The organism is Providencia alcalifaciens (genome assembly GCF_915403165.1).
GTDB lineage: Bacteria > Pseudomonadota > Gammaproteobacteria > Enterobacterales > Enterobacteriaceae > Providencia > Providencia alcalifaciens_C.
On sequence record NZ_OU659204.1, the window covers coordinates 3,571,999 to 3,629,669 of the forward strand.

Genomic DNA, 57,671 nt, shown 5'->3' on the forward strand with positions numbered 1-57,671 from the left:
ATTAGTCTCGGGCTCATTCTCCCATAGGGTCGAAGGTGAAACCATACCTAATGAAATAATTTCTTTTGCTTGAGGGGTTGATTTTGAATTTTTATGAATATAAATTGAATATTAATTCAATTATAAAAGGCTGTAATTTATGAATCCCCTACATGGAAAGCATTTTTTAAGATTATTGGATTTTACCTCTAACGATATTCATGCATTATTAAAACTCTCCGCTTGGCTAAAATCAGTCAAAAAATCTGGCACTGAGCCACCTTTATTATCGGGTAAGAATTTTGCACTGATCTTCGAGAAAGATTCCACACGGACGCGCTGCGCATTTGAAGTGGGCGCTTTCGATCAAGGTGCGAGAGTCACTTATCTCGGGCCATCTGGCAGCCAGATTGGGCACAAAGAGACCATGAAAGATACCGCCAGAGTGCTGGGGCGGATGTACGATGGTGTGCAATATCGGGGTTACGCACAAAGCACCGTCGAAACATTAGCGCTGCATGCGGGAGTGCCTGTCTGGAATGGTTTAACTAACGAATTCCATCCCACACAGTTATTAGCCGATTTGCTCACCATTCAAGAACATAAACCCAATACGCCGCTTTCTGACATCAAATTCGCCTACCTCGGGGATGCGCGTAACAATATGGGGAATTCTCTGTTAGAAGCCGCCGCATTAACAGGTATGGAACTGCGTTTAGTGGCACCAAAAAGCTGTTGGCCAGAGGCTGAATTAATTGAAGAGTGCCAGAAAATCGCCAAAACCACCGGCGGAAAAATTATTCTGACTGAAAACGTAGCGGAAGGCGTTAAAGACGCTGATTTTCTGTATACCGATGTCTGGGTTTCGATGGGGGAACCTAAAGAAGTGTGGGCTCAGCGCATCGCCTTAATGAAGCCGTACCAAGTGAATATGGACGTGATCAAACTGACAGGTAACCCAGACGTGAAATTCTTGCACTGCCTGCCAGCATTTCATAATGAAGACACCACATTAGGCGCTCAGCTCGCCAAAGAGTTTAATCTTTATGGCGGTCTGGAAGTAACGGAAGAGGTGTTTGAATCCCCTTACAGTATCGTCTTCGACCAAGCGGAAAACCGCCTGCATACTATTAAAGCGGTGATGGTGGCGACCCTCACCCCAGAACTTCCTGTCAATTTGTATTAAGCAATAAACCAAGTAGGAGACTGACATCCCTACTTGGTCATTTCATTCAAGCGCTGTTTTTCGCTCAATGCTCAATTCACTTTATTAGAATATAATTTTTCATCCATTTTATATTGACCCGTCTATAGGTAGAGGGTTTAACGTAACTGAATGATGAACAAATGATTAAAAACATGCTTACAGTCTCTCAATTAGCTCACCGCTTTGATTTATCACGAAGCACCCTTCTTTATTACGAAAAAATGGGTTTACTCACACCCACATTTTTTTCAGAAAATGGCTATCGATGGTACGGCGAGCATGAAATAGAGCAACTTTCTAAGATTATATCCTATCGTTCCTATGGGCTATCAATCGCCAATATTCAGTTGCTTTTACAATCAGTGGATACCTCTCAAGCTCAAGTTTTAGAGAACCATTTTTGTTCATTACAGCAAGAAATCCGTAAATTACGTGAACAACAAAAAGCCATTATTGAGTTGTTTAAAAAATCCATTCTATCTAAGGAGAAGTTTGTGAATAAAGCGAAATGGGTCGAGATCATGATCGCAGCGGGTCTGTCTAAAGAAGATATGATCAAATGGCATCAAAAATTTGAAGAAATAGAGCCTCAAGAACACCAAAAATTTTTAGAGTCACTCGAGATCTCCGCTGAAGAGATAGCCGCTATACGCGCGTTGTAGTTTTCAAATAACCAGGGGCGCTCAGTTTGTCCGTGTTATTTTCGACCAAGTGGAGCCCCCACTTGGTCAATGGCGATTTACGGTCTTTTACCTTTTGCTAATCTCGTGTTGATTTCATCAATCACACGAGGAAGATCCGCTAACGTATCAATCACATAATGCGCACCCGCCGCATACAGTTTGTCCGCAGCCTGCTGACGTAACGGGGAAATTTCCCCTTGGCTCATGCTTTGATATTCAGCCCATGTTTTACCAAATTCATTACCCGAAATAGCCAGACCAATACTCCACATTCCCGCATTGCGCCCCTCTTCAATACCCGGCACCGCATCATCCACCTTCACACAATGGGAGACGGAATTGACCGCCAATTCAATCACATTTTGCAACGCCATCCACGGCCCCGGGCGTCCGCCAGCCACTAGGTCATCACTGGCAATCCAGTAATCGGGCTGATAACCCAACTTCGCGGCTGCCGGAACCAACTTTTCCATCACCGCCCTTGGGTAACCTGAACAGGAGCCTATTTTGATCCCCTGCTCACGTAACCTTGCGATAGTCTCTACAACCCCATCAATGGGCGCAGCAAAATCGACAACTTTGGCAATCTGTAATGGCATAAACGTTTGGTAGATAGCATCGATATCTTCGCTGGTCATTGAGCGCCCAAACATTGCCTGCCACATGGCATCAATCTCTGGTAATTTTCCTAACGCTTCAATATGTTGCCATTTTCCTAATCCCATCGGGATACGGGCTTGTGCCAGTGTAATATCAATCTCAAATGCAGTTTTGAACGCTTCGATAAAAATCTGGGTCGGCGCAAAAGAGCCAAAATCCACCGTCGTTCCCGCCCAATCCAAAATAACAGCTTCAATACGGTTCATGGTTAATCCTTATTTTTCCAATACATAGCATTCTTAATTGCCACCAATAGCGCATCAATATTGTGTGGATACACTTCCCCAATATTGCCAATGCGGAAACAATCGCTTTTTGAAACCTTACCCGGATAGATCACAAACCCTTGGGCTTTAAGCTGCTGATAAAATTGGCTGAATTGATAATCTTCGGAGTCTGGTGAGTAAAATGCGGAGATAATCGGCGATTGTTGGTCATCATCTAATAACGTGCGAAATCCTAACTGGCGCATACCTTCCACCAGCTTGCGCTGATTTTGCTGATAACGCTGGAAACGGGCATTCACGCCACCTTCTTGGGCTAGCTCTTTCAAGGCTTGAGCGAAAGCCAGCACCGTGTGTGTTGGGGAAGTAAAGCGCCATTTTCCATGAAATTCCTCCATGCAGCGCCATTGCGCATACAGGTCAAGGGACAAGGAACGGGAGCGCCCTGCACATTTTTCCAATTCGCAGGTACGGGCTATCACAAACCCAAACCCCGGAACCCCTTGGATACATTTGTTGGCCGAGCTGATCAGAAAATCAATATTCAGCGCCCCCACATCCAGAGGGATCCCTCCGAAACTGCTCATCGCATCCACGATATAGCGTTTTTGATAGCGCTTGGCTAATACCGCCACTTGCTCTATCGGGTTCAAAATCCCAGTGGTGGTTTCACAATGCACCATCGCAATATGGCTGATTTGGCTATCTTGCTGTAGAAGGTGCTCAATCGCCGCCACATCGGGTTTTGCCACTTCACCGCAATCATAAACATGGTGAGAAATACCCATCAATTGCGCCATTTCTGCCATGCGTGCGCCATAAGCGCCATTGCTGACAATCAGGATTTTATCTTGCGGCGCAAGTACAGAACCCAGCACCGCTTCCACGGCGTAGCTCCCACTCCCTTGGAGTAACACACTGGTATACCCCGCTTGTGTTGTTGCTAATTCGACTAACTGCTGACGAATACGTTGCACCACACCCAAGTTGTAATCATCGTCCCATGTGCAGCTATCAAACAGCATTGCCTCTTTCACAGTTTGTGACGTCGTCAAAGGCCCCGGCGTTAACAGCAGATATTGATTTGTTGTCATTTAAACTCACCATTGGTCTATACCAGATTGGCATTATAATGACGGCAGATGAACAAGAAGGTCAAAGGAAAAGACGCCCTGCAACAAAAAATTCATATTGGCGTGTATAATGGATAAAAAATTTTGCGACGAAAAACGGATACATTATCGATGGATGAACAGCCACAGTACCTTCTTATCAAAGCTCAATTACAAGCAAGAATTCAGAGCGGCGCGCTGAAAAGTGGCGATAAACTGCCCTCTGAGCGCGAACTGTGTGCCATCTTCAATACCACGCGCGTCACTATTAGAGAAAGCTTGGCACAGCTAGAATCTAGCGGTGCCATTTACCGTTCTGAACGCCGTGGCTGGTTTGTGACTCCCGAGCGTTTATGGCTTGATCCAACACAAAATACCAACTTCCATAAACTGTGTTTAGAACAAAGCCGCCAACCCAAAACCAAGTTGTTAGAGGGAAAAGTCGTCACTGTGCCTGTCGAAGCCATGACGCCACTGCAATTGCAGCCTTTCGAACAAATTTACCTGCTCACTCGCCTGCGTTATGCGGATGACCGCGCCGTTTGCTACAGTGAAAACCATTGTCTTCCCGCTCGAGTACCTGAGCTATTAAGCCATGATTTGAATGGCAGCCTCACCGAAGTGTATGAACAGCACTACGGGTTGATTTATACCAGTATGCACTTATCATTTTATCCCACAGCCATGCCACCGCAGGCGGCCAGCGCATTAAGGGTTGCAGTCGGTCGTCCAGCCCTGCTATTGCAACGTTTAAACTACGATCAGCACGGGCGAATTCTGGATTATGATGTGGAATATTGGCGTCATGATAGCCTACGAATCGAGGTAGATACCCTCTAATCTCCACGCTCAAAAATAAATTTTTGCTTTCTCGGTAGATTTCATTTTTTTGTCACATAAACCCGTTAGCGTAAAAACACTGGTATATACCAGATAACTTTAACGACTAACTGGAGATCTGGAGATGAAACGTAAAATGAAACCTACCCCTCTTGCTGTGTTACTCCTTGCCGCCCTGAGCTCTACCTCAGTTTGGGCTGCGCCTGTCGTCACGGTTTACTCCGCAGATGGTCTTCATGATGGCAATAACAGCTGGTATCAGGCTCAGTTTAATGCCTTTACTCAGCAAACAGGGATTAAAGTGCAGTACGTCGAAGGTGGCTCAGGTGCCATCGTTGAGCGTTTAGCCAAAGAGCGCACTAACCCGCAAGCGGATGTGCTCGTCACCGTTCCCCCATTTATCCAACGTGCCGCCAAAACTGAATTGCTGGCAAAATTCACGCCAGATGCCGCGGTAAGTATTCCTAACTCAACGGAGTACTACACCCCCATCGTGAATAACTACCTAACCTTTATCTATAACGACAAACTGCTAAAAGCTCCACCAGCAACGTGGAATGAACTCCTCGACGCCCGTTTTAAAAATAAGCTGCAATACTCCACACCGGGACAAGCGGGAGATGGTACCGCCGTCATGCTGCAAGTGTTTCATAGCTTTGGTGGCAAAGAGGCCGGTTTTGATTACCTCGGTAAGCTACAAGCCAACAACGTCGGCCCATCCGCCTCAACAGGGAAATTAACCGCGTTAGTCAACAAAGGCGAGCTGTACATCGCAAATGGTGATTTGCAGATGAATCTTTCCCAAATGGAACGCAATCCGAACGTGAAAATCTTTTGGCCCGCCGATGGAAAAGGCGAACGCAGCGCGCTGGTTCTGCCTTATGTGGTTGGCTTAGTAAACAACGGTCCTGAAACTGAAAATGGCAAAAAGCTGATTAACTTTCTGTTAGACAAACAAGCCCAAAGCCACGTTAGCGAACTGTCATGGGGAATGCCTGTACGCTCAGATTTGACGCCAAACGATCCACAATTCCACAAAGCCACTGAAATCCTCAAAGGCGTCAAAACATGGCAACCGAATTGGGACGATGTTGCAGCGTCCCTTTCGAACGATATTACCCGTTGGCACAAAGTCACCGAAAGCGAGTAAGTGAATTATGTTGATGAAAAGAAAGACAGAAACACCAAGCCCGCGCACTGACCATTCAGGCATTGTGCTGGAGTCTTTACGGGTTTCTTACCATAACAATGTGGTGCTTAAGCCGTTATCTCTGACCATCGAACCTGGTGAAATACTGGTGTTGATTGGCCCTTCAGGCTCCGGTAAAACCACCGTGTTACGGTCAATCGCGGGTTTTGCACAACCGGACAGCGGGCGCATTTTAATGGGTGACACGGATATCACCCACCTTCCCCCGTATCAACGGGGGCTCGGCATGGTAGTACAGAACTACGCCCTCTTCCCGCATATGAAAGTGGAAGATAATGTTGCCTTTGGTTTACGCGCCCAAAAACAGCCTAAAGCGCTGGTCAAAGAGCGCGTGGCGGAGGCATTAAACATTGTCGGTATGAGCGACTATGCCGCTCGTTATCCGCACCAGTTATCCGGTGGACAGCAGCAGCGCGTTGCCATCGCTCGCGCCATAGCCGTTCGCCCTCGAGTGCTTTTGCTCGATGAGCCGTTATCTGCCCTCGATGCCCAAATTCGCCATAATATGGTGGAAGAGATTGCAAGGCTGCACCGCGAATTACCTGAGCTAACCATTTTGTACGTCACCCATGATCAAACCGAAGCCCTCGCTTTAGGGAATAAAATTGGCATCATGAAAGATGGCTATTTGGTGGCACACGGGGAGAAAAATGCCCTGTATCATCGCCCGCCTAACCGCTTTGCCGCCGAGTTTTTAGGGCGCGCCAATATTTTGTCTGCAACCACCTTGGGCTTTTCTTCAGTACCTGCCCAAGTCAGTGTGAGCTGTGGCGGTACGCTCATTGAAGCGCAAACCCAAGGAATGCAGCACAACAGCCACAAATTAATCTGTATTCGCCCACAGCATATTAGCCTCACCCCACGAGAAGATACCTCAAACCAGTTACACGCCACCTTACAGTCCATCCGCTGGCAGGGGGATATTACCCATTTATTGTGTGATGTTGCGGGGGAAAAAGTGACGGTCGCTGTTACCCATTTATCCCCGTTACCGCAAGCAGGCGATAAACTCACACTGTGGTTTTCTCCCTCTGATACTGTGTTGATTGAGGAATAATATGTCGGCTATCAACCTGTCTAAGCCATCATCCATAAACCTAAAACCGTTTTATTGGATAGCGCCACCGCTGCTCGTTTTAGCGACGTTATTTTTTTACCCACTGATGCTGATTGGTGAGCAAGCCATTCAAAGCCCCACTGGCGGCTTAAGCTTAGAAACGTTCTGGCAAGTGATTGAATCTCGCCGATTTATTAGCGGGCTATTCAATACACTACAAATTGCCTTTTTTGCCACCCTAGGTTGCTTGGTGCTTGGCTCGGTTCTATCCCTGATTCTGGTGTTTATTCCTTTTCCCGGAAGCCGTTTTATTACCCAAGTCATTGATACTTTTATCGCACTGCCGACGTTTCTGATCACTCTCGCGTTTACCTTTATTTATGGTTCGGCGGGGTTACTTAATGGCACATTAATGGCGCTGTTTGATTTTGAACTGCCTCCCGTGGACTTTTTATACTCAATTAATGGCGTGATTTTGGCGGAGATCACTGTCTTTACGCCGCTGGTGATGCGCCCACTCATGGCGGCACTGCGCCAAATCGATAAGAACCAGTTAGAAGCCGCCAGCATTTTAGGGGCACACCCTGCCCGCGTTATCAGCCAAGTGATTTTCCCTGCGGCGCTTCCTGCATTACTCGCAGGTGGCAGCTTATGTTTGCTGCTGACCACCAACGAATTTGGCATCGTGCTGTTTATCGGGGCAAAAGGAGTGAATACCTTGCCGATGATGGTCTACAGCAAAGCGATTCTAGAATCTGATTACAGCGTCGCATGCATGATAGCGCTGATTAATATTTTACTGTCTGTCGGGCTATTTAGCCTGTATCGCATGGCAACAACCCGTTTCGGAGTGAAAAAATAACCATGTTAATTTGGACTAAAACTGGGCGAGCCATTTCAACCGCCATCGCCATCACGCTGTTTTCTTGCTTGTTTTTGCTGCCATTGGTGATGATTTTAATGTCCAGCTTTAGCCAACAATGGAACAGTATTTTGCCAACTGGCTTTACCTTCGAACATTTTGTGAATGCGTTTCAAGGGCCCGCATGGGAAGCAATTTTATCCAGCCTAATGATTGGCTTTTGCGCCAGTCTATTTGCGCTGTTTTGCGGTTTGTGGGCAGCCCTTGCCTTACGCCGCCATAGCGCCCGAATACAAAAATATCTGGGGATCGCGTTCTATTTACCGAGTGCCATTCCATCGGTGTCGATTGGATTAGGGATTTTAGTGGCATTTAGCCAAGGCTATTTGCAGATGAACGGCACCTTTTGGATTGTGTTTTCCGCTCATTTTGTTCTGATTTCAGCATTCACCTTCAGCAATGTCTCGACTGGGTTAACCCGCATTTCCGCAGATATTGAGAATGTGGCATTCAGTTTAGGTGCTTCCCCGTGGTATCGCCTGTGCCATGTCACCCTACCGCTATTGATGCCGTGGATGATTTCCGCTGTCGCCTTGAGCCTGTCATTATCCCTCGGAGAATTAGGTGCCACGATGATGCTGTATCCCCCAGGCTGGGCAACTTTGCCAGTGTCAATTTTCAGCCTTACCGACCGAGGAAATATCGCCGACGGTTCCGCACTGACCATCGTCCTCGTGGCGATCACGCTGTTGTTGATGATGAAGCTGGAGAGAGTGGCAAAGAGATTGGGGCAGAGGTAAGTAGCGAAAAGATAAAAGCAAAGCCCTAAATGGGCTTTATTAATGTAATGGTTATATCCAATAAATTAAACACTAATTTAATAACTATGGCTGCAACCAATCTTCTAGTTTCAATCCCAATACTCGTGAAAACTCTCGGGTATTGTTAGTCACCAATATAGAGTTAGTTGCTAATGCATGACCGGCTATTGCAGTATCATTATTGCCAATAGGCGTTCCGGCTTCCGATAATGCTTTCTTAATTGCCGTTGTTGCATCAATTGCATCTTTATCCCAAGTAAGAACGCCATCAAGACGCTCACAAAATGCATCGACTAAAAAATTATGCTTAAGTGAGGCTTTTTTACCTATCGCCCCAAAGCGCATTTCTGAATAAGTAATCGCAGAAATAACAATAGAATGTCGATGCATAACACAATCTTGCAGTCTCTGTAGTAGATACATGGGTTGCTCTCTCATAATGAAAGAGCAAATATTGGTATCAAGCATGTAGAGTTTTGTCACAAAACTATCCTTCCATCTTCAATCACGTCTTCACGTTCAAGTAAGAAATCTTTGTCTGCTTTATCTTCATCTCTTAGTGATAGCCAATTAGGTTTGACTGGACGAAGAATAATACGATTCCCTTCACGACTAATCTCTAATTCATTTACACCTTCAAAATCAATATCTTTAGGTAAACGAACTGCGCGATTATTACCATTTTTAAATACAGCAACAATTTTAGTTACCATAATTCCTCCTCAAATGCCGAAAGAATAAACATATGTTAAGTATATGCCCACTTAGACATATGTCAACATATGCCAAAACCAAAAAAATTCATTTTTCTGTTAGCAAACGCTTGCGTCATTATGCCACACGCGTATAATGCGCCACAATTTGCCGGGAGAAACCATGAACGCTGCTGCTCTATTTTTGAAAGAGAACACCGACACCGCACTGCCATCACGCGGTCTAGGCAGCCTGTTTTTCCCCGCCGTATTTTCTAAGAAGCCCCTCAATGAGGGGCTTTTTTTTGGCCTACTAGATAGCAAGTCTTGCTGATACAGGAGAATCACGATGCCGAATCCGTTATATCACCGCGACATAATCTCAATTAACGATTTAGATAAAACCGACCTTGAATTAGTCCTTAAAGTGGCTGCTTCATTAAAGCAGCAACCTCAACCTGAGTTTCTGAAGCATAAGGTTATCGCTAGCTGTTTCTTCGAAGCATCGACACGTACCCGCCTGTCATTCGAAACCGCCATTCATCGTTTAGGGGCATCTGTCGTCGGCTTCTCCGATAGCGCCAACACCTCATTAGGTAAGAAAGGCGAGACGCTTGCAGACACCATTTCCGTTATCAGCCAGTACGTGGATGCGATTGTGATGCGCCACCCGCAGGAAGGTGCCGCGCGTTTAGCCAGCCAGTTTTCTGGTTCGGTTCCGATTATCAACGCAGGCGATGGCTCTAACCAGCACCCTACCCAAACCCTGTTAGACCTGTTTACTATCCAAGAAACTCAAGGTCGCTTAGATAACCTGAAAATCGCGATGGTCGGTGACCTGAAATATGGCAGAACAGTGCATTCACTGACTCAAGCGCTATCGAAGTTTGAAGGAAACCACTTCTACTTTATTTCCCCTGAAGTGTTATCGATGCCGGCTCATATCCTGAATATTCTGGATGAAAAAGGCGCGACTTACAGCCTGCATAACAATGTCGATGAAGTGATCCCTGAAGTGGATATTCTGTATATGACTCGCGTTCAAAAAGAGCGCTTAGACCCATCAGAATATGCCAACGTCAAAGCGCAATTTATTCTGCGCGCCCAAGACCTGCACAGTGCCAAAGATAATTTAAAAGTACTGCACCCGCTTCCGCGTATCGATGAAATTACCGTGGATGTCGATAGCACCCCTTACGCTTATTACTTCCAGCAAGCAGGGAATGGGATTTACGCGCGCCAAGCGCTGCTGTCTCTGGTATTAAATAAAGAACTGGCAATCTGAGGAGAAGACCATGACACACGACCATAAATTACAAGTTGAAGCCATCCGTTGCGGCACTGTCATCGACCATATCCCTGCTCAAATTGGGTTCAAATTACTGAAGCTGTTTAAGCTCACCAAAACCGATGAACGCATCACTATCGGGCTCAATTTACCCTCCAGCAATATGGGTAAAAAAGACATTATCAAAATCGAAAATACCTTTTTAACCCCGGAACAAGCTAACCAATTAGCGATGTATGCGCCGGAAGCTACCGTTAATCGCATTGAAGATTATCAAGTAGTCGAAAAATTAGACCTGAAATTACCAGAGCAAATCGACAGCGTATTAGTGTGCCCAAACAGCAACTGTATTAGCCATAATGAGCCCGTTTCCAGCAGTTTCCGCATTAAAAAACGCGCGAAACATGTGGCATTAACCTGCAAATTCTGTGAAAAAGAGTTCGATAGAGACGCCGTGATCAATAATCAGTAAGGTATTTAGGCGTAGACTGCGTCTTTGTGTGGATGCCGTTCCATGTCTATAATAGCGTCCAAACCCTTTTTTACGTGATAAACGGAGAAATTATGTCATACGAAATCAGCACCGAAAATGCACCAGCCGCTATTGGTCCTTACGTTCAAGGCGTCGATTTAGGCAGTATGGTTATGACTTCAGGTCAAATTCCTGTTGATCCAAAAACCGGTAATGTCCCTGAGGATATCGCAGCACAAACTCGTCAGTCACTGGCAAACGTAAAAGCGATTTTAGAAAAAGCAGGTCTGGGCGTTGCTAACATCGTAAAAACCACCGTTTTTGTGAAAGATTTAAATGATTTCGGTACCGTTAACGCCACTTACGAAGAGTTTTTTAAACAACATAATGCGCCATTCCCTGCGCGTTCTTGCGTTGAAGTTGCGCGTCTGCCAAAAGATGTGAAAATCGAAATCGAAGCTATCGCAGTACGTAAATAGTTTTATTCAGTTTCAGATTGTCAGTCTGATAGCCTGCTAACCCATTGTCAGCAGGCTTTTTTCTTTATATGAAAGCTGTCCACCTAGATATGAAAACAGCCCACCTAAAAATATCAATCCACTTTTAGGCTATTCTCTGTATCCCAAAGTGCCCTTCTCTTTTTCTCGCTGTTTTGTCACGATACCCCTCGGGATATATCCGCAACATCACTTTATGACTTATTCAATTCAGGACTATGTTTAGCCCCTGCGGATACCTATATGCAAAATAAAATACGTTTATTACTACTCAGCCTGTCACTGGCTGTATTTGGCGTGATCACCACCGAAGTCGCGGTGATTGGTTTATTGCCACAATTAACTCAGCAGCTTCATATCACAGCGCCACAAGTTGGTTTTCTCGTCAGTATCTACGCGGTGGTGGTTGCCATTTCAGGGCCCTTTATCACATTATTGCTCGGGCGTTTTAATCGCAAAACCGTTCTATTGGTCATCATGATGCTATTTATTATTTCCAATAGCATTTATGCCCTCACCGAAAATTATCACATGATTTTAGTGTTTCGAGTCTTACCCGCACTAACCCATGCGGTCTTTTTTGCCATCGCCCTAAACCTTGCTGCCAATGCCATGCCACCCGAAAAATCCGCCAAGGGCGTGGCTATTGTGTTTTCCGGTGTCGCGGTGGGGATGGTTTTGGGGCTGCCGCTCAGTGCCTTTATTGCGGAAGCATTCTCCCTGACTGCCGCCTTTTGGTTCGGCGCTTTAACCAGTTTGCTGGCATTTATGGGAATCGCTATTCATGTACCGTCGACTCCCGTAACTACACCGCTGAAAGTCCGTGAACAAGTGGCGATTTTAAAACGTTTGCCTGTTTGGTTATGCATATTGACGGTGACATTGATTTTCAGTGCGATGTTCGCCAGCTTCAGCTATATCGCCGATTATTTGATTAAAATTACTGGGTTTTCGAACAATGCGACCAGCACGCTATTGGTGGTGTTCGGCGTCAGTGGGTATATCGGTAACTTTATTTTTAGCCACTTTCTACAACGCAGCCAAATTGCGACCACCTTGCGTTACCCCGTGTTATTCGGGATGATTTATTTCGCGGTTTGGCTCTTTGGTCATCAGCCGATAGTGATGGTGGTGTTGGTGATTTTATGGGGTGCTTTCCATACATCTGGTTTAATTATCAGCCAAAGTTGGTTAATGAAAGAAGCCAATTCAGCCCCTGAGTTTGCCAATAGCCTGTATATTTCATTCTCAAATTTAGGGATTACCATTGGCACTATGATCGGTGGCTGGGCAATTTTATATGCGGGGATTGCTGCCATTATTTGGGTGGGAATTGCCTTCACCGTGCTGGCATTGTTCAGCATCTGGGTAAAAGTGAAACTAACCCATTCGGTACCAGCACTCGCTTGCCATTCCCTTAATTAAATTGCCCTTTTTTTGCCGCCTGAAGCAACATATCAATCACATAGCGTGTTTTTGGCGGCATACTACGCCCTTTCGGCCACAATAGATTAATCGGCGTTTCATAGCCTTCTGACTCTGGCAAAATACGCTGTAATTGCTGTTTTCTAAGATAACTATCGACCAACCATAATGGCAACTGAGCAATCCCTTTTCCTTGCAGCACCGCTTGGAGCATCGCATCGCCATCAGCGAGTTCATAAAAAGGGGGTGGTGCATACTGGATAACAGCTCCTTCTTCACATAAGCGCCAATAGAAAGGTGCACCTTGGCGGATCCCCACAATGCAGCGATGATTTTCCAGCTCTTGAAGATGCTGTGGCACCCCGTATTTTTCAAGATACTTTGGCGACGCACACAGAACTTGGTTTTGTATGGTTAACTGCCGAGCCACAAGATGGGCACTATCCGGTAAAGGGCCAATACGCACCATTAAATCCAGACCTTCCTCGAGGGCATCCACAAATTGCTCATTAAACGAAACGCTCAACATCAATTGGGGCTGCTCATCCATCAATTGCATCAAAATAGGCATAATGCATTTGCGCCCAAATGCGGCAGGGAGATCTAGGCGCAGCTTACCCATCAAGGTATTGGTATTCTCTTGGAGCTGTTGACCGGCTTTATCTAATAAATCCAGCGCGGCTGAGCATTCATGGAAGTAGCGCTCCCCTTCCGTCGTGAGCGAAATTCCCCGCGTGGTTCGGATTAATAGGCTAATACCCAAATGTTCTTCGAGCTTAGTGACACGCTTGCCAACGGCGGATTTGGTGATCCCTAAGCGCTCTGCCGCTTCCGTGAAACTCCCTGATTGAACCGTCGCCACAAATGCAGTAATACCGGTGAGTGAATGGATGGGGATCATAATGCGCTTTTTAACCTCATCAACTGCTAGCCTGCTGCTTTTTTTTTCGATTGATTCATTCTAGAGCAAATCCCCAAACCCTTAAATCAATCTCTAAATTTAATTAATTCCTGCCCGTTTGATATTCATATAAATTATTTTTTTCTTTGTTTTAAATCAAATTACCGTCATCTAAAAAAAGGCAATATCCTACATATTGTGCTTTAATTAATTCACTAGACACTATATATAGTAAAAATTCACATTTCTTTCACAGGGATGCCCCATACTGATAAAAGATAATGGACGCTATCGCCAGTCCTGTGAGGGATTTAATAAGGAGTATGACGGTGAAAACGGTGGTTATAAAACGAGATGGTTGTCAGGTCAATTTTGATCTCCCACGTATTCAAGAAGCGGTACGACGTGCGGCCGCTGCTGTGGACGTCAAAGATGATGATTATTGCCTACAAGTTGCCACGGTTGTCTCTGAGCAGTTGTGCAATCGCGAAAAAGTGGATATCGCTGAGATCCAAGATGCTGTCGAAGACCAGCTTATGTCGGGGCCTTACAAGGATCTGGCTCGAGCCTATATTGAATACCGCCATGACAGAGACAGCGAACGCGAAAAACGCAGCCAACTTACTCACGAGATCCGCGGCCTAATTGAGCAAAGCAACTTATCCTTACTCAATGAAAATGCGAACAAAGACAGTAAGGTGATCCCAACCCAGCGTGATTTATTAGCCGGGATCGTCGCTAAGCATTATGCCAAACAGCATATTTTGCCGCGCGATGTTGTACTTGCTCATGAAAAGGGTGAAATTCACTATCATGATCTCGATTATGCCCCTTTCTTCCCGATGTTTAACTGTATGCTTATCGACCTTGATGGCATGTTAACCAACGGTTTTAAGATGGGAAATGCAGAAATCGAGCCACCAAAATCTATTTCTACTGCCACTGCCGTTACTGCACAAATTATTGCCCAAGTGGCTAGCCATATTTATGGCGGAACCACCATTAACCGCATTGATGAAATTTTGGCTCCTTACGTCGCTATCAGCCATGAAAAACACTTAAAAGTCGCCAACGAATGGAAAATTGCTGACGCCGAAGCTTACGCCCAAAGTCGCACAGAAAAAGAGTGTTACGATGCGTTCCAATCCTTAGAGTATGAAGTGAATACACTGCATACCGCGAATGGGCAAACTCCCTTCGTCACCTTTGGCTTTGGGTTAGGTACAACCCAAGAAGCACGACTTATCCAGCAATCGATTCTCAAAAACCGCATTGCGGGATTGGGCAAAAACCGCAAAACCGCTGTTTTCCCAAAACTCGTGTTTGCCATCAAAGATGGTCTGAATCATAAATACGGCGATCCTAACTATGATATCAAACAGTTAGCCTTAGAATGCGCAAGCAAACGCATGTATCCAGACATCCTCAATTACGATCGCGTGGTTGATGTCACGGGTTCCTTTAAAACACCGATGGGCTGCCGCAGTTTCTTGGGTGTCTATGAAGAAGATGGCAAACAAATTCACGATGGACGCAATAACATTGGTGTAATCAGCTTAAACTTACCGCGCATCGCGCTGGAAGCTCAAGGTAGTGAAGAAGCATTTTGGGCGCTTCTCGATGAGCGTTTAGCCATCGCTAAAAAAGCATTAATGACCCGCATAGCACGCTTAGAAAATGTCAAAGCCCGTGTTGCCCCTATCTTATACATGGAAGGTGCCTGCGGCGTTCGCTTAAAAGCCAATGACAGCGTAGCTGAAATTTTCAAACATGGACGCGCTTCAATTTCATTGGGTTATATTGGGTTGCACGAAACTATCAATGCCCTATTTGGCACACAAACTCATGTGTATGACAGCGAGCAATTGCGCGAAAAAGCGGTCGCTATCGTCAATCGTCTGCGCCAAGCCACTGACGAATGGAAAGCCCAAACGGGCTACGGTTTCAGCTTATACAGCACGCCGAGCGAAAATCTGTGCGACCGTTTCTGCCGCTTAGATACCGCTGAATTTGGCGTTATTGATGGCGTAACCGACAAAGGCTACTACACCAATAGCTTCCACTTAGATGTGGAAAAACAGGTTAATCCTTACGATAAAATCGATTTTGAGCAGCCGTATCCGGCGCTCGCCAATGGCGGTTTTATCTGTTACGGCGAATACCCGAACTTACAGCACAACCTCAAAGCCCTCGAAGATGTTTGGGATTACAGCTATCAGCATGTTCCTTACTACGGCACCAACACGCCAATCGACGAATGCTATGACTGCGGTTTTTCCGGTGAGTTTTCCTGTACCAGCAAAGGCTTTACCTGCCCAGCTTGCGGCAACCATGATACTAACCGCGTTTCCGTGATCCGCCGTGTCTGTGGCTATTTAGGCAGCCCAGATGCACGACCGTTTAATGCGGGTAAGCAAGAGGAAGTGAAGCGCCGTATCAAGCACTTGGGTAATGGACAGCTCGGTTAACAGCGGATAAATACCATGAATTATCACCAATATTATCCTGTGGATGTGGTAAATGGCCCCGGTACCCGCTGCACATTGTTTGTCTCGGGCTGCGTTCATCAGTGCCGAGGCTGCTATAACCAAAGCACATGGCGAGTGGATTCCGGTATTCCTTTTACCCAAGAGATGGAAGACCAAATTATCCAAGATTTGCAGGATACGCGTATTCGTCGCCAAGGGCTTTCCCTCTCAGGGGGCGATCCTTTGCACCCCGCTAACTTGCCCGCTATTTTAGCGTTAGTGAAGCGAGTGAAAGCCGTCTGCCCAGATAAGGATATCTGGATGTGGACGGGGTATAAACTGGATGAGTTGACACTAGAACAGCAAAAAGTGGTGAGTTTGGTCAATACGTTGATTGATGGAAAATTCGAACAGACACTGTACGACCCTGCGCTGCTGTGGCGCGGCAGCAGTAACCAAGTCATTCATCGGCTACGTTAAGCCTCACGCAGCCTAAGCTTCACGCAACCAATGTAATTTGGTACCAAACCCCAGCGTGTTATCCACCATTTTCACCGTCTGTAATTGGAGCTGCCAAATCGGCAGCTTCGCCTCTAGGGCAACAGGAAATCGCTGGCAATAAAATGCTTTCTGCACATCCGCCTCTTCACCGTCAAATTGGCGAATTTCTCCCACAAATTGAATACCTTGAATTTTACCCACTTGCTTAGTTTGTGCAGAGATAGTCCCTGCCACTTGAGGGTTTTCCTGCATTAATTGACCGTGCTGCGAATCGGGGGATGTCATGAAAATTAAACGCATATTTTGGCGGTCAAAGGCGTAATAGCAACTGGCAGCCCAAATATCATCTTGATGAGAGGTAAACAGGGAAAAAACGTGTTGGCGAGCAATATAGCGCTGGATATGTTGTAAGGTGTTTTCGGGTGTCATTGCGAATGTCCATGTTAGACCGTTCAGAACACGCCCATAAAAATGGCTGGGCGTGCTTAAGCTGTTCTGAACGTTATCTGTACTTAGTTCGCACTACTATACGCTAAATCTTTCTAGCATTTCCTTGAATAATTAGATTTTTAATCTCATAAACTCAAGGTTTTTACTCTAATCATTGTGACCTTTTACTTTAAATAATTCGAGTTGCAGCTAGGCGGCAAGTGAACGAGTCGCTAGGAGCATACACTAGTATGTGACTAGTGGGAGTGAACGCAGCCAACAACGCTGCGGCTCGAAGTATGACGAGTAAATCTGACGAGTAAAATTATTTATAGATTGCTGCTGTACCATTCATCTCATTCTCACCGCTTGCAGAAATCACACGGAAAGATTTTGCGCCAGCTTCATCAGCTTTTTTGGCTAATTGTGCAGTCAGGTCATTTACACTTGCAGCACCACTTACAGACACATAACCGACTGCTGGCTCGCTAGCTTGTCTAACTTCTTCAGCCGCCATTGAACCAAATGATACAGCACCTAAAGCTAAAGCAGCAGCAAATAATGTTGATTTTTTCATGGTAAACTTCCTCATTGTATGTTTGATATTTACAGGGGTTTTTTCGTGTTTCCCTGTGATATGGATCATACTATGCGCTTTATTCTGAGATGAAAATTAGCTAATTTTGCTATAGTTATTCAAAATAATTGAACAACAACCTATATTGAGGTTACAAATTTGTGACAGCTTTATATCATTTTTTATTTATAATTTAGTATGTTATAAACTTTATGATCCGCGAGAAAATTCGCTGGAAGCCAACTAAATTCTCCTTATAAATCAGCACAGAATGCTAAATTCAATAATAAGAAAAACAAAATGACACAGCAAAATTGGTCTCTTTACTTAATTCGGCAAAAAAATAACGCGTTATATTGTGGGATCACCATCGATGTTCAGCGGCGTTTTAAACAACATGAAGCGGGAACAGGTGCAAAGGCGCTAAAAGGCAAAGCGCCTTTAACTCTCGTTTTTCATTGTGCTGCGGGGGATCGTTCTGAAGCGTCTCAATTAGAGCATCGAGTTAAGCAATTGAGTAAGCAGGAAAAAGAAAGGCTGGTCACTGACCAGCCTGAGGATTTACAGCATTATTTAGCGGTTTATACATTGTCAAAATGCGATGAGTAAGTGACTTCGCCTTTATGCTGGTCAATTGCGCCATTTTCGAGTCCATAGACAAGAAAATGTTTTTGTAGACTTGGCCATTGGCAACGTAATTCGTGGTTGGAAGCGGGTTCAAAACCAAAACGTCCGTAGTAACCCTCATCACCGAGAACGACGACAGCTCCATAACCAAATTCATTTAAGCTATCTAACCCTTCATAAACCAATTTTTCCGCGATACCTTGGCCTTGATAAGCTTTTTTAACGGCTAATGGGGCGAGTCCTACCCATTGAACATCTTCACCATTCACATCAACAGGGGTAAACCCGACATAGCCAATAACTTCGCCGTCATCGTTGGTTGCCACCACACCGAGGGTCAATAACCCATCTTCACGCAGGTGCTGAACAAGATCTGCCTCACCCTCAGTTGGGAAGGTTTCACGTAATAGCGTGTCGATACCCATGGCATCAACCGGGATTTCTACACGTATCAGCATGAGGTTAACACAGGCGTTTTATGCTCTGCGTCCTCATTGTCTTGCACCATTTTAATCACATCAGCGAGCTGTAATAGACCAAAGCGCAACGGCGCAGGCATATTTTCAATTTCGAAGGCATCCATCAGGTTTTTAACATACAAACCTAATTCAGTATCCCCCTCAATCACCAAACGGCGTTGGAAAAAGAGCGTATCGGGATCTTCTTTGCGGGCAGCAATCAAGACCAGATCATTGGCATTGCCGCTGACACTGACATCCGGTTCAGCCTGCTTCTGTACCACCAGCTGACCCTCTTGTAAGCTGATAAACCAAACAAGCTCTAAATCTCGGATCTCAACTTTCAGCCATTTCCCTTCCAGAAAATCGAGTTCGCCTTCTTTAACAGATTCACGAAACTGCCAACTTAATAGTTGTTCGAGTATTTGACGCTGTACGACAAATGGGGTCACTTTCAATGGAAACTTCAAAAATGAAGGGCCTTGAGTGATCAGTTGAGAACGAATTTTACCAAACACAGTACTAACTCCCGTATCAATTATCTGTCCATCTCGCATGACTACTGGTTAAAGCAGCTGCTTGGACAATTTAATACCTATAATGACAATGATTATAGATAACATTGATGTGTAGATGTAAAGATAGTCAGAGATATATCGTTATTTATTCGATATAAGGACATATTTTGCCAAAAAATAACGTGATGATACCGATCCTATATCAATCTTTATCCATCTCGCCAATATTTATTTCCAATAATCTCTACACTTTTATAATAGTCACGAAATAACTATCTCGCCTACAACATTCCAAGCTTCTCTGCGCTAAATCAAAACCTCTACCAAACCCCTTGTCTAGAATGACCAATTGCTAAATTTTTATACAGAGAAAAAGCTAATGGAATTACTCTGCCCTGCGGGGAATTTACCTGCCTTAAAAGCCGCTGTTGATAATGGTGCCGATGCAGTGTACATCGGACTCAAAAATGACACTAACGCGCGCCACTTTGCAGGTTTGAATTTTACGGAAAAAAATCTGCATGAAGCAGAGCGTTATATCCACCAGCGTAAACGTAAATTGCATATTGCGATAAACACCTTCGCTCACCCTGATGGTTATCAACGCTGGCAAAACTCTGTTGATTTAGCGGCTGACTTAGGGGCCGATGCCCTGATCCTCGCCGACATTGCTATGTTAGAGTACGCAGCCAATAAATACCCGCATATTGAACGCCACGTTTCTGTGCAAGCTTCCGCGACAAACACAGAAGCTATTCGCTTCTATGAGCGTAACTTTCAGGTGCATCGCGTGGTACTCCCTCGCGTGTTATCAATTCACCAAGTTAAACAACTCGCCAAAACCAGTCCTGTACCGCTGGAAGTATTTGCTTTTGGTAGTCTGTGCATTATGGCTGAAGGTCGCTGTTATCTTTCTTCCTACTTAACGGGTGAATCACCGAATACCGTCGGCGCTTGCTCTCCCGCACGTTTTGTTCGTTGGCAACACACTGAAAATGGTATGGAATCCCGCCTCAATGATGTGCTGATCGATAGCTACAAAAAAAATGAAAACGCCGGTTATCCTACGCTGTGTAAAGGGCGCTATGTGGTGGATGATCAGAAATATCATGTGCTTGAAGAGCCCACCAGCCTCAATACCATTGAGTTACTCCCAGAGCTAATGAGTGCCAATATCGCTTCGGTAAAAATTGAAGGCCGTCAGCGTAGCCCTGCCTATGTCACCCAAGTGACCAAGATTTGGCGTCAGGCAATCAATCGCTATAAATCCAATCCAGACGGTTTTGTGACGGATCCGAGGTGGCTCAAAGCCCTTGGCGACCTTTCTGAAGGCAGCCAAACCACCCTTGGTGCGTATCACCGTAAATGGCAATAACTGGCGCAAATCATTCATCAGCATGGATTAATGGGTAACATAATGAAATATGCATTAGGCTCAGTACTGTACTACTGGCCAACATCAACCTTACAGGATTTTTATCAGCAGGCAGCAAACAGTGACGCGGATATTATTTATCTCGGGGAAACGGTGTGTAGTAAACGCCGTGATATGAAACCCAATGACTGGATTGACCTCGCTAAGCAGCTGGCGGGAAACGGTAAACAAATTATTCTTAGTACCCTTGCACTGTTACAAGCGCCCTCTGAGTTGAAAGAAATTATTAAGTTAGTCGATAATGGCGAGTTTTTGATTGAAGCGCACGATTTTGGTGTCGTCAACATGCTGGCAGAACGCAAATTGCCTTTTGTCGCAGGTCACGGGCTTAACTGCTATAACGCCCCCTCTCTGAATATTTTGCTACGCCAAGGCATGATGCGCTGGTGTATGCCCGTTGAGCTTTCCCGTGACTGGCTGGTGAATTTGCTCAATCAATGTGAAGAGTTAGGTATTCGCGATAAGTTTGAAGTGGAGGTTTTCAGCTACGGCCATTTACCGTTAGCCTATTCAGCCCGCTGTTTTACGGCGCGCTCGGAAAACCGCCAGAAAGATGAGTGTGAAACCTGCTGCATCAATTACCCGCAAGGGCGTAAAGTACTTTCCCAAGAGCAGCAGCAAGTGTTCACGCTTAATGGTATTCAAACCTTGAGCGGCTATTGCTATAACTTAGGCAACGATATTTCATCCATGCAGGATTTGGTGGATATTGTGCGGGTTTCCCCTGAAAGCCTTGAGTCCCTCGATGTGATTAAGCAGTTTAAAGCCAACCAACATGGACAGTCCCCACTTCTCATTCCCGACCAAAGCTGTAATGGCTATTGGCGTAATATTGCTGGATTGACTCTAGAGGCGTGATGGGATTTTGCTATTTATGAGAGGCTCTTTATTGAGCCTTTTCATTCCATGGTCAATCACTAACAAAAACCTGCGCAATTCTTCATCAATAACCTGCCTATACCCAGAATATCCCCCAAACAGATACGGAGTTATCTCCTTTGAATTCAGTTGACGTGCTGTAGATTAGATAAGCAACCAAACTCACAGACTCATAAGGAAATACCCGTGATAAAACGTACCCTGCTCGTCATGACACTTTTTTTAGCGGGATGCTCAACATCCCTTGAGTACACCAACGCTGATCTCGAAAAAAACCAAGAGGTGAGTTACTCCGATTCTGGGTACTATCGCGTGGTATTTAAAGGAAAAAAAATTCTTTCAGTACCTGAAAATGCCCATATTGTGGCAGGTACTGAAGATAATGCGGTTGGAAAATTGAACCAAGATGGCAAAACAGGTGAGTTTGTGATTGCAGGGCTTGCCGCCAAAAGCAATGGCAACATTAGTTCCCAAGTGGGTGGTCACGATTATAATTTGAATTTCCTATTAACCGATGAAAATGATTTACCACTTTCATCGGTTAATTACATCATTATCAATGATTGTAATGGGGAAGCTTATTCGGGCAAAACCAATGCTAACGGACGCACATTTTCGGTTTCAACCCCTGAAGAATGTAACTTAAGCCTCAGCGTTGTGGAATAAAAGATTGTGCCATAACGTATTTAGAGCCATTTTTCAAAATAAGAGGTTGGAAACCAACCTCTCTGACTATTATTTACTATTTTATTATCATTTATGAAAATGCTTGCGCCAGCGATGTACCGCATGGCTAATCTGGCGTAACTCGCCATCTCGCAACATGCCAATAAACACACCGATAAACGAGTAAATCACCCCAAGCACCAGCATCATCACAATATCCATTAAGATATCTCGAAATGGCAGCCCCATTTGGTTGATCCCCGCCATCGCGTTAGTCGCCCATGTGGATGGCAATGCAGAGGCTATCATTCTTACCCAGTCTGGCATCGCTTGCAGTGGCCAAATCGTCCCTGACATATAGAACACCGGCGTGGTGATAAACGCCAATGTCAGGTAGATCATTTCCACACTACGCAAACATTCCGTGACCAGCTTCCCTAACCCAATAACAGCAAGTAAGAATGGGAAAGTCAGCATCCAGATCTGGTACAAAGGCGCTTCTTGCCGATATCCCAAAATCCATGGCCATAAGGCGAAAAATACGGTCGAAAGAAATAACCAGATAGGCACCAACGCCGACAACGCCCCAAGGTAAACCGCTAATGGGGGCTTGCCTTTTGGTGTGGAGCGAATGGCAATGCTGACCCGCACGCACGCAATTAATAAGGAGTGCTGCAATAACATAACCAACAAGCCAGGGAAAATAATCGCCGCAAAGCTAATTCCGGGGTTGTAGAGCGGCTCAGTCTCACTGCGAACAGGGGCAATAATCACTTTCGCTTGCTCAGGACTGAAACCCGCCTTTTCCAGTAATTGGGTGTTATAGGCGCTCAGTAGCGTTTGATACGCTTTCGATAACTCTTGCTGGATCTGCCCGCTGGCCAAGCGGTTTGTCGCATCCCCATAAACGGGTACCGTGATATTTTTGCCACTAAGCAGATGCTTTTCAAAATCAGTTGGGATGATCACGATAGCAAACAGCTGCCTCGCAATCATATCCTGCCGCGCTTGAGCTAAATTATCGTAACTGTGCAGCTGAACTTTTGGGGTGGCATCTAAATCTCGGATCAGTTCACGACTTGCGCCTGAGTGATCCATATCGATAACGGCCACAGGCAGATCCCACAATACAGGGCGCGCATAGACCAAACTCATAATACAGAGAGAAACGAGCAGCAGCAGCCACATTGGTTTCTCCAGCATGCCCAGCAGTACCTTTTTAAACGTCGCAAAATAGACCGTCATCACACGATACTTCCTTGGGTTTCTAACCGTTTCACTAAGCGTTTACGGATCAAAAATGCCGTTAGTAACGGGTAAATCAGCAAGAATAGACACACTTGCACAATACGCTCAAACGAGATTTCCCGTAAGAAAATATCAAACATGGCGTTTAAGGTGTGAGTGAGCGGCTCCGCGTTCGAAATAATCCGGGCGGGCAAAATCATCGAGAGTTCCGGTACTGCCATGCCAGAAAATGCCAAGGCAATACTCACCAGCATCCCGATTAAGCTGTAAGCCATTATCGCGCTGGACGTGAAGCTAAAGAGCAGTAACCCGATACTCTGCGCTGCTATTACATAGAAGAAGCCCACCAGCATCATATACAGAGGGTTCCCCACTACTTTTGCGTCGAAAATAGTGACTAACGCCGCCAGTTCCACAATCAGTAATGTCGTGAAAAATAACGTATAAGGTGCCATTTTACCTAGCAGTGCCATTGAAAATGGCTTCACGCTTTGGAGAATGGTGCCGCGAGACATGGTGTAAATAGTGGCCGTGACCACAAACAGTTGCAGCATGTGGATGGTCGCCGCAAATTGTTGGTAATAAATATAGCTGCCACTAGGGTTAAAGAGGCTATCGTAAGAGAGCGTGACTTGCGCCAATGCCGGTAAAGATTGCCCCATCGATTTCGCCATTTCTTGGCGGTATTTGGCGTTAAGTTCTGCAACTAAGCCGCTAAAATCTTGAATGGCATAACTGCCGGATGCGTAAAATAGCGCATTGTAATACATGCGTAATTCAGGCTGGCGTCCTCGCAATATATCCTCCTCAAAATTTTGGGGGATATAAAGCAAGGCATAATCTTTGGCGCTACCCAGCTGCTTGATGGATGTCACTAAGTTGCCATCAATCGCTTTTACTTCCGCATGAGGACCCGCATCAAGATCGCGGATAATTTGCCTTGAAATCGGGCTGTTGTTGTTATCTACCACCGAAACGGGCACATCCATCAGCGTTCCCTCTGAGAAGTTAGCGCTGATTAACGTAAACAGCATCAAAGGGAATAGCCAACTCAGCCAATGAAAGACTGGGCTGCGGATCGCCATTTGGGTTTCGCGGCTAAAGGCATGTTCAAAACCATGCCAAGCGAATTTGAGTTTCATGGCGTCACCTGTTATTTATCCCAGTGCCACAAGACGCTCATCCCCGGTCGTAATCCTTCAATCGGTTGTTGTGGATACAAGCGAACTTCAAAAGTTTTCAGGTCGAAATCCCCTGTCGCACGGGTGGCTCGTTTAGTTGCGTAATCCCCTTTCGGCGCAATATAACGAACTTCAGCTTCCACGGTTTTGTCCCCTAAGGCAGGCACCGTCAGCTCAATTTTGTCCCCTTTTTTCACACCCACTAAAATGTCTTCACGTAGGTTATAAACAAAATAGGCTTGAGGAAGGCTGATCAATGAGATTAATGGGCTACCAGCATTGAACAGTTCACCAATTTCCGCAGGGATTGGACCGACTTCACCATCCACAGGGGCTTTCACTTGCAAATCATCCAGTTGAACTTGGAGTTCAGCCAGTTTTTGCTTCGCTTGGTTCACTGCCGCTTCATATTGTTGACGCTGCTCGATACGATCGCCGTTTTTACCTTCTTCCAAACGCGCCTTAGCACTTTGGACTTGTTGGAACGCAACATCTTTCGCTTTACGGGCAGTATCTAGCTCATTCGCGGAGACATACCCTTTACCTGAAAGATTATTTAAGCGGGTAAATTCACGAGAGGCATTTTGGTATTGAGAATTTGCTTGAGCTACCGCAGCTTGTAGGTCACGCAGCGTCTCTTCACGAGTCCCATTTAAGGATTGGTCGAGTTGAGCTTGAGCTTGGTCCTTAGCCGCTTTCAATGCCGCGTATTGGGCTTGTAACTCAGGGCTTTCTAAGGTGATCAGTAACTGCCCTTTTTTCACATCATCCCCGCGTTCTACATGGCGTTCAATGACTCTGCCTTTGGCTTTTGAAGTCACGATGACTTCTGGTGCGTCCACTTCCCCTTGCAATAATAAAAATTGATTATGGGAATGAAAAAGCGCCGCAGCAGCAATTAAGATCAGCATAAGCAAGATCAGTATGATGGTTCTTTTTTTCATTATGTATGTGGGCCTTGAATAATCACGGAGGAAACTACTTTTTTATTATGACAATAAATTAACACTAACGTTAAGAAATTTGTGCGCAAAATCACGCTTTAGCGGTCTTTTTAGTCTGAGGGGCTTTGGCGCTTATGTCAAATAATGATGTTTTGCTAATTATTAAATGACGATTACTTAACCAGCCCAATAAGATACAATATCCCCCGAAAGTATATGGCTAAACCCACTAAGCGCAGCCCCCATAATGTAAAATATAGTGAGCCATGCTCTAAATAGTTCACATTATGGGTAGGCGACAAGAGAAGATATCTTGGGGAGCATACAAAAGTATGTGACCCAAGTAGCTGAACGTAGTCAACCCCCCCATAATGTGAAACATAGTGAGCCATGCTCTAAATAGTTCACATTGTGGGTAGGCGACAAGAGAAGATACTCTAGGAGCATACAAAAGTATGTGACTAGAGGAGCTGAACGTAGTCAACACCCCCATAATGTGAAATATGACGAGCATGTACGAATTTGATCTGATTTTACTATTACTCCAACAAATGTGCGTCTACCTCGTTATCGCTTGGGCACTCAGTCGCACTCCGCTAGTTACCCCACTTCTTAAGGTGACCATTCGCTTACCTCATAAAGTGATGTGCTACCTGATTTTCTCAGTATTTTGCATTATTGGTACTTATTTTGGTTTACATATCAATGATTCTATAGCGAACACTCGTGCTATTGGTGCTGTACTTGGCGGATTGTTAGGCGGCCCTGCGGTGGGTTTTGCTGTTGGGTTTACAGGTGGGCTTCACCGGTACTCTTTGGGTGGAATGAGCGCTTTTGCTTGTATGATCTCGACCATTGTCGAAGGCTTAATTGGTGGGCTGGTACATCGTTACTATATGAAGCGTGGGGAAATTAATAAAATTTTTAACCCTGTTACCGCTAGCTGCGTCACCTTTTTTGCTGAAATCATCCAGATGCTGATTATTTTACTCATCGCCCGCCCATTCGATGAAGCTTATGAATTAGTGAAAAATATTGCCGCGCCGATGATCATTGCCAATACCATCGGGGCAGCCATGTTTATCCGTATCTTGCTGGATAGACGCGCCATCGTTGAGAAATACACCACCGCATTCTCCGCTCAAGCCTTGAAGATCGCCCTATGCACTGAAGGTATTTTGCGTAAAGGCTTCAATGCGGATAACAGCATGAAAGTGGCGAAAATTATTTACCAAGAATTAGATATTGGTGCGGTGGCCATTACGGATAGAGAAAAAATTCTCGCCTTTATCGGGCTAGGCTCCGATCACCACATTCCCGGTACGCCTATCTCATCGATTCAATCCAGGCAGGCTATTGATAATAATGAAGTCGTCTATGCCGATGGTAACGAAACCCCGTATAAATGCTCGTTAAGCCCCTCATGCAAGCTAGGCTCCACCCTCGTCATCCCGCTTAGAGGTGAAAACCAACGAGTCATTGGAACCATCAAATTATACCAAGCAAAAAATAGCCTTTTTAGCTCCATCAACCGTACGCTAGGGGAAGGAATTGCCAGCTTGTTCTCTGCCCAAATTTTGGCGGGGCAATATGAGCGCAATAAGCAATCTTTACTTCAATCGGAAGTCAAACTGCTTCACGCACAAGTGAACCCGCATTTTCTCTTTAATGTGCTCAATACATTACAGGCAGTGATCCGCAAAGATAGCCAGCAAGCAGGACAGCTCGTGCAGTATATCTCTACCTTCTTTCGCAATAACTTAAAACGTCCAGAACAGAATGCAACATTAGGGGAAGAAATTGAGCATATCAATTCATACCTGCAAATTGAAAAGGCTCGATTCCAAGAGAATTTGCAAATCCACTTGGACATCCCCGATGAGGTGAAACAGGTAGAATTACCCGCGTTCACACTGCAACCGATTGTCGAAAATGCAATAAAACACGGCACTTCACAGTTATTACATACCGGATACATTACAATACGTAGTTATATTCGCTGTGAACATGTCTATATTGAAATCGAAGATAATGCCGGTTTATACCAACCAAGTGGACAATCTGACGGCTTAGGGATGGGCTTAGTCGATAAACGCTTGCGCCTGAAATATGGTGAAAAATATGGGATCGGCGTGGAGTATGAACCTGAAAAATTCACCCGCGTGAAAATTCGCTTGCCCTACATGTCCACTTAATTACATTGCACATAATAAATGATAATAACGCTATGAATGTATTGATCGTTGATGACGAACCCCTAGCCCGTGAAAACGTACGCTGCTTACTTGAGGAGCATGACGATATCGAAATTATTGGCGAGTGTGCCAATGCCATTGAAGCCATCGGTTTGATCCACAAAAAAAAGCCTGATGTGGTGTTTTTAGATATTCAAATGCCTCGAGTAACGGGATTAGAAATGGTGCGTATGCTCGATCCTGAAGAGCGCCCGCATATTGTTTTTCTGACGGCATTTAATGAGTTTGCGATCCAAGCTTTCGAAGAGCATGCTTTCGACTATCTACTTAAACCCCTTGAATCTGAACGGTTGGCAAAGACTTTAGCCCGTTTACGCCAAAATAAACAGAAACAGAATCTCGAACTTCTCGATAATAATGAGCCACTCAAGTTTATTCCTTGTACCGGACACAGCCGTATTTATCTGATGAAATTAGACGATGTGCAATATGTTACTTCTCGCATGAGCGGCGTGTATGTAATGAGCACCCAAGGACAAGAAGGCTTTACCGAATTAACCTTACGTACATTAGAAATGCGTACCTCGTTAGTGCGTTGTCATCGTCAATATTTAGTGAATATGACCCAGCTCAGTGAGATTTTATTTGGGGATAATGGACAAGCCGAATTGGTGCTATGCTCAGGTGAGCACATTCCCGTTAGCCGCCGCTATTTAAAACCATTGAAAGAGGCGCTAGGGCTAATTTAACGAGTGATTCAGGAGAAAGGGTTATGGCTGATTTTTACCTGCAAATTCGAACGAATTCGATGACATTGAAAAACCTTGAAACCCACGAGGAATATAGTGCAACGGGTGAATTTTCAACCCAGAGAATGGTTGTCGGGGATTTTTTTAAAGCCGAGTTTGTACTGTATCAGTTGGTCTGCGATATGGGTCTGAAAGTCCGTCGCCCTTTTGCGTCGAAACATCGTGTTTTAGTTCAAGCCCTCGAAATTATTGAAGGGGGGGTGAATATGGTGGAAGAGCGCCTATTTACTGAAATTGTTTATGGGGCATTTAATCAGCGAGTGAAAAAAGTGGTGGTAAGCCGCTCACCACTACCTATGCCTCAGCGAGAAGCGAAAGATTTATTGAGTCACAAATAGTTGAGAAATACCCTATCCACAATGCGCCCAGTAGATTACACAATTCATAATCGTTAACTATATCGTTTTATGAAAGATAATTTATTTTATATATGTTTTTCTTATATCTGCCAAAGTAAACAATTTTTATACCGATCTAAGAGACACGAACATGGTTCAGTTTTCCAGCTACAAAATAAATATACGCACGGATACCCTTCAGAGTGCTATCAGTAAGAAAAGCGATAACCATAAATTATCCTCAAAAACACTCGATAAACTACAGAAAATCATCAATTCCCAATTTCAACTCAATGTGCAAGAGATTGACCATATTCTTGGACATAAACAAATTTCGAGATCGGCAAATCAAAAAGCCATTTCTCAATTCATCTCTCAAATATCAGGCATTACTGCGAATAAAAAATCTTGTGCCATTTATCACAAATTGGCAGTTTGGAAAGAAAACGCACAAACATTAATTCAAACGAAAAAACATCAAGAAAATGGAGAGAAATCCATAGGAAATGGCGCAAGAGGACGCGTTTACCGTTCCGGTGATTCCGTTATCAAAAAATTTAAAACATTTGATCCTATTGCCGCCCAACACGAAATTAGTATGTGTAACTTGTATAATTTCAAATCCAATAATCCTGTTCCTAATGCCGTTATTATCAATAACACCATTAAAATGCCATTTATTGAAGGTAAGGTTCCAACCGCTATTGAGATTCGCGATGGAATAGCACAACTTCACGAAAAAGGTTTTTTTATCGCTGACGCCAAACCTGCCAACTTTTTGGTCACAGAAGATAACAAAATTGTGCCAGTTGATTTTGGTTTAATGTTTACGGCTGAGAACCTAATTTCACTGGATAAAAATATCAAAATTGAAATTGTGAGAGATTATATTAAAGGTGGATATCGCTGCATTCCTTCAGAATTGAAGCCCGCATACATACAGCAAATAAAGCAGCTAGACCAAAGATTAAGTAACGATAGTCCTGTACGTAGCCTCAATATTAAAGAGCTAAAAAAATCTGGATTTATGTGAGCCTTATATTTCAGAAGGAAAAGTGCCACACGTCATCGCACCAATAAAATAAAAATAAATAAAAAGACCCGCGTATATATGCGGGTCTTTTGTGTTTATCTCAGCCACGTTAACGTGGCTGGATAGCGCAATTATGCGTTGTGACTGCTGCTACGACGACGTGGCGCTGCATTAGTGCCATCTTGGCGCGGTGCAGAATTACCACGGTCACGGTTGCCACCATCGCGGTTGCCACCATCACGGTTTCCACCACGGCGGTTACCACTGAAGCCTTCGCGATCACCACCGCTACGACGACCATCACGGTCACCACCACGGTCATTACGACGACCCGCACCGAAACCAGCTTCGCTGCCGCCTTCACGACGTGGACCACCACGACGTTCGCCACCGCCACGACGCTCAAATGGTTGAGCATCACCGATCAGTTGCATTTGCATTGGTTTGTTCAGTACACGTGCACGGCTTAAGTGAGTTAACACTTCGCTAGGCATACCTTTTGGTAGCTCGATAGTTGAGTGAGTACCAAACAGCTTGATGTTACCAATGTAGCGGCTGCTGATGTCTGCTTCGTTCGCAATCGCACCAACGATATGACGAACTTCAACACCGTCATCACGGCCCACTTCGATACGGTACATTTCCATATCGCCAACATCACGACGCTCACGACGCTCACCACGATCGCCGCGCTCTGCACGGTCAAAACCGTTGCCGTTGCTGTTGCGGTCGTTACGGTCACGACGGTCGCCACGACGATCATCACGGTCGTTGAATTCACGACGCGGACGACGCGGTGCATCTGGAGGCAGGATCAGAGCGCGTTCGCCTTGAGCCATTTTCAGTAGTGCCGCTGCTAAGGTTTCCATATCCACATCTTCAGATGGAGACATTTTCGCTAACAGTGAACGGTACTGATCTAAGTCGCTGCTTTCTAATTGCTGTTGAATTTGCTCAGCAAATTTCGCCTGACGACGCTGGCTTAATACGTCAGCATTTGGCAGGTCAACTTCAGGGATAGTCAGCTTCATCGTACGTTCAACGTTGCGCAGTAAACGACGTTCACGGTTCTCAACGAACAGTAATGCACGACCCGCACGACCCGCACGACCGGTACGACCGATACGGTGAACATAAGATTCTGCATCCATTGGGATGTCATAGTTAACCACTAAGCTGATACGCTCAACATCCAGACCACGCGCTGCAACGTCAGTTGCAATCAGGATATCTAAGCGGCCATCTTTTAAGCGCTCTAATGTTTGCTCACGCAGTGCTTGGTTCATATCACCGTTCAGTGCCGCACTGTTGTAGCCATTACGCTCAAGGGCTTCAGCAACTTCTAAAGTTGCGTTTTTGGTACGAACGAAAATAATCGCCGCATCAAAATCTTCTGATTCTAAGAAACGAACTAACGCTTCATTTTTGCGCATTCCGCTGACAGTCCAGTAGCTTTGAGCGATATCTGGACGTGTAGTAATGCTCGACTGAATGCGGATCTCTTTAGGATCTTTCATAAAGCGACGAGTAATACGACGGATTGGCTCTGGCATTGTTGCCGAGAACAGCGCAGTTTGGTGTTGTGCTGGAATTTGGCTCATGATGTTTTCAACATCATCGATGAAGCCCATACGCAGCATTTCATCAGCTTCGTCTAATACTAAGCCTTTCAATTTAGAAAGATCTAAAGTACCACGTTTCAGGTGGTCTAGAAGACGACCCGGTGTACCAACAACCACTTGTGGTCCTTGGCGTAATGCGCGAAGTTGAACGTCATAACGTTGACCGCCATATAAGGCAACCACGTTGACACGGTTCATGTGTTTAGAGAAATCGCTCAGTGCTTCAGCAACTTGCACCGCTAACTCACGAGTCGGTGCCAGTACTAAAATTTGTGGTGCTTTTAAATCAGGGTCGATGTTATGCAGTAATGGCAAACCAAATGCAGCGGTTTTACCACTACCAGTTTGTGCCATACCTAATACATCATTACCATCCAATAACAATGGAATACATTGCTGTTGGATTGGAGATGGTTTTTCGTATCCCAGGTCGCTTAGTGCGTTCAAAATAGATGCTGATAAACCTAGATCAGCAAAAGACATATCGGTCTCAGTCGTCATGTAAAGGTGCCTCATACTTAGTGGCGGCCAGTTTACATAACGGAGCGAAAATCATTTCGGTCATTATCATTTAAAATGTGAACTGGCTCAAATTGTGTTATTAAACGAACAAATAAACCCTCACCCGGGTGGATGATGGCTTAAAAATGAATAGAGAAATGTTCGTCAGCTATTGCTGGCCCGATTCTAATAGGTCGTCTTGTTCTTGGCCTAACAGCGCCAATTCCAACAATGCGTAGCGGTGCTCAACAAAGCTGTGTGCGTTGTTAGCTACCGTCAGTTTGAATAACGCAGTTGCGCTATCCTTATCCCCCAGACTTAGGTAATGCTTACCTAAATAGAAGTTAGTTTCACTGAGATGCTCAGCGAGCGAAGTGTTATCCGTAGATGTCTCTTTCAAACGCTCCATCAATGTCGTTTCATTGATATTGCCAAGATAGAATTCTACGATATTCCAGCCCCATTGCCCTTTCTCCGCTTGGTTGTAGCGGGCAGCAAGATTGTCTTGTGCCATACGCGGATCTATGTCTTTTTCTACGAGATAAAGCCACAGAGTACGAAAAGGATCATTTGGATCTATCTGATAATACGCCAGCAGATCATCCTGCGCTAATTTGTATCGTCCACCGTAATATAATGCGATGCCACGATTCATTCGCGCGAAATTGTAAGTTGGATCAAGCTCTAAAACAGAATCAAACGCTTCATAGGCGGCATCATAGTTGCCAGCCTGCGTAAAATATATTCCTAAAAAGTTAAAGATTTCAGGAATATCTGGACGGATTGACAACGCGGTTGAAAAATCATTACGTGCCAGCGCCCTTAAACCGAGACTATCATACAGTACTCCGCGCTCATATAAAAGCTGCGCGTACTCATCATCGGTCAAAGATCGGCTCGCAAGGATTTGTTCCATACGAGCCAAAATCACTTCTTGTTGTAATGAAGGCTGCAATGGAACTGCAAAAACCTCGTTTTTACGCCAATCTTTATTACTACATCCAATAATAATAAAAAAGATGAACGCGGATAGCACACGAACAAAGGTGCGGCTATCGAGAAAACGAAAGTTAATACAGTTCTGCATACTACGCCCTTACATTACCACTAGTCAGCAAATTTAGGCTGATAGCGCCTAAGTTTATCAGGCGCTACACTTTCGGTCAGCTTATTCTGCTGATTCCTGCTGTGCTGGAGCTTCTTCGCCAGCAACAGCTTCTTTCATGCTCAGGCGAATACGGCCTTGACGGTCGATTTCTAACACCTTAACAGGAACTTCTTGACCCATTTGCAGGTAGTCAGTCACTTTCTCTACACGCTTGTCAGCAATTTGAGAAATGTGAACCAGACCTTCTTTACCGCCGCCGATAGCAACGAATGCACCGAAATCAACGATACGAGTCACTTTACCTTGGTAAATACGGTTCACTTCAACTTCTGCAGTGATGTCTTCGATGCGACGAATTGCTTCTTTCGCTTTCAGGCCATCAGTTGCTGCGATCTTCACAGTACCGTCATCTTCGATTTCGATAGTTGTGCCTGTTTCTTCCGTTAATGCACGGATAACAGAACCACCTTTACCGATGACATCTTTGATCTTGTCTGGGTTGATACGGATGGTGTAAATACGTGGAGCGAACTCGGAGATCTCTTCACGTGGACCATTGATAGCTTGTTCCATTGTGCCAAGGATATGCAGGCGCGCACCTTTAGCTTGGTTCAGAGCCACTTGCATGATTTCGCGAGTGATACCTTCGATTTTGATATCCATTTGCAGTGCGCTGATACCGTCACGGCTACCCGCTACTTTAAAGTCCATATCACCTAAGTGGTCTTCGTCACCTAAGATGTCAGACAGGACAACGAAATCATCGCCTTCTTTCACCAGACCCATCGCGATACCCGCAACAGCTGCTTTAATTGGTACACCAGCATCCATCAGAGCCAGAGACGCACCACATACAGACGCCATTGAAGAAGAACCGTTAGATTCCGTGATTTCAGAAACAACACGTACTGTGTATGGGAACTCAGTGTGTGAAGGCATAACAGCTAATACACCACGTTTCGCTAAGCGACCGTGACCAATTTCACGACGTTTAGGTGAACCAACCATGCCTGTTTCACCAACAGAGTACGGAGGGAAGTTGTAGTGGAATAAGAAGCGGTCAGTGTATTCGCCCATTATTTGGTCGATAACCTGTGCATCACGCTCAGTACCTAATGTTGCAGTAACCAGTGCCTGAGTTTCACCACGGGTGAACAGTGCAGAACCGTGAGTACGTGGCAGAACACCAGTACGAACGTCCAGCGCACGAACCATGTCTTTCTCACGACCATCGATACGTGGCTCACCACGGATAACACGGCTACGAACAACTTGTTTTTCTAAGTGAGCAAGGATATCTGAAACTTCAGACAGATCAACGTTTTCGTCTTCAGCAAGCAGAGCTGCTGTCACTTCTTCTTTGATCAGGTCAACTTGAGCATAACGCTCTTGTTTTTCAGTGATGCGGTAAGCGTCGCCCATACGGCCTTCAGCCAATGCAGCAATACTATCTTTCAGCGCTTGGTTAACTGGCTCTGGCTGCCAATCCCATTTCGCTTTACCGGCTTCTTTCACTAAGTCATTGATGTTTTGGATAACAACTTGTTGTTGATCGTGACCGAACACTACAGCACCCAGCATTTGCTCTTCACTTAACAGTTCAGCTTCTGACTCAACCATTAATACTGCGCTGTCAGTACCTGCAACCACTAAATCCAGACGGCTTGATTTTAATTCATCAGCAGTTGGGTTCAGAACATATTGGTCATTGATAAAACCAACACGTGCAGCACCGATAGGACCATTGAATGGAACACCAGACAGTGCCAGTGCAGCAGATGCACCGATCATCGCAACGATATCTGGGTTAACTTGTGGGTTAACAGACACAACAGTAGCAATGATTTGGATTTCGTTCAGGAAGCTTTCTGGGAACAGAGGACGTAATGGACGGTCAATCAGACGAGCAATTAAGGTTTCGCCTTCACCAGGACGGCCTTCACGACGGAAGAAGCTACCTGGGATACGACCAGCAGCGTAAGTACGCTCTTGGTAGTTAACCGTTAAAGGGAAAAAGTCTTGACCCTCTTTCACTTTAGTTTTTGCCACAGCAGTCACGAATACTGCGGTGTCATCCATGTTTACCATCACCGCAGCCGTTGCTTGGCGTGCGATCATGCCTGTTTCTAATGTTACGGTATGCTGGCCATACTGGAACTTACGAACAATAGGATTTAACAAAATATTACCCTTTTTGTAAGGCTACGAGAGATTCTCAAGTAGCATGGTTTATTTTCTGACTACAGCCTCGCGACTAATGAGAGGATTGATATTCCAATCATCAATTCTCTCATTAGCCGCGCGAATTCGGATGTAGTTTTAAGTGGTTTTAATTAAAACAGTCAATTATCGATAATAGCTTAACATTTTAGTTAAGTATAATTCGAGTATTACTTCAACTTTCAGCTAACTTTTACTTTCAGCTAACTTTTAGAAGAAAAGGGGCCATTTGGCCCCTTTCCTCTGAAACTGACAAGATTAACGACGCAGACCCAGACGCTCGATCAGCGCTGTGTAACGTGCGATATCTTTACCTTTCAGGTAAGCTTGTAAACGACGACGCTGAGCAACCATGCGCAGCAGACCACGACGGCTGTGGTGATCTTTTTTGTGCTCGGAGAAGTGACCTTGCAGGTGATTGATTTGAGCTGTCAGCAGAGCGATTTGAACTTCGCTTGAACCCGTGTCATTTTCACCGCGGCCGAATTCAGCAACGATCTTCGCTTTCGCTTCAGTACTTAGAGACATAATAAACTCCAAAATAATATAAATTTAAGTGATGAGAGCCAATCTCTAATTTAGCATCTCAAGATTTAGCGCCGTCATTCTACGCTGCTTAGAACAGCAAAGCAATAAGCGCCATTATGCGGACGGCTCATTTTCAACGACCAAACGCTTCGGTGCAATACGTCCATCTTCACTAATCAGAGCTATACCGATAAACCGCTGCTCTGAACCACAAGTGACGCGGATCATATCGCCTTCTGCTAGGCCTTTCACATCACCGCACACAGGTTGACCCTGTTTAAAATACGCGGCTGTTTCCTCAGTAATATTCACTGCAGGAAAATGAACCACTGCGGTATCCATTGGCAAGAGCAAGGAGTCAAGTAACGATTCAAATGAACCTTCTCCCGCGTCTACTTTTGCCCGTAAAGCAGCTAATTGTTCCAACGTGACCATGCGATCGTAAGGATAATTTGCCACTTGTACACGACGCAGATAAGTCACATGTGCGCCACATCCTAACATTTCACCTAAATCGTCAATAATAGTCCGAATATAGGTACCTTTAGAACAGTGAATTTCCAGTTCTAATTCGTTGTTATCCCAACGAATAAACTGAAGTTCATACACTGTAATTGGACGTGCTTCACGCTCTACCGTAATACCTTTACGTGCGTATTCATACAATGGACGCCCTTGGTGTTTCAGCGCTGAATACATGGAAGGAACTTGCAGGGTATCACCACGAAAATATTCGAGGGCCTCTTCAAGTTGCTGTGCAGTAAAAGTGATATCGCGTTCACTAATGATTTCGCCATGAGAATCGGAAGTGTCCGTTCGCTGTCCAAGGCGTGCAATCACCCGATAACGCTTATCTGAATCGAGTAGAAACTGTGAAAATTTCGTCGCTTCACCAAGGCAGACTGGCAACATGCCTGTCGCCAGTGGGTCAAGTGCCCCCGTATGCCCGGCTTTATTCGCGTTGAAAAAGCGCCGCACTTTTTGCAGCGCATCGTTTGAGGAAATATCGGTAGGCTTATCTAACAGCACAACGCCGTCAATATTGCGCCCGCTACGACGACGCCCCATTATTTTTCCTCTTTACTATCTGTACCTACACGACGCTCTTCATCATTACGAATAACGTTCGATACTAAGTTAGACATACGCATACCATCAACTAATGAGTTGTCATATTCAAACGTTAACTCAGGAATAATACGTAAACGCATTGCTTTCCCCAGTAATGAACGAATGAAGCCTGACGCTTCATTTAATGCTTTAATGCCGTCTGCAACCATTTCTTCTTCACTTTTTTCATTCGCAAAATTGAAGAAAGTGACGAAGACTTTACCGTATGCCAGATCCCGTGACAGCTCTACGCCAGAAACGGTTGCCATACCAATACGGGGGTCTTTGATTTCGCGCTGCAAGATAATCGCAATTTCTTTTTGCATTTCTTGGGCTACGCGCTGAGAACGACTGAATTCTTTTGCCATCGTTAATCTCCTGACAATAAAGGGGGCAATAGCCCCCTCACTAATACTATTTTGTCACCACGATACTTCGTGGGTACTCACAAAATTAACCGTCGATTGAACGTTTAACTTCGATAATTTCAAAGACTTCGATCATATCGCCGACACGGACATCGTTGTAGTTCTTAACACCGATACCACATTCCATACCGTTACGAACTTCGCTAACGTCATCTTTAAAGCGACGCAGTGATTCCAGCTCACCTTCGTAGATAACCACGTTATCACGCAGAACGCGGATTGGGTTATTACGCTTGATGGTACCTTCTGTAACCATACAACCAGCAACTGCACCAAATTTCGGTGATTTGAACACATCACGGACTTCTGCAAGACCCATGATTTGCTGTTTGTATTCAGGTGCCAACATACCGCTCATCGCTTGTTTGATTTCATCAATCAGGCTATAGATGACGGAGTAGTAGCGTAAATCAACGCTTTCGCTTTCAACTACGCGACGAGCAGATGCATCGGCACGGACGTTAAAGCCAAGAATGATCGCATTAGAAGCTGCAGCCAGAGTTGCATCAGTTTCAGTGATACCGCCCACGCCAGAACCGATGATTTTGATTTTAACTTCATCAGTTGACAGTTTCATCAGAGACTCAGTGATAGCTTCACAGGTACCTTGAACGTCAGTTTTCAGTACGATATTCAGTTCAGAAACTTTACCTTCTTCCATGTTAGCAAACATGTTTTCCAGTTTAGATTTCTGCTGGCGAGCTAATTTCACATCACGGAATTTACCTTGACGATACAGAGCAACTTCACGCGCTTTTTTCTCATCACGAACAACTGTCGCTTCATCACCCGCAGAAGGAACGCTGGACAGACCCAGGATCTCAACTGGAATTGAAGGGCCGGCAGATTGAACTTCTTTACCTAATTCGTTACGCATTGCACGAATACGGCCATATTCAAATCCACACAGAACGATGTCACCTTTGTTCAATGTACCTTCTTGAACCAGGATAGTAGCTACTGGGCCACGACCTTTGTCCAAGTAAGATTCAACAACAACACCGCTTGCCATACCTGCATATACTGCTTTCAGTTCTAAAACTTCAGCTTGCAGCAAGATAGCATCTAACAGTTCATCGATACCGGTACCTACTTTTGCAGATACACCGATAAACTGCGTTTCACCGCCCCACTCTTCAGAAATAATACCGTACTGAGACAGCTCATTTCTAACGCGATCTGGGTCAGCTTCTGGTTTATCCATTTTGTTCACAGCAACAACAACTGGCACACCCGCAGCTTTCGCATGCTGGATAGCTTCGATTGTTTGTGGCATAACACCATCATCCGCAGCAACAACCAGAACAACGATATCCGTTGCCTGAGCACCACGAGCACGCATTGATGTAAACGCGGCGTGACCTGGGGTGTCTAAGAAGGTAATCATACCTTTGTCAGTTTGGACGTGATATGCACCGATGTGCTGAGTAATACCACCCGCTTCGCCTGACGCTACTTTCGTTGAACGAATGTAGTCCAGTAAAGAGGTTTTACCGTGGTCAACGTGACCCATGATGGTCACGACAGGAGCACGAGGCTCTTTCACCGCTGAGCCAGTGTCACGGTCATTCATCACCGATTCTTCTAACTCATTCTCACGACGCAGAATAACTTTGTGTCCCATTTCTTCTGCAACTAACTGTGCAGTTTCTTGGTCAATCACTTGGTTAATGGTTGCCATTGCACCCATTTTCATCATCGTTTTGATGACTTGGGAGCCTTTAACCGCCATTTTGTTAGCCAGTTCGCCAACAGTAATGGTTTCGCCAATCACTACGTCACGGTTTACCGCAACAGCAGGCTTGGTAAAGCTTTGTTGTAAAGAACTACCTTTACGTTGCTTACCTTTAGAACGACCTGAACGACCCGCAGCACGCTCTTCTTCACGATCAGCTTTTTCAGACAATTTATTGCCTTTTTTCTGACGTGGAGCTTTCGCTGTACGGTTACGTGAACGACGGCCTTCTTCTTTCTCATCACTTTCGTCTTCTGCTGCACGAGCATGGGTAGACGTTGTAGTGTGATAGTCGCTGTCTTCTTCAGTTTTAGTTTCAGCCGTCCATTTCTCACCGTTCTCTTCAGCCATTTTACGGGCTTCTTCAGCAACACGGCGCGCATCAGCTTCAACTTTACGTTGAGTTTCTTCTTCCGCTTTGCGTTTCAGTTCAGCAGCTTCGGCTTCAAGACGCTGTTTGTCAGCGTTACTTTCTGTCGCCGCTTTGCTTGGTTTTTGATTTTCGCTTTGTTTCACTTTTTCTCTTTCCGCTACTTCGCGCGTAGCTTTATCAGCTGCTTCACGTTTTGCTTTCTCTTCGGCTTCACGTTTTGAGTTAGCTGCCGCGTCACGTTTTGCAGCGTCTTCTGCTGCACGTTTCGCTTCTGCATCACGTTTTGCCAGTTCCTCAGCTTCGCGCTGTGCCTGCTCTTCCGCTTCACGCTGCGCCTGCTCTTCCGCTTGCGCTTCTTCAGCGTCGCGGTTCACATAAGTGCGTTTTTTGCGGACTTCAACATTTACCGATTTGCTTTTGCCACCGGTGACTGGAACACTCAGCGTACTACGAGTTTTACGCTGCAATGTTAACTTACTTGGCTGCCCCGCTGCACCGCCTTGTTCACGGTTTAAGTGGTTCAGTAAAGTTTCTTTTTCAGTCTGGCTAACAGAGTCATTCGCACCTTTAGTGATCCCTGCTTCAGCAAATTGCTGTACCAGGCGTTCAACTGTGGTTTGAATTTCCGTTGCCAGTGATTTTACAGTTTCTGTCATGCCGTTCCTTCCTGCTACAGTGTTTACGCATCGTTTCCGAACCAGCAAATATTACGTGCTGCCATAATGAGTTCGCCTGCCTTCTCATTATTCAGACCTTCGATATCAATCAGGTCGTCGATGCCCTGCTCAGCAAGATCTTCCAGTGTACAGATACCGTGAGTAGCCAAATTATAGGCTAGAGTACGATCCATACCATCAAGATTCAATAAATCTTCTGCTGGCTGATTATCACCCAAGCTCTCTTTTTGAGCTAGTTCAATTGTGGTGAGGGCAGCTTTTGCTCTTTCACGTAGAACTTCAACGGTTTCTTCATCAAGACCGTCAATTTCCAGAAGTTCTTTAATAGGCACGTAAGCCAGTTCTTCTAATGTAGAGAAGCCTTCTTCAACAAGTGTTGTAGCAAACTCTTCATCAATATCTAGATGCTTAGTGAATGTTTCAATAGAAGCGTGTGCTTCCGCCTGATGTTTTGCATTCAGCTCTTCCGCAGTCATGACATTCAGTTCCCACTTGTCATCACCACGATGGATTTTCAGTAACTGAGCCGCTAAGCGAACGTTTTGTCCATTACGTCCAATTGCTTGCGCTAAGTTGCTGCTTTCAACGGCAACATCCATCGTACAGTTATCTTCATCAACCACGATAGATGCCACATCAGCCGGAGCCATAGCATTAATAACGAATTGTGCTGGGTTATCATCCCATAACACAATGTCGATTCTCTCGCCGCCTAACTCACTAGAGACAGCTTGAACTCGAGCACCGCGCATACCAACACAAGCACCAACTGGGTCGATACGTTTGTCGTTAGTTTTTACTGCGATTTTTGCGCGAGAACCTGGATCGCGAGCTGCTGCTTTGATCTCAATGATCTCTTCGCCAATTTCTGGTACTTCGATGCGGAATAATTCAATCAGCATCTCTGGACGAGAACGAGTGACAAAAAGCTGTGCGCCGCGTGCTTCAGGACGAACATCATACAGTACGCCGCGAATACGGTCACCTGGACGGAAGTTTTCGCGTGGTAGCATATCTTCGCGCAGGATCACAGCTTCTGCGTTATTACCTAAATCTAAGGTAATGTTTTCACGGTTAACTTTTTTAACCTGAGCAGTGATGATTTCACCTTGTTGCTCACGGAATTGGTCAACCACCATCGCACGCTCAGCTTCACGTACTTTTTGTACGATAACTTGCTTCGCGGTTTGCGTAGTAATACGGTCAAATACAACAGATTCGATTTGGTCTTCTACGTATTCGCCTAACTGCAGTGCAGGATCTTCATATTGCGCAGCTTCCAGTGTAATTTCACGAGTTGGCATTGTGACTTCGTCAACAATCACCCAACGACGGAAAGTATCAAAATCACCGGATTTACGGTCGATTTCTACGCGAACATCAATCTCTTGCTCATATTTCTTTTTGGTTGCTGTCGCCAGCGCAGTTTCCAGAGCCTCGAAGATTTTTTCACGAGGGAGGGATTTTTCGTTAGAAACCGCTTCAACAACAGCCAGAATTTCTTTGTTCATCCTAGTTGCCTCATTGAACTTAATTAAAAGTGTGGTACCAAGTTAGCTTTCTGGATGTTGCCGAGGGCGAACACCTCATCCTTACCATCTACAGTAACCGTAATCATTTCACCATCAACGGCTTTGATAATACCTTGCCATCTACGACGGTTCTGCATCGCGATACGCAGTAACAGAGCCACTTCTTCACCCATGAAACGCTCATAATGAGCAATGGTGAATAGTGGGCGTTCCATACCCGGTGACGATATTTCAAGGTTATAAATCACAGAAATTGGATCTTCGACATCCAATACTGCGCTTACTTGATGGCTGACATCAGCACAGTCATCAACAGTGATGCCTTCTTCACTATCAATGAAAATACGCAGTGTCGACGTGCGCCCGCGAACAAATTCTAAGCCTACAAATTCAAAGCCTAGTGCTTCCACTGGTGCAGAAACCATCTCTGTTAATTTTTGCTCTAATGTGGACAAGCCCACCCCCAGACATAAAAAAAGGGCATAAAGCCCAGTTAATTCGATTGTCAAATAACAAAAAACCCCGAAATTCGGGGCTTTTGTAACTGGACCCATAGTACATGGGTTTACCGTGCTCTTAGTATACCTTGAAAATCTAGATAAATCGATGAGAAATTACGATAACGATATCTGATATTGTTGCGACAAGATATGTATGACTAAGAGAAATGGTTGCGGGAGCTGGATTTGAACCAACGACCTTCGGGTTATGAGCCCGACGAGCTACCATGCTGCTCCATCCCGCGTTCGAAACGTGACTATTTTACACTGACTATTGTGAGTTCACAAGTCGTCTAAAATAATGGTGCCGAGGACGGGACTTGAACCCGTACGCCCGTTTTGTAGGCACTACCACCTCAAGGTAGCGTGTATACCAATTTCACCACCTCGGCACTGAGGTGAGGTTACTAATTTAATAATCAATAACCTCAAATTTTTAACTTCTTACTACTTTGCTTCTAATGAAGACATAAAGTCATCATTCGGAATCTGTAACACTTAACGAGGAATATCGCTCGTTGGTGTTGCTGGTGCTGCCGGAACGTCTGTTGGTTGCTCGACTTTTGCCGGTTCGCTAATGTTTTCCCACTTACTACCTGCACCAGTTCCATATTTATTGGCAGTCATGTTGCCAAGAATTAAACTGATGATGAAAAACACAGCAGCCAAGATTCCAGTCATACGGGTCATGAAGTTACCTGAACCCGATGAACCAAACAGTGTTGCAGAAGCGCCCGCACCGAATGATGCACCCATGTCAGCACCTTTACCTTGCTGTAACATGACCAGACCAACTAGGCCGATAGCCGCGAGCAAGAAAACAACTAAAAGAGCTATATACATTTGAGTTACCTATTCAGTTACGGCGCATAGCCTATGCTATGACCCTTATACTGCACACCTACTCAAAACATTATTACAGAATTGAGCAGGTGCGAATACTAACCAAAGCTGAGCCGACAAGCAAGTCTATTTTGATTTCATTTAACTATTTGAAGAAAAAAACAGCAAACTATCGAAATAATGCTCAACTCAGTTATTAGCCTCCCTCCAGCTGATTTTTATCCGCTAAAGGGAGAATGTAAGGCGTTAACCTGCCGCTTTAACGGCATCAGCAATACGGTTCGCCATTTCGGTGACTGTTTCTTCGTTTTCACCTTCAACCATGACACGAATCAGTGGTTCAGTACCTGATTTTCTTAGCAATACGCGACCTTTTCCGGCTAACTCTTTTTCCACTTGCTCATTTGCCGCAATGACTGCATCACTTTGCAGAGGATCGTGTTTGCCTTTAAAGCGTACGTTGACCAGAATTTGAGGTAGAAGCTTCATACCACTGCATAAATCGTGCAGACTCATATGATTACGCACCATTGCACTCAGTACTTGCAGACCCGCAACAATACCGTCACCGGTTGTGGTTTTATCTAATAAAATCACATGACCTGAGTTTTCAGCACCCATGCGCCAGCCTTTTTCTTGCAGCTTTTCTAGCACATAACGGTCACCCACTTTCGCACGTTCAAATGGAATACCCAGCTGTTTCAGCGCAATTTCTAACCCCATATTACTCATTAGAGTCCCCACGACGCCACCTTTCAATTGGCCTTGACGCAGTGCTTCACGAGCAATGATATACAGAATTTGGTCGCCATCGACTTTATTACCTTGATGATCGACCATGATGATACGGTCGCCGTCACCATCAAATGCTAAACCTACATCCGCTTTTTCAGCTAATACACGCTCTTGTAGCTTACGAACATCGGTTGCACCACACTCTTCGTTGATGTTGATCCCGTTAGGATCGCAACCCATAGTGATGATTTGAGCGCCTAATTCGCTAAAGACGCTAGGTGCGATATGGTAAGTTGCACCATTCGCGCAGTCTAAGACAACTTTGAGGCTGCTTAAGCTCTGTTCGTTCGGGAATGTCCCTTTACAGAATTCAATGTAGCGCCCTGCGGCATCAACGATGCGGTTTGCGCGCCCTAATTCCGCGGATTCAACGCACGTAATTGGTTTTTCCATTTCCGCTTCAATGGCTTCTTCAACTTCGTCAGGCAGTTTAGTTCCATCGATGGAGAAGAATTTGATCCCATTATCATAGTAAGGATTATGGGAAGCTGAAATGACGATCCCAGCTTCTGCGCGGAAAGTGCGAGTTAGGTAAGCCACTGCTGGCGTTGGCATTGGACCGGTGAAGGAAGCAGATAACCCTGCTGCAGCTAAGCCAGCTTCTAATGAAGATTCCAGCATGTAGCCAGAAATACGCGTATCTTTACCAATGATAATTTTACGTGAGCCGTGACGAGCCAGTACTTTACCCGCTGCCCAGCCTAATTTTAAAACAAAATCAGGCGTAATTGGGCTATCGCCCACTTTGCCACGGATACCATCAGTACCAAAATATTTACGGTTACTCATACGCTAATTTTTCCTTTTCTGACAGAGTCATCTGAACGACTTGCATTGCTTGTACTGTCTCTTTCACATCATGAACTCGGATAATCTGAGCCCCTTGCATTGCTGCAATCGTGGCGCACGCTAAGCTACCCGCTAGACGTTCTTGAGGTGGAACATTTAATAATTGTCCAATCATAGATTTTCGCGACAATCCTGCCAAGAGCGGTAGTCCGAAATCATGAAATTGATCTAAATGCGCTAGTAACTGGTAATTATGCGACAGGTTCTTACCAAAACCAAAGCCTGGATCGAGGATTATTTGCTGTTTATCAATTCCCGCCTTCATGCAACGCTCAATCTCTCGAGCCAAATACTCTTTAACATCTTTAACCACATCCGCATAATCTGGTGCATCTTGCATGGTTCTTGGTTGACCTTGCATGTGCATAATGCAGACTGGCAATCCCAGTTTTGCAGCTACTGCAAGGGAGCCTTCTTCATGTAACGAGCGGATATCATTGATAATATGCATCCCAGCTTTGGCTGCCTCATCCATTACTTGGGCTTTTGACGTGTCTACAGAGATCCAAACATCAAAACGTTTTGCAATCGCTTCTACAACAGGCACAACACGGTCGAGTTCTTCACTGATAGAAACCTCAGCGGCACCCGGTCGGGTTGACTCACCGCCGATATCAATAATTGTTGCCCCTTCTTGTACCATTTTGGCAACATGGTCTAGAGCATCATGATAACGATTATGGGTGCCACCATCTGAGAATGAATCAGGAGTAACATTCAAAATCCCCATCACTTGAGGAGTGGATAAGTCAAGGAGGCGACCTCGGGCTTTAATATGCATGATTATTTTTCCTTAACGTAAAAAACCCCAGTGACCTGGGGTTTTTAATTATTCAACTTGTCACGATAGTTTACTGTGGCTTGCTATCGTTGTTATCGGATGAATCATGTTCATCTGATTTATCAGTTGGTTCTTCTGGTTGAGATTCAGCTGGCTTTGCTTCAGGCTTTGATGCGCTAGTTGCTGCACCAAATGAACCTGTCACATTGTTCACTTTTTTATCCTCATCCCAACCTGCTGGCGCACGTACTGGACGGCGGTTCATCAGGTCGTCAATCATTGGCATATCGATAGTTTCATATTTCAATAATGCATCTTTCATCGCATGCAGAATATCCATATTGTCAGTTAAGGTCTTATGTGCAACCTCATAACCACGGTCGATAATTGCTTTAATTTCTTCATCAATGATGCGTGCAGTTTCATCTGAGTAAGTCGAGCTATGTCCTGAACGACCTAAGAATGCAGGGCCTTCTTCTTCAGAATATAACACTGGACCTAACTTGTCAGAGAAGCCCCACTGAGTCACCATTTTTCTCGCTGTGCTGGTTGCTTGCTGGATATCACCTGATGCGCCGGTTGAGATTTTGTCATAACCGTAGATCAGCTCTTCCGCAATACGACCGCCGTATGTGCTAGCGATATTACCTTCTAACTTCTGACGGCTCGCACTGATTTGGTCGCCTTCAGGTAAGTAGAAAGTCACACCCAACGCACGACCGCGAGGAATAATAGTCACTTTATGAACAGGGTCATGCTCTGGCATTAAGTAACCGACGATTGCGTGTCCAGCTTCATGATAAGCAGTAGATTCTTTCTGCTCTTCAGTCATCATCAGTGAGCGATGCTCTGCACCCAGCCACACTTTATCACGCGCTCTTTCGAATTCCGCCATCGTTACAACGCGTTTATTTTCACGCGCTGCAAACAGTGCAGCTTCGTTCACTAAGTTAGCCAATTCCGCACCGGAGAAACCAGGTGTTGCACGAGCCAAAATATTCGTATCAACCGCAGGGTCGATAGGCACACGACGCATATGAACTTTTAAGATTTGCTCACGACCACGAACATCAGGTAAGCCAACCACAACTTGACGGTCAAAACGACCCGGACGCAATAATGCTGGGTCCAGAACGTCAGCACGGTTAGTTGCCGCGATCACGATAATACCTTCGTTACCTTCAAAACCATCCATCTCAACCAGCATCTGGTTCAGTGTCTGCTCACGTTCATCGTGACCACCACCTAAACCAGCGCCACGTTGGCGACCAACAGCATCGATTTCATCAATAAAAATGATACAAGGTGCTGCTTTCTTTGCTTGTTCGAACATATCACGAACACGCGAAGCACCAACCCCGACAAACATTTCCACGAAATCTGAACCAGAAATAGTAAAGAATGGCACTTTAGCTTCACCGGCAATAGCTTTTGCCAGCAATGTTTTACCTGTACCCGGAGGTCCTACCATCAGGACGCCTTTAGGGATCTTACCACCGAGTTTTTGGAAACGAGCTGGTTCACGTAGGAAGTCTACGATTTCGCCCACTTCTTCTTTAGCTTCATCACAACCCGCAACATCAGCAAATGTTGTTTTGATCTGATCTTCTGTCAGCATACGGGCTTTGCTTTTACCGAATGACATCGCCCCTTTACCGCCACCACCTTGCATTTGGCGCATAAAGAAGATCCAGACACCAATCAACAGCAGCATTGGGAACCAGGAAATGAAAATAGATGTCAGTAAGCTAGGTTCTTCTGGTGGTTCACCGACGACAGTAACATTCTTGTTTAACAAGGTGTCTAACAACTTCTCATCCTGCATAGGCAGATAAGTTGTGTAGCGGCTATTATCCGCTTTTCTGACGTTCAATTCACGACCTGTGATACGAACTTCACGTACCTGATCCTGGGCTAACTCATTGATAAACGTTGAATAATCAACTCTGCGACTATTCGAATCGCTTGGGCCAAAACTCTGGAACAAGGACATCAGAACAACTGCGATGACTAACCAGAGAATTAGGTTTTTCGCCATGTCACTCAAGGGATTAACCTCACCTTACAACTGTGTTAACAAATAACGCTCAGGGTACTATAGTTTTAGTCCTGTCGCTACAATGTATACTTCACGCGATCGTGCCCGCGAAGATTCGGGTTTACGAACTTTCACCTTCGTAAACAGGGAGCGGATATCCCTAAGGTATTCGTCAAAGCCTTCTCCCTGAAACACTTTAACGATAAAACTTCCCCCGGGAGCCAATACCGCACGGCACATATCCAATGCTAGTTCAACCAGATACATAGAGCGGGGAATATCCACTGCTGGTGTTCCGCTCATATTTGGGGCCATGTCAGACATAACCACTTGTACTTTTTTATCGCCAACTCGCTCTAACAAAGCAGCCAGTACAGCTTCATCACGAAAATCCCCTTGGAGGAAATCTACGCCGACGATTGGGTCCATTGGTAATAGGTCACAAGCAATAATACGACCATTGTGACCGATTTGGCCGACAACATATTGCGACCACCCACCAGGAGCAGCCCCTAAATCAACAACGGTCATACCTGGTTTAAAAATCTTATCACTTTGCTGGATTTCATCCAGTTTAAACCATGCACGCGAGCGGAGCCCTTTCTTTTGTGCTTGCTGAACATATTTATCACTAAAATGTTCTTGCAACCAACGACTGGAGCTTGCCGAACGTTTTTTATTGGCCATTGCACTTTCCAACTATACTAATAGAAATACATTTCCCGACATTCTTCAAGTTACAGGGAGTTAGCTTCATTTTTTCTACCCAAGTCACATAATTACTGCTGTTTATCGGGAGAGTGTTAACGTGCTGCCTACTTGTCACTGGATTACTTTCGGGTAATCATTAGCTGCTTCTTTACCATCAAATAAGATTAATAGATGGTGATAGTGATCAGATGGCGGTAGAATATGCCATTTTCAATACTAACCAAGCAAAAAATCGATGAATCTTAACAAAAAACAAATTCAACACCTAAAAAGTCTCGCTCATCACTTAAACCCAGTTGTTATGATTGGCAACAATGGTTTAACTGAGGGTGTTTTGGCTGAAATCGAAGTCTCATTAACACATCATGAGCTTATCAAAGTCAAAATCGCTGGCGAAGATCGTGAAACTAAAAATTTGATCTCTGAAGCGATTGTTCGCGAAACTGGTGCAGCAAATGTTCAAGTTATCGGTAAAATTCTCGTTCTCTACCGTCCATCGGCTGAGCGCAAAATTAGTTTACCTAAATAATCACTGCTCATTTATATAAAAATGCCATTGAAAGCATATTTTATATGACGAAAAAGGCCGCCTGCGGCCTTTCTCTCTAAATCAGTAAAATAATATAACCAATTCAGGGAAATAGGAATCAGATATACTCAACTTTAAGAATTTCGAACTCAACATCTCCGCCCGGCGTCTTAATCATTACGACATCATCAACTTCTTTACCCACTAATCCACGCGCAATGGGTGAATTCACTGAAATTAAGTTCACTTTAATATCAGCTTCATCATCACCTACGATGCGGTAGGTTAACTCTTCATCGGTATCCAAATTCAATACGGAAACCGTCGCACCAAAGATCACTCGGCCATTATTTGCCATTTTGGTAACGTCAATCACTTGAGAGTGAGAAAGTTTAGATTCAATTTCTTGAATACGACCTTCACAAAAGCCTTGCTGCTCACGCGCAGCATGATATTCAGCGTTTTCTTTTAAATCACCATGTGCGCGAGCATCTGCAATCGATGCAATAATTTCAGGCCGACGGACAGATTTCAGATACTCGAGCTCTTCCCTTAGCTTATCCGCACCCAATACCGTCATTGGAATCTGTTTCATGTGATAAATACCTCTAATTCAATCCTATTTAAAAATAAGTATCTTCCTGATTTTGTAACAACAGTACACCGAACACCATGATATGTAGGGGGGTGTTCAAAAACTTAAGGTGTCAATAACTCAATCAGACCAACTTGTGACTTATCTTATCATACTGTTCGCTATTTTAACTGAGAGTTAATAGCTGATCATCGTTTACTTTATTGGGCATTACACTTTAGTATGTGCAGTATGTCTACCCTAATGCGTGAAATATATGTCGCTACTAACATCAACCAGAAAATTAATCTTCACTTTAGGACTTGCATTCATTACTTCGCAAGCATCTGCTATCCCTATAGATGATTATAAGCAGTATCTCCCTGACGGCACTAACCTTGCTCTGGTTGCGCAGAAAGTAGGAAGTAATACACCCCTTATTGATTATAACGCTCAACAAATGGCTCTGCCTGCCAGTACGCAGAAAGTAGTGACCGCCCTCGCGGCATTACTACAGCTAGGTCCAGACTATCGTTTCGTCACTAACTTCGAGACCAACGGAAAGCTAAATAACAACACGTTATCCGGTGATTTGGTGATCCGCTTTAGTGGTGACCCTACGTTAACACGTCAGCAAATTCGCAATATGGTCAATGCGTTGAAGCAGATTGGCATTCATAAAATTGATGGTGATCTCATTGTCGATATTTCTGCTTTCGCCAGCCATGATAAAGCACCGGGCTGGGTATGGAATGATATGACTCAATGCTTTAGTGCTCCGCCGGCCGCAGCCATCATTGATAGAAACTGTTTCTCAGTTTCCCTTTATCCATCAGATAAAGCAGGGGAAATGGCGTATATCAAAACTGCCAGCTTCTATCCTGTAAATATGTTTAGTGAGGTCAAAACTCTTGCCAAAGGCTCACCAGAAGCTCGCTACTGCGAGTTAGATGTAGTTCCAGGTGAATTGAATCGCTATACATTAACAGGCTGCTTAACGCAGCGTAGTGAGCCATTACCGCTCGCATTTGCAGTGCAAAATGGGGCGAGCTACTCCGGTGCTATCGTCAAAAATGAGTTACAGGTCGCGGGTATTGAGTTGTCCGGCTCAGTTAAAAAACGCACTCAACAGACGCCACAATCCCAAGTACTCGTCAAAACTGAGTCTAAGCCGCTGCATGACCTCTTAAAAATCATGCTGAAAAAGTCTGATAACATGATAGCGGATACGGTATTTAGAACTATTGGTCGTGATTATTACGGCGTTCCCGGTACCTGGCGCTCAGGCTCTGATGCAGTAAGGCAAGTTCTCAAGCAGAAAGCGGGTATTGATTTAGGAAACACAGTAATGGTGGATGGCTCTGGCTTATCTCGCCATAACTTGATCACTCCAGCGACTATGATGCAAGTTTTGCAATTTATCGCTAAAAATGACCAACAACTTGATTACATTTCGATGCTACCACTTGCTGGGCATGATGGAACACTGCGTTACCGTGGTGGTTTAGATGAGGCTGGAGTCAATGGCAAGGTGTCAGCGAAAACGGGTGCATTACAAGGGGTTTATAATCTTGCGGGCTTTATTACTACCGCAAGCGGTGAAAAAGTTGCATTCGTCCAGTTTATTTCCGCTTATGCCGTTCCACAAAGCCAATATAATAGCCGCCGCGTACCTTTAGTTCGTTTTGAAAGCCGCCTCTATCGCGATCTTTACCAAAAGAACTGATCCCCTCTGAAGATCCTTTTAAGATCTTCATAATGAAAAAGGCACAACCTTCACAAGTTGTGCCTTTTTATATGACTTAAAGATAATTATTTTTGGTAGATAAATTCGACGCCTTCGTCGTCATCTTCATCCCAATCATCATCCCAATCGTCATCAAGATCTTCTGCGCCAGATAGCTGCTCTTTGTGGTAATCATCCCACATAAATTCAACTTTCTCTGGTTGGCTGTTTTCATCTTCAACAGCCATATCACGCGGCTGAGTATTCATGAACTCCATGATATCCCAACACAGTGCTTTCACACCTTCGTGGTTCACGGCAGAAATCATATAATACTTATCTTCCCAGCCCATACCTTTAGCAATTTCAGCTGCACGTTTGGCAGACTCTTCTTCGCCTAAGATATCCACTTTGTTGAAGACTAACCAGCGTGGTTTCTGAGCCAGTTTTTCACTGTATTTTTCTAACTCACCCACGATGATCTTGGCGTTTTCCACCGGATCAGATTCATCGATTGGGCAAATATCGATAAGATGCAGCAATACACGACAACGCTCTAAGTGCTTCAGGAATTGGATCCCAAGGCCTGCACCTTCCGCAGCACCTTCGATCAACCCTGGAATATCCGCAACCACAAAGCTTTGCTCGTTATCCATACGTACCACACCAAGGCTTGGAACCAAGGTTGTAAATGGGTAGTCGGCAACTTTTGGCTTCGCTGCTGATACTGAACGAATAAATGTGGATTTACCGGCATTCGGCATACCCAGCATTCCGACGTCAGCAAGTAGCATCAGTTCTAATAAGATTTCGCGCGTTTCACCTTTCGTTCCCATGGTACGCTGACGCGGTGCACGGTTAACCGAAGATTTAAAACGAGTATTACCAAGCCCATGGAAACCGCCTTTAGCGACCATATGGCGTTGATCGTGACGAGTCATGTCACAGAGTACTTCATTGGTGCCAAGGTCGCGTACACGCGTTCCTACAGGGACTTTAACCGTGATATCTTCACCACGCTTACCTGTACACTCACGGCTTTGACCATTTTGACCACGTTCTGCACGAAATGATTTTTCAAAACGATAGTCAATCAGTGTGTTGAGGTTTTCGTCTGCCTGTAAATAGACATCACCACCGTCACCACCGTCACCACCGTCAGGTCCACCTTTCGGGATATATTTTTCACGGCGGAAGCTGACACAACCATTGCCACCATCTCCTGCCACGACCAAAATTTTGGCTTCATCTACAAATTTCATAATTCTTTCTCCGTCTGCTGGCCATTATAGTGCCTGATGGCGGTATTACCCAGAGATGGCATATTCTGAATATAAAAAGCCCCGCAAAAGGTTTTTGCAGGGCTTTAATTCAAAAATTAAAAGTCAGAAAACTTATTCAGCTTCGATGCTGATAAATTTACGATTGTTAGGACCTTTAACTTCAAATTTAACTTTACCGTCCGCTAATGCGAACAGTGTGTGGTCACGGCCACAACCAACGTTGTTACCTGCGTGGAATTTAGTACCACGTTGACGAACGATGATGCTACCTGCTAATACAGCTTCACCACCAAAACGTTTAACACCTAAACGTTTTGCTTCTGAGTCACGACCGTTACGAGTCGAACCACCAGCCTTTTTGTGTGCCATTAATCTGCTCTCCTAAATCTTAAGCGATGACAGTGATCTTAACATCAGTGAACCACTGACGATGACCTTGCTGCTTACGACTGTGTTTACGACGACGGAATTTAACGATTTTAACTTTATCGCCACGACCGTGTGCAACCACTTCCGCTTTCACTTTAACGCCTTCAACGATAGGAGCACCGATTTGGATCTCATCGCCATTAGCAACCATCAGAACGTGATCAAATTCAACAGTTTCACCTGTTGCGATGTCCAGCTTTTCTAGGCGGACAGTTTGACCTTCGCTAACTCGGTGTTGTTTACCACCACTTTGGAAAACCGCGTACATATTAACTCCGCTTTCCGCGTACTCGCTAAATATTTCAATTCCAGAGCACGCTATAAAATATTCACAATAGGGCGCGAATTCTACGCAAAAAAGCAGCAGAACACAAGTCTATAATGCAGTTAGATTACAAAAAATACGACTTTTTTATCAGCCCTATCTTTTTACAGCTGATTTCTTAGGAATATCTTGAATTGTTACTTATTTAAACATTTTTTGCATTTCACCCGATAATCTTATTATTAATAGTGTTATGCTTACGCCATTACTGTGATATCGGTTTTCCCATTTTTGACTTAGGGAATGCCCCAAAAACTAATAATATGAATATATTACAATGAATTTAGAATCTATCGTTGAACTGACAGCCGAGGATATGTCAGCAGTAAATGAAGCGATCCTCAGCCAATTAAACTCAGACGTAGCATTAATCAATCAATTAGGTTATTACATCGTTAGCGGAGGCGGAAAAAGGATCCGTCCAATGATCGCGATCCTCGCAGGACGATCTCTTGGCTATTCTGAACACAAACATATTCAAGTTGCTGCATTAATCGAATTCATCCATACCGCCACTTTATTACACGATGATGTGGTCGATGAATCTGATATGCGTCGTGGAAAACAGACTGCTAACGCAGTATTTGGTAATGCGGCAAGCGTATTAGTCGGTGACTTTATTTATACTCGATCCTTCCAAATGATGACGGATCTTGATTCGATGCGTGTTTTAAAACTGATGTCTGAAGCCACTAACGTGATCGCTGAAGGTGAAGTTTTACAATTAATGAACTGCAACGATCCTGACATTACTGAAGAGAGCTACATGCAAGTGATCTACAGTAAAACTGCGCGTCTATTTGAAGCGGCGTCTCACGCATCCGCTATTTTAGCCAATGCCACGCCTGAGCAAGAGAAAGCGCTGCAAGATTATGGTCGCTATATTGGGACAGCATTCCAGTTAGTCGACGATCTTCTGGATTATGATGCGGATAATACCCAGTTAGGTAAAAACACCGGTGATGATCTTGATGAAGGGAAACCAACGCTACCACTGTTACACGCAATGCAACATGGTAATGCAGAAGAGTCAGCGCTAATTAGGCAAGCGATTGAACAAGGAAATGGTCGCCATCTATTAGACACCGTCCTTGGCACAATGAAACGTTGCGGCTCATTAGAATACACTTACCAACGCGCACAAGAAGAATCTCAAAAGGCCATTGATGCTTTAAATGCCCTTGAAGACTCAGTGTATAAAGAAGCATTGATTGGTTTAGCGCACGTTGCTATTCAGCGCCATTCATAATCACCGTTAGAGCTCTAAATCAATATTGAAAAGGGTGAAAGCAATTTCACCCTTTTTCATGGTTATTCATCTTCGGATTCAGGCTCTATTTTTGCCAATAGCGATGATAACCCGTGACGCAAAATATATTTCACAAACATTTTGCGCTCATCTTCCGTCAGTTGGTAATAAGCCTCAGACCAAATTTGCAGCGCATCAATACGTTGAACTTGATACGGTGCCGATGGCTCATGGAGTGACAGCTGGCCTTGGATCTCACTCGGCAAGCTTTCCATATAGTATTCAACGGCTTTCCCTTGAACACCTCTTTTACGACGACTTTTCCAACCTTCCCTTCTCGCCATCAAGTTAATTCCCTGAGGTGAAGATGGAAGACCTTCTAATCCTGCTAATTCTTTCGCAGTGAACCACAATTTTTTCATAATATCACTTTTACGCTTAGCTTATATTTTGCAACCTGCTTTTGTCGCTATACCAAAGTTATTTTTCTAAAAATTTATTCGATTCAATACTGTATGTAATCTATGTATGGCTATTTTGATTAATAAGATGAATTAAAGCCAAAGCACCTTTACGCATAATAAACGATAAGATCTTCACCCGTTCATCTTGGGAAAGCTGGTTATAAGCTTCCTGCCAAATATGCGCATGTTCATCACGCTTGATTTGATAGCCTCCCGAAGTTTCATACATCACAGTGAACTCTTCGAGATCAATGGGAACCGAACTAATATGGTATTCCAATGCTTTTCCTTGAATACCTCTTCGTTTTCGACTCAACCACTTTTCTCGCCTCGCCATGGCATTAATACCTTGGGTACTTGTCGGAAGCCCCTGACGCCCAACGAGTTCTTTTGCTGTTAACCATTCCTTATTCATTATCGACGCTCCTTGTCATTATGATGACGACTTCGATTAACTATAAACTTTCTTTATTTTCTTAATCGTTTCAATATCCATTTTTAATATTTAAATATAATAGTTAATAAATTATATCGATATCGATGCTTTCTTCTGTATATCCACTTGTTATATCAATAACTTTGCATCAACTATTTTATATCGATGGATTTATAGTGCTGACTAAAAAATCCATTCTTTTCAAATAATTCAATACATTATTGAGAAATATAAATCTTCGCGATAAATAGAATAAATATAAGAAAATATAAAAAACAGAGAGCTAACTAAAATGAGTTAGTTTTATTTTCAAAGTGTTAGCTAAATTCACAATAATTATCTGAATCTTTCCGCTATTTTCATAAAAATAACGATAGTTTCATAAAAATGAATTTTTAGAAAAAACCAGAAATTATTATTGGAAAATTCTGTTATTTTATTTCCAATAACAGAATGATTGCACTGAATGTATCACAATACTCTGTTAGATGTACCACTAACTCTACATGATTCTGAGTAAAAAAAGGATTAAAAAATGATGTTACGGAAATCAAACTGGCACCCAGCAGATATCATTGCAGCTTTACGCAAACGTGGAACAACCCTCGCGGCGATTTCTCGTGAAGCAGGGCTGAGCTCATCAACACTTGCAAATGCGCTATCAAGACCTTGGCCTAAAGGTGAATGGATCATCGCAAACTTTTTAGGTATTCATCCATCAGAAATCTGGCCTAGCCGCTATTATGATCCAATGACGGGCGATTTATTAGAAAGAAAAGTTCGAGAAAAGCCAAAGAAAATCAAGGAGACAGAGAAATTAGAAAACAAGGAACTAGAAGAAGAAAAAGATCTAAAATCAGTCGCTATTTTTGATCAGAACTGAAAGACAAAACGCCTTATCATTTTCTTTAAAAACGGCAAGATTCATTCATTGCACCTTCAAGGGGATTCCCCTTATTTTTGATAAGGTAAAACTTATTGAGTATAAAAATAAAGGGCGGAATCGCATGAAAGCAACTCCGCCCTTATTTAAGCGCTAAATTTTAATTGGCATTAGCCATTAATGAATTTTTCACCTAACTCGATATCGCCTTTCAGCACATCTAACATGTCATTAAGTGCTTTTTTCTCAAAATCACTTAATTCACCGATTGGTAAATGTTTTTCGATACCATTTTTACCTAACACAACTGGTTGTGCGAAGAAACGAGCGTGTTGACCTTCACCTTCAGTGTATACACACTCAACCACGTTGCTTTCGCCTTGCAGACCACGGATCAGAGATAAGCCCAGACGTGCTGCCGCTTGGCCCATAGACAGTGTTGCAGATCCGCCACCCGCTTTAGCTTCAACCACTTCAGTACCTGCGTTTTGAATACGCTTAGTCAGTGCTGCGATTTCTTCATCAGTGAAGCTAACACCAGGAATTTGAGACAGTAATGGTAGGATTGTCACGCCTGAGTGACCACCAATAACTGGCACTTCAACTTCGTGAGTTTTCTTACCTTTTAATTCAGCAACGAAAGTATTTGAACGAATGATATCCAGTGTTGTTACACCAAACAGACGGTTTTTATCATACACGCCAGCTTTCTTCAGTACTTCGGCCGCGATAGCAACGGTGGTATTCACTGGGTTAGTGATAATACCGATCAGTGCTTTCGGGCAGGTAACCGCGATTTGTTGGACAAGGTTACGTACAATACCTGCGTTCACATTGAACAGGTCAGAGCGATCCATACCTGGCTTACGTGCAACGCCCGCAGAAATTAATACTACATCCGCACCTTTTAGTGCTGGGGTTGCATCTTCACCCGCAAAACCAACCACTTTAACGTCGGTAGGGATGTGGCTTAAGTCAGCGGCAACACCTGGAGTTACTGGCGCGATGTCGTAGAGGGAGAGTTCTGAACCTGCTGGGAGCTGGTTTTTGAGAAGAAGGGCTAGAGCCTGACCGATACCACCTGCTGCACCTAGGACTGCAACTTTCATTCTAAAACTCCTTAATTGTACTTTAAAATATATGAATTCATCTGACTACGCACTAAACACATTACTTATAAAAAACA

General features: G+C 44.5%; 57 protein-coding genes, 2 tRNA genes and 1 pseudogene. 25 read left to right on the forward strand and 35 right to left on the reverse strand.

Going from position 1 to position 57,671, the window contains the following annotated elements:
* The first annotated feature begins 139 nt into the window (after positions 1–139).
* Together argF and LDO73_RS16200 are read left to right on the forward strand one after the other, a co-directional pair.
* Positions 140–1,165 carry an ornithine carbamoyltransferase gene (gene argF / locus LDO73_RS16195; protein WP_224059401.1) on the forward strand — a complete coding sequence of 342 codons (1,026 nt, stop codon included), beginning with the start codon at positions 140–142 and terminating at the stop codon, positions 1,163–1,165.
* A 173-nt stretch (positions 1,166–1,338) separates the two neighbouring features.
* Positions 1,339–1,848 (forward strand): MerR family transcriptional regulator, encoded by a 510-nt coding sequence (locus LDO73_RS16200; RefSeq protein WP_224059403.1) that lies wholly within the window; start codon positions 1,339–1,341, stop codon positions 1,846–1,848.
* A 77-nt stretch (positions 1,849–1,925) separates the two neighbouring features.
* Here LDO73_RS16200 and phnX read toward each other — a convergent pair whose 3' ends face one another.
* Both phnX and phnW read right to left on the reverse strand, forming a co-directional pair.
* Positions 1,926–2,735, reverse strand: coding sequence for a phosphonoacetaldehyde hydrolase (gene phnX / locus LDO73_RS16205; RefSeq protein WP_224059405.1), 810 nt, complete (start codon positions 2,733–2,735; stop codon positions 1,926–1,928).
* A gap of 2 nt (positions 2,736–2,737) precedes the next feature.
* A complete protein-coding gene (gene phnW, locus LDO73_RS16210) occupies positions 2,738–3,847 on the reverse strand; it encodes a 2-aminoethylphosphonate--pyruvate transaminase (protein WP_224059407.1) in 1,110 nt (369 codons plus the stop codon).
* Positions 3,848–3,997: 150 nt separating this feature from the next.
* Between phnW and phnR the strand changes: the two genes are divergently transcribed.
* The 5 genes from phnR (at position 3,998) to phnV (ending at position 8,634) form a co-directional block, all read left to right on the forward strand.
* Positions 3,998–4,705 carry a phosphonate utilization transcriptional regulator PhnR gene (gene phnR / locus LDO73_RS16215; protein WP_224061211.1) on the forward strand — a complete coding sequence of 236 codons (708 nt, stop codon included), beginning with the start codon at positions 3,998–4,000 and terminating at the stop codon, positions 4,703–4,705.
* 136 nt (positions 4,706–4,841) lie between these two features.
* Positions 4,842–5,855 (forward strand): 2-aminoethylphosphonate ABC transporter substrate-binding protein, encoded by a 1,014-nt coding sequence (gene phnS, locus LDO73_RS16220; RefSeq protein ID WP_224061212.1) that lies wholly within the window; start codon positions 4,842–4,844, stop codon positions 5,853–5,855.
* Between the two features lie 7 nt (positions 5,856–5,862).
* Entirely contained in the window at positions 5,863–6,972 is a 1,110-nt protein-coding gene (gene phnT / locus LDO73_RS16225) for a 2-aminoethylphosphonate ABC transport system ATP-binding subunit PhnT (RefSeq protein ID WP_224059409.1), read from the forward strand.
* A gap of 1 nt (position 6,973) precedes the next feature.
* Positions 6,974–7,834 (forward strand): 2-aminoethylphosphonate ABC transporter permease subunit, encoded by an 861-nt coding sequence (phnU, locus tag LDO73_RS16230; protein ID WP_224059411.1) that lies wholly within the window; start codon positions 6,974–6,976, stop codon positions 7,832–7,834.
* Positions 7,835–7,836: 2 nt separating this feature from the next.
* Positions 7,837–8,634 (forward strand): 2-aminoethylphosphonate ABC transport system, membrane component PhnV, encoded by a 798-nt coding sequence (phnV, locus tag LDO73_RS16235; RefSeq protein WP_224059413.1) that lies wholly within the window; start codon positions 7,837–7,839, stop codon positions 8,632–8,634.
* A gap of 84 nt (positions 8,635–8,718) precedes the next feature.
* On the opposite strand, the gene LDO73_RS16240 is transcribed toward phnV, so the two are convergent.
* Positions 8,719–9,138: a type II toxin-antitoxin system VapC family toxin gene (locus LDO73_RS16240; protein WP_224059415.1), complete on the reverse strand. Its 420-nt coding sequence runs from the start codon at positions 9,136–9,138 to the stop codon at positions 8,719–8,721.
* On the reverse strand, positions 9,135–9,368 hold the full coding sequence (gene vapB / locus LDO73_RS16245) for a type II toxin-antitoxin system VapB family antitoxin (protein ID WP_036949116.1): 234 nt from the start codon (positions 9,366–9,368) through the stop codon (positions 9,135–9,137). Before vapB ends, LDO73_RS16240 begins: the two co-directional genes overlap by 4 nt.
* 328 nt (positions 9,369–9,696) lie before the next feature.
* Here vapB and pyrB point away from each other — a divergent pair, with 328 nt between their 5' ends.
* From pyrB to LDO73_RS16265, 4 genes are all read left to right on the forward strand, one after another.
* On the forward strand, positions 9,697–10,632 hold the full coding sequence (gene pyrB, locus LDO73_RS16250; protein ID WP_154603006.1) for an aspartate carbamoyltransferase: 936 nt from the start codon (positions 9,697–9,699) through the stop codon (positions 10,630–10,632).
* A gap of 10 nt (positions 10,633–10,642) precedes the next feature.
* Positions 10,643–11,107, forward strand: coding sequence for an aspartate carbamoyltransferase regulatory subunit (gene pyrI / locus LDO73_RS16255; protein WP_036949112.1), 465 nt, complete (start codon positions 10,643–10,645; stop codon positions 11,105–11,107).
* A gap of 92 nt (positions 11,108–11,199) precedes the next feature.
* The gene (gene ridA / locus LDO73_RS16260; protein WP_036949109.1) at positions 11,200–11,586 is read left to right on the forward strand and encodes a 2-iminobutanoate/2-iminopropanoate deaminase; all 387 of its coding nucleotides are present in this window, start codon (positions 11,200–11,202) and stop codon (positions 11,584–11,586) included.
* Positions 11,587–11,847: 261 nt separating this feature from the next.
* The gene (locus LDO73_RS16265) at positions 11,848–13,029 is read left to right on the forward strand and encodes an MFS transporter (protein ID WP_224059416.1); all 1,182 of its coding nucleotides are present in this window, start codon (positions 11,848–11,850) and stop codon (positions 13,027–13,029) included.
* Here LDO73_RS16265 and LDO73_RS16270 read toward each other — a convergent pair.
* Positions 13,022–13,930 (reverse strand): LysR family transcriptional regulator, encoded by a 909-nt coding sequence (locus LDO73_RS16270; protein WP_224059417.1) that lies wholly within the window; start codon positions 13,928–13,930, stop codon positions 13,022–13,024. The genes LDO73_RS16265 and LDO73_RS16270 overlap by 8 nt on opposite strands.
* Before the next feature lie 329 nt (positions 13,931–14,259).
* On the opposite strand from LDO73_RS16270, the gene nrdD reads away from it, so the two are divergent.
* Together nrdD and nrdG are read left to right on the forward strand one after the other, a co-directional pair.
* Positions 14,260–16,398 (forward strand): anaerobic ribonucleoside-triphosphate reductase, encoded by a 2,139-nt coding sequence (nrdD, locus tag LDO73_RS16275; RefSeq protein ID WP_224059418.1) that lies wholly within the window; start codon positions 14,260–14,262, stop codon positions 16,396–16,398.
* Positions 16,399–16,413: 15 nt separating this feature from the next.
* The gene (gene nrdG, locus LDO73_RS16280) at positions 16,414–16,878 is read left to right on the forward strand and encodes an anaerobic ribonucleoside-triphosphate reductase-activating protein (protein ID WP_154599693.1); all 465 of its coding nucleotides are present in this window, start codon (positions 16,414–16,416) and stop codon (positions 16,876–16,878) included.
* Positions 16,879–16,890: 12 nt separating this feature from the next.
* Here nrdG and LDO73_RS16285 read toward each other — a convergent pair whose 3' ends face one another.
* A complete protein-coding gene (locus tag LDO73_RS16285; protein ID WP_224059419.1) occupies positions 16,891–17,328 on the reverse strand; it encodes a YhbP family protein in 438 nt (145 codons plus the stop codon).
* 325 nt (positions 17,329–17,653) lie between these two features.
* Positions 17,654–17,905, reverse strand: coding sequence for a multiple stress resistance protein BhsA (bhsA, locus tag LDO73_RS16290; protein WP_154603012.1), 252 nt, complete (start codon positions 17,903–17,905; stop codon positions 17,654–17,656).
* A 300-nt stretch (positions 17,906–18,205) separates the two neighbouring features.
* Here bhsA and LDO73_RS16295 point away from each other — a divergent pair, with 300 nt between their 5' ends.
* Entirely contained in the window at positions 18,206–18,514 is a 309-nt protein-coding gene (locus LDO73_RS16295) for a GIY-YIG nuclease family protein (protein ID WP_224059420.1), read from the forward strand.
* Here the strand turns inward: LDO73_RS16295 and LDO73_RS16300 are convergent.
* Both LDO73_RS16300 and ubiT read right to left on the reverse strand, forming a co-directional pair.
* On the reverse strand, positions 18,487–18,990 hold the full coding sequence (locus LDO73_RS16300; RefSeq protein WP_036949091.1) for a GNAT family N-acetyltransferase: 504 nt from the start codon (positions 18,988–18,990) through the stop codon (positions 18,487–18,489). The two genes, LDO73_RS16295 and LDO73_RS16300, sit on opposite strands and share 28 nt — an antisense overlap.
* Positions 18,984–19,508: a ubiquinone anaerobic biosynthesis accessory factor UbiT gene (ubiT, locus tag LDO73_RS16305; RefSeq protein WP_224059421.1), complete on the reverse strand. Its 525-nt coding sequence runs from the start codon at positions 19,506–19,508 to the stop codon at positions 18,984–18,986. The genes LDO73_RS16300 and ubiT overlap by 7 nt, the downstream gene beginning before the upstream one ends.
* Before the next feature lie 379 nt (positions 19,509–19,887).
* On the opposite strand from ubiT, the gene ubiU reads away from it, so the two are divergent.
* The 3 genes from ubiU (at position 19,888) to LDO73_RS16320 (ending at position 22,488) form a co-directional block, all read left to right on the forward strand.
* Positions 19,888–20,883: a ubiquinone anaerobic biosynthesis protein UbiU gene (gene ubiU / locus LDO73_RS16310; RefSeq protein WP_224059422.1), complete on the forward strand. Its 996-nt coding sequence runs from the start codon at positions 19,888–19,890 to the stop codon at positions 20,881–20,883.
* Between the two features lie 42 nt (positions 20,884–20,925).
* Entirely contained in the window at positions 20,926–21,801 is an 876-nt protein-coding gene (locus tag LDO73_RS16315; protein ID WP_224059423.1) for a U32 family peptidase, read from the forward strand.
* A gap of 207 nt (positions 21,802–22,008) precedes the next feature.
* Complete coding sequence (locus LDO73_RS16320) at positions 22,009–22,488, forward strand: hypothetical protein (RefSeq protein WP_224059424.1); 480 nt, start codon at positions 22,009–22,011, stop codon at positions 22,486–22,488.
* Positions 22,489–22,575: 87 nt separating this feature from the next.
* On the opposite strand, the gene LDO73_RS16325 is transcribed toward LDO73_RS16320, so the two are convergent.
* From LDO73_RS16325 to LDO73_RS16335, 3 genes are read right to left on the reverse strand one after another with little or no spacing between them, the layout of a single operon-like run.
* On the reverse strand, positions 22,576–23,733 hold the full coding sequence (locus LDO73_RS16325) for an ABC transporter permease (protein ID WP_036949268.1): 1,158 nt from the start codon (positions 23,731–23,733) through the stop codon (positions 22,576–22,578).
* On the reverse strand, positions 23,733–24,878 hold the full coding sequence (locus LDO73_RS16330; RefSeq protein ID WP_224059425.1) for an ABC transporter permease: 1,146 nt from the start codon (positions 24,876–24,878) through the stop codon (positions 23,733–23,735). The genes LDO73_RS16325 and LDO73_RS16330 overlap by 1 nt, the downstream gene beginning before the upstream one ends.
* 11 nt (positions 24,879–24,889) lie before the next feature.
* Positions 24,890–25,861: an HlyD family secretion protein gene (locus LDO73_RS16335; protein WP_224059426.1), complete on the reverse strand. Its 972-nt coding sequence runs from the start codon at positions 25,859–25,861 to the stop codon at positions 24,890–24,892.
* 512 nt (positions 25,862–26,373) lie between these two features.
* Between LDO73_RS16335 and LDO73_RS16340 the strand changes: the two genes are divergently transcribed.
* The 4 genes from LDO73_RS16340 (at position 26,374) to LDO73_RS16355 (ending at position 30,236) form a co-directional block, all read left to right on the forward strand.
* The gene (locus LDO73_RS16340) at positions 26,374–28,056 is read left to right on the forward strand and encodes a sensor histidine kinase (protein ID WP_224059427.1); all 1,683 of its coding nucleotides are present in this window, start codon (positions 26,374–26,376) and stop codon (positions 28,054–28,056) included.
* Between the two features lie 32 nt (positions 28,057–28,088).
* Positions 28,089–28,805, forward strand: a complete 717-nt coding sequence (gene btsR / locus LDO73_RS16345) for a two-component system response regulator BtsR (protein ID WP_224059428.1) — start codon at positions 28,089–28,091, stop codon at positions 28,803–28,805.
* A gap of 23 nt (positions 28,806–28,828) precedes the next feature.
* Positions 28,829–29,203, forward strand: a complete 375-nt coding sequence (locus LDO73_RS16350; RefSeq protein WP_224059429.1) for a YjaA family stress response protein — start codon at positions 28,829–28,831, stop codon at positions 29,201–29,203.
* A gap of 151 nt (positions 29,204–29,354) precedes the next feature.
* Positions 29,355–30,236, forward strand: a complete 882-nt coding sequence (locus LDO73_RS16355; RefSeq protein WP_224059430.1) for an AarF/UbiB family protein — start codon at positions 29,355–29,357, stop codon at positions 30,234–30,236.
* Between the two features lie 131 nt (positions 30,237–30,367).
* Here the strand turns inward: LDO73_RS16355 and LDO73_RS16360 are convergent, their stop codons facing one another.
* The 16 genes from LDO73_RS16360 to rlmE all read right to left on the reverse strand — a co-directional run bounded on the left by LDO73_RS16360 (position 30,368) and on the right by rlmE (position 48,563).
* A complete protein-coding gene (locus LDO73_RS16360; RefSeq protein ID WP_224059431.1) occupies positions 30,368–32,359 on the reverse strand; it encodes a DEAD/DEAH family ATP-dependent RNA helicase in 1,992 nt (663 codons plus the stop codon).
* Positions 32,360–32,528: 169 nt separating this feature from the next.
* Positions 32,529–33,446, reverse strand: a complete 918-nt coding sequence (gene nlpI / locus LDO73_RS16365; RefSeq protein ID WP_224059432.1) for a lipoprotein NlpI — start codon at positions 33,444–33,446, stop codon at positions 32,529–32,531.
* Between the two features lie 81 nt (positions 33,447–33,527).
* Positions 33,528–35,648, reverse strand: a complete 2,121-nt coding sequence (gene pnp, locus LDO73_RS16370) for a polyribonucleotide nucleotidyltransferase (RefSeq protein ID WP_224059433.1) — start codon at positions 35,646–35,648, stop codon at positions 33,528–33,530.
* A gap of 297 nt (positions 35,649–35,945) precedes the next feature.
* Entirely contained in the window at positions 35,946–36,215 is a 270-nt protein-coding gene (gene rpsO / locus LDO73_RS16375; RefSeq protein WP_006814502.1) for a 30S ribosomal protein S15, read from the reverse strand.
* Between the two features lie 114 nt (positions 36,216–36,329).
* Positions 36,330–37,283, reverse strand: coding sequence for a tRNA pseudouridine(55) synthase TruB (gene truB, locus LDO73_RS16380; protein ID WP_224059434.1), 954 nt, complete (start codon positions 37,281–37,283; stop codon positions 36,330–36,332).
* Positions 37,283–37,693: a 30S ribosome-binding factor RbfA gene (gene rbfA / locus LDO73_RS16385; protein WP_224059435.1), complete on the reverse strand. Its 411-nt coding sequence runs from the start codon at positions 37,691–37,693 to the stop codon at positions 37,283–37,285. The genes truB and rbfA overlap by 1 nt, the downstream gene beginning before the upstream one ends.
* Positions 37,694–37,778: 85 nt before the next feature.
* Positions 37,779–40,517: a translation initiation factor IF-2 gene (infB, locus tag LDO73_RS16390; RefSeq protein ID WP_224059436.1), complete on the reverse strand. Its 2,739-nt coding sequence runs from the start codon at positions 40,515–40,517 to the stop codon at positions 37,779–37,781.
* A 23-nt stretch (positions 40,518–40,540) separates the two neighbouring features.
* Positions 40,541–42,049 (reverse strand): transcription termination factor NusA, encoded by a 1,509-nt coding sequence (gene nusA, locus LDO73_RS16395; RefSeq protein WP_224059437.1) that lies wholly within the window; start codon positions 42,047–42,049, stop codon positions 40,541–40,543.
* A 23-nt stretch (positions 42,050–42,072) separates the two neighbouring features.
* Positions 42,073–42,525, reverse strand: a complete 453-nt coding sequence (gene rimP / locus LDO73_RS16400) for a ribosome maturation factor RimP (RefSeq protein WP_224059438.1) — start codon at positions 42,523–42,525, stop codon at positions 42,073–42,075.
* Between the two features lie 213 nt (positions 42,526–42,738).
* Positions 42,739–42,815: transfer RNA gene (locus LDO73_RS16405), tRNA-Met, on the reverse strand.
* A gap of 57 nt (positions 42,816–42,872) precedes the next feature.
* Positions 42,873–42,962 (reverse strand) — tRNA-Leu (locus tag LDO73_RS16410).
* Positions 42,963–43,068: 106 nt separating this feature from the next.
* Positions 43,069–43,413, reverse strand: a complete 345-nt coding sequence (gene secG, locus LDO73_RS16415) for a preprotein translocase subunit SecG (protein ID WP_224059439.1) — start codon at positions 43,411–43,413, stop codon at positions 43,069–43,071.
* A 246-nt stretch (positions 43,414–43,659) separates the two neighbouring features.
* Positions 43,660–44,997, reverse strand: coding sequence for a phosphoglucosamine mutase (gene glmM / locus LDO73_RS16420; protein WP_224059440.1), 1,338 nt, complete (start codon positions 44,995–44,997; stop codon positions 43,660–43,662).
* Positions 44,990–45,838 carry a dihydropteroate synthase gene (gene folP, locus LDO73_RS16425; protein ID WP_224059441.1) on the reverse strand — a complete coding sequence of 283 codons (849 nt, stop codon included), beginning with the start codon at positions 45,836–45,838 and terminating at the stop codon, positions 44,990–44,992. Before folP ends, glmM begins: the two co-directional genes overlap by 8 nt.
* Before the next feature lie 70 nt (positions 45,839–45,908).
* The gene (gene ftsH, locus LDO73_RS16430; protein ID WP_224059442.1) at positions 45,909–47,876 is read right to left on the reverse strand and encodes an ATP-dependent zinc metalloprotease FtsH; all 1,968 of its coding nucleotides are present in this window, start codon (positions 47,874–47,876) and stop codon (positions 45,909–45,911) included.
* A 57-nt stretch (positions 47,877–47,933) separates the two neighbouring features.
* The gene (gene rlmE / locus LDO73_RS16435) at positions 47,934–48,563 is read right to left on the reverse strand and encodes a 23S rRNA (uridine(2552)-2'-O)-methyltransferase RlmE (protein ID WP_036949039.1); all 630 of its coding nucleotides are present in this window, start codon (positions 48,561–48,563) and stop codon (positions 47,934–47,936) included.
* 259 nt (positions 48,564–48,822) lie between these two features.
* Between rlmE and yhbY the strand changes: the two genes are divergently transcribed.
* The gene (gene yhbY / locus LDO73_RS16440; protein WP_224059443.1) at positions 48,823–49,116 is read left to right on the forward strand and encodes a ribosome assembly RNA-binding protein YhbY; all 294 of its coding nucleotides are present in this window, start codon (positions 48,823–48,825) and stop codon (positions 49,114–49,116) included.
* A gap of 118 nt (positions 49,117–49,234) precedes the next feature.
* Here the strand turns inward: yhbY and greA are convergent, their stop codons facing one another.
* Positions 49,235–49,711: a transcription elongation factor GreA gene (greA, locus tag LDO73_RS16445; RefSeq protein ID WP_224059444.1), complete on the reverse strand. Its 477-nt coding sequence runs from the start codon at positions 49,709–49,711 to the stop codon at positions 49,235–49,237.
* Positions 49,712–49,967: 256 nt separating this feature from the next.
* Here greA and dacB point away from each other — a divergent pair, with 256 nt between their 5' ends.
* The gene (gene dacB, locus LDO73_RS16450; RefSeq protein WP_224059445.1) at positions 49,968–51,416 is read left to right on the forward strand and encodes a serine-type D-Ala-D-Ala carboxypeptidase; all 1,449 of its coding nucleotides are present in this window, start codon (positions 49,968–49,970) and stop codon (positions 51,414–51,416) included.
* An 86-nt stretch (positions 51,417–51,502) separates the two neighbouring features.
* Here the strand turns inward: dacB and cgtA are convergent, their stop codons facing one another.
* From cgtA to rplU, 3 genes are all read right to left on the reverse strand, one after another.
* Positions 51,503–52,678 (reverse strand): Obg family GTPase CgtA, encoded by a 1,176-nt coding sequence (gene cgtA, locus LDO73_RS16455; RefSeq protein ID WP_154628831.1) that lies wholly within the window; start codon positions 52,676–52,678, stop codon positions 51,503–51,505.
* 132 nt (positions 52,679–52,810) lie between these two features.
* On the reverse strand, positions 52,811–53,068 hold the full coding sequence (rpmA, locus tag LDO73_RS16460) for a 50S ribosomal protein L27 (protein WP_004905922.1): 258 nt from the start codon (positions 53,066–53,068) through the stop codon (positions 52,811–52,813).
* A gap of 19 nt (positions 53,069–53,087) precedes the next feature.
* Positions 53,088–53,396, reverse strand: coding sequence for a 50S ribosomal protein L21 (gene rplU / locus LDO73_RS16465; RefSeq protein WP_006658010.1), 309 nt, complete (start codon positions 53,394–53,396; stop codon positions 53,088–53,090).
* 334 nt (positions 53,397–53,730) lie between these two features.
* Between rplU and ispB the strand changes: the two genes are divergently transcribed.
* Complete coding sequence (ispB, locus tag LDO73_RS16470) at positions 53,731–54,702, forward strand: octaprenyl diphosphate synthase (RefSeq protein ID WP_224059446.1); 972 nt, start codon at positions 53,731–53,733, stop codon at positions 54,700–54,702.
* A gap of 62 nt (positions 54,703–54,764) precedes the next feature.
* Here the strand turns inward: ispB and LDO73_RS16475 are convergent, their stop codons facing one another.
* Positions 54,765–55,124, reverse strand: a complete 360-nt coding sequence (locus LDO73_RS16475) for a DNA-binding protein (RefSeq protein WP_224059447.1) — start codon at positions 55,122–55,124, stop codon at positions 54,765–54,767.
* Positions 55,125–55,224: 100 nt separating this feature from the next.
* Positions 55,225–55,581: a DNA-binding protein gene (locus LDO73_RS16480; RefSeq protein WP_224059448.1), complete on the reverse strand. Its 357-nt coding sequence runs from the start codon at positions 55,579–55,581 to the stop codon at positions 55,225–55,227.
* A gap of 556 nt (positions 55,582–56,137) precedes the next feature.
* On the opposite strand from LDO73_RS16480, the pseudogene LDO73_RS16485 reads away from it, so the two are divergent.
* Positions 56,138–56,392: pseudogene (locus tag LDO73_RS16485) on the forward strand (helix-turn-helix domain-containing protein); the annotation flags it as partial.
* Positions 56,393–56,655: 263 nt separating this feature from the next.
* On the opposite strand, the gene mdh reads toward LDO73_RS16485, so the two are convergent.
* The gene (mdh, locus tag LDO73_RS16490) at positions 56,656–57,594 is read right to left on the reverse strand and encodes a malate dehydrogenase (protein ID WP_224059450.1); all 939 of its coding nucleotides are present in this window, start codon (positions 57,592–57,594) and stop codon (positions 56,656–56,658) included.
* Positions 57,595–57,671 lie beyond the last annotated feature (77 nt).

Excerpts from the sequence above, each read along its gene's own strand:
- argF (WP_224059401.1), top strand. The coding sequence starts at position 140 with ATGAATCCCCTACATGGAAAGCATTTTTTAAGATTATTGGATTTTACC.
- LDO73_RS16200 (WP_224059403.1), top strand. The coding sequence starts at position 1,339 with ATGCTTACAGTCTCTCAATTAGCTCACCGCTTTGATTTATCACGAAGC.
- phnX (WP_224059405.1), bottom strand. The coding sequence starts at position 2,735 with ATGAACCGTATTGAAGCTGTTATTTTGGATTGGGCGGGAACGACGGTG.
- phnW (WP_224059407.1), bottom strand. The coding sequence starts at position 3,847 with ATGACAACAAATCAATATCTGCTGTTAACGCCGGGGCCTTTGACGACG.
- phnR (WP_224061211.1), top strand. The coding sequence starts at position 3,998 with ATGGATGAACAGCCACAGTACCTTCTTATCAAAGCTCAATTACAAGCA.
- phnS (WP_224061212.1), top strand. The coding sequence starts at position 4,842 with ATGAAACCTACCCCTCTTGCTGTGTTACTCCTTGCCGCCCTGAGCTCT.
- phnT (WP_224059409.1), top strand. The coding sequence starts at position 5,863 with ATGTTGATGAAAAGAAAGACAGAAACACCAAGCCCGCGCACTGACCAT.
- phnU (WP_224059411.1), top strand. The coding sequence starts at position 6,974 with ATGTCGGCTATCAACCTGTCTAAGCCATCATCCATAAACCTAAAACCG.
- phnV (WP_224059413.1), top strand. The coding sequence starts at position 7,837 with ATGTTAATTTGGACTAAAACTGGGCGAGCCATTTCAACCGCCATCGCC.
- vapB (WP_036949116.1), bottom strand. The coding sequence starts at position 9,368 with ATGGTAACTAAAATTGTTGCTGTATTTAAAAATGGTAATAATCGCGCA.
- pyrB (WP_154603006.1), top strand. The coding sequence starts at position 9,697 with ATGCCGAATCCGTTATATCACCGCGACATAATCTCAATTAACGATTTA.
- pyrI (WP_036949112.1), top strand. The coding sequence starts at position 10,643 with ATGACACACGACCATAAATTACAAGTTGAAGCCATCCGTTGCGGCACT.
- ridA (WP_036949109.1), top strand. The coding sequence starts at position 11,200 with ATGTCATACGAAATCAGCACCGAAAATGCACCAGCCGCTATTGGTCCT.
- LDO73_RS16265 (WP_224059416.1), top strand. The coding sequence starts at position 11,848 with ATGCAAAATAAAATACGTTTATTACTACTCAGCCTGTCACTGGCTGTA.
- LDO73_RS16270 (WP_224059417.1), bottom strand. The coding sequence starts at position 13,930 with ATGATCCCCATCCATTCACTCACCGGTATTACTGCATTTGTGGCGACG.
- nrdG (WP_154599693.1), top strand. The coding sequence starts at position 16,414 with ATGAATTATCACCAATATTATCCTGTGGATGTGGTAAATGGCCCCGGT.
- LDO73_RS16285 (WP_224059419.1), bottom strand. The coding sequence starts at position 17,328 with ATGACACCCGAAAACACCTTACAACATATCCAGCGCTATATTGCTCGC.
- bhsA (WP_154603012.1), bottom strand. The coding sequence starts at position 17,905 with ATGAAAAAATCAACATTATTTGCTGCTGCTTTAGCTTTAGGTGCTGTA.
- LDO73_RS16295 (WP_224059420.1), top strand. The coding sequence starts at position 18,206 with ATGACACAGCAAAATTGGTCTCTTTACTTAATTCGGCAAAAAAATAAC.
- LDO73_RS16300 (WP_036949091.1), bottom strand. The coding sequence starts at position 18,990 with ATGCTGATACGTGTAGAAATCCCGGTTGATGCCATGGGTATCGACACG.
- ubiU (WP_224059422.1), top strand. The coding sequence starts at position 19,888 with ATGGAATTACTCTGCCCTGCGGGGAATTTACCTGCCTTAAAAGCCGCT.
- LDO73_RS16315 (WP_224059423.1), top strand. The coding sequence starts at position 20,926 with ATGAAATATGCATTAGGCTCAGTACTGTACTACTGGCCAACATCAACC.
- LDO73_RS16325 (WP_036949268.1), bottom strand. The coding sequence starts at position 23,733 with ATGACGGTCTATTTTGCGACGTTTAAAAAGGTACTGCTGGGCATGCTG.
- LDO73_RS16330 (WP_224059425.1), bottom strand. The coding sequence starts at position 24,878 with ATGAAACTCAAATTCGCTTGGCATGGTTTTGAACATGCCTTTAGCCGC.
- LDO73_RS16335 (WP_224059426.1), bottom strand. The coding sequence starts at position 25,861 with ATGAAAAAAAGAACCATCATACTGATCTTGCTTATGCTGATCTTAATT.
- LDO73_RS16340 (WP_224059427.1), top strand. The coding sequence starts at position 26,374 with ATGTACGAATTTGATCTGATTTTACTATTACTCCAACAAATGTGCGTC.
- btsR (WP_224059428.1), top strand. The coding sequence starts at position 28,089 with ATGAATGTATTGATCGTTGATGACGAACCCCTAGCCCGTGAAAACGTA.
- LDO73_RS16350 (WP_224059429.1), top strand. The coding sequence starts at position 28,829 with ATGGCTGATTTTTACCTGCAAATTCGAACGAATTCGATGACATTGAAA.
- LDO73_RS16355 (WP_224059430.1), top strand. The coding sequence starts at position 29,355 with ATGGTTCAGTTTTCCAGCTACAAAATAAATATACGCACGGATACCCTT.
- LDO73_RS16360 (WP_224059431.1), bottom strand. The coding sequence starts at position 32,359 with ATGACGACTGAGACCGATATGTCTTTTGCTGATCTAGGTTTATCAGCA.
- nlpI (WP_224059432.1), bottom strand. The coding sequence starts at position 33,446 with ATGCAGAACTGTATTAACTTTCGTTTTCTCGATAGCCGCACCTTTGTT.
- rpsO (WP_006814502.1), bottom strand. The coding sequence starts at position 36,215 with ATGTCTCTAAGTACTGAAGCGAAAGCGAAGATCGTTGCTGAATTCGGC.
- truB (WP_224059434.1), bottom strand. The coding sequence starts at position 37,283 with ATGGGGCGTCGTCGTAGCGGGCGCAATATTGACGGCGTTGTGCTGTTA.
- rbfA (WP_224059435.1), bottom strand. The coding sequence starts at position 37,693 with ATGGCAAAAGAATTCAGTCGTTCTCAGCGCGTAGCCCAAGAAATGCAA.
- infB (WP_224059436.1), bottom strand. The coding sequence starts at position 40,517 with ATGACAGAAACTGTAAAATCACTGGCAACGGAAATTCAAACCACAGTT.
- nusA (WP_224059437.1), bottom strand. The coding sequence starts at position 42,049 with ATGAACAAAGAAATTCTGGCTGTTGTTGAAGCGGTTTCTAACGAAAAA.
- secG (WP_224059439.1), bottom strand. The coding sequence starts at position 43,413 with ATGTATATAGCTCTTTTAGTTGTTTTCTTGCTCGCGGCTATCGGCCTA.
- glmM (WP_224059440.1), bottom strand. The coding sequence starts at position 44,997 with ATGAGTAACCGTAAATATTTTGGTACTGATGGTATCCGTGGCAAAGTG.
- folP (WP_224059441.1), bottom strand. The coding sequence starts at position 45,838 with ATGCATATTAAAGCCCGAGGTCGCCTCCTTGACTTATCCACTCCTCAA.
- ftsH (WP_224059442.1), bottom strand. The coding sequence starts at position 47,876 with ATGGCGAAAAACCTAATTCTCTGGTTAGTCATCGCAGTTGTTCTGATG.
- rlmE (WP_036949039.1), bottom strand. The coding sequence starts at position 48,563 with ATGGCCAATAAAAAACGTTCGGCAAGCTCCAGTCGTTGGTTGCAAGAA.
- yhbY (WP_224059443.1), top strand. The coding sequence starts at position 48,823 with ATGAATCTTAACAAAAAACAAATTCAACACCTAAAAAGTCTCGCTCAT.
- greA (WP_224059444.1), bottom strand. The coding sequence starts at position 49,711 with ATGAAACAGATTCCAATGACGGTATTGGGTGCGGATAAGCTAAGGGAA.
- dacB (WP_224059445.1), top strand. The coding sequence starts at position 49,968 with ATGTCGCTACTAACATCAACCAGAAAATTAATCTTCACTTTAGGACTT.
- cgtA (WP_154628831.1), bottom strand. The coding sequence starts at position 52,678 with ATGAAATTTGTAGATGAAGCCAAAATTTTGGTCGTGGCAGGAGATGGT.
- rpmA (WP_004905922.1), bottom strand. The coding sequence starts at position 53,068 with ATGGCACACAAAAAGGCTGGTGGTTCGACTCGTAACGGTCGTGACTCA.
- rplU (WP_006658010.1), bottom strand. The coding sequence starts at position 53,396 with ATGTACGCGGTTTTCCAAAGTGGTGGTAAACAACACCGAGTTAGCGAA.
- ispB (WP_224059446.1), top strand. The coding sequence starts at position 53,731 with ATGAATTTAGAATCTATCGTTGAACTGACAGCCGAGGATATGTCAGCA.
- LDO73_RS16475 (WP_224059447.1), bottom strand. The coding sequence starts at position 55,124 with ATGAAAAAATTGTGGTTCACTGCGAAAGAATTAGCAGGATTAGAAGGT.
- LDO73_RS16480 (WP_224059448.1), bottom strand. The coding sequence starts at position 55,581 with ATGAATAAGGAATGGTTAACAGCAAAAGAACTCGTTGGGCGTCAGGGG.
- mdh (WP_224059450.1), bottom strand. The coding sequence starts at position 57,594 with ATGAAAGTTGCAGTCCTAGGTGCAGCAGGTGGTATCGGTCAGGCTCTA.